The sequence below is a fragment of the Luteimonas sp. 8-5 genome (genome assembly GCF_029763755.1).
Classification (GTDB): domain Bacteria; phylum Pseudomonadota; class Gammaproteobacteria; order Xanthomonadales; family Xanthomonadaceae; genus Cognatiluteimonas.
The window spans coordinates 55,993-111,521 of record NZ_JARUVM010000007.1; the positions used below are offsets into that span (position 1 = coordinate 55,993).

Here is a 55,529-nt window from a genome sequence, read left to right on the forward strand (position 1 = left end):
GGGTCCACGCCCTGGACGCCTTCAAGCTGGCCCGCCAGCGCGAGCGCGACGCCTCCGAGAAGATCAGCCAGGCCCTGGTCGACAGCTTCATCACCCCGATCGAGCGCGAGGACATCGAGGCCCTGGCCTCGGCCCTGTACAAGATCCCCAAACAGGTCGAGCGCTTCGCCGACCGCTATGCCCTGGCCCGCCAGCGCCTGGAGGGCATCGACTTCGCCCCGCGCGCGGCGATGCTGGAAAAGGCCGCCGCGGTGGTCGTGGAGATGGTGAAGGAGCTGCCGCGCCTGCGCCTGGAGCCGATGAAGCAGCTCAGCGACAAGCTGCGCGTGCTGGAGAACGAGGCCGACCGGCTGATCCTGGAGCTGTACCGGGACATCTATTCCGGGCGCCTGGAGGCCGCGGAGATGTTCCTGCTCAAGGAGTTCTTCGAGATCCTCGAGAAGGCGATCGACCGCTGCCGCGAGGCCGGCGTGGTTGCCTACGAAATCGCGCTGAAGAACAGCTAGGCCCGACCGCATGGATTCGATGCTGGCCCTGGTCCTGGTCGTGGTGCTCGCGGCCCTCGTGTTCGAGTTCATCAACGGCTTCCACGACACCGCCAACTCCATCGCCACGGTCGTGGCCACCAAGGTGCTGTCGCCAGGCCAGGCGGTGATCCTGGCGGCGACCATGAACCTGATCGGCGCGTTCATGGGAACGGCGGTGGCCAAGACCATCTCCTCCGGACTGGTCGACACCGAGGTAGTGAACGTCACTTCGCAGGTGCTGCTGTGCGCGCTGGGCGGCGGCATCACCTGGAACCTGATCACCTGGTGGCTGGGCCTGCCGTCCTCGTCCTCGCACGCGCTGATCGGCGGCCTGTGCGGCGCCGCCCTGGCCGCGGCGCACAACGACTGGAACGCGCTGATCTGGTCGCAGGAAGTGGGCAGCTGGACCAAGAACGGCGGACTGCTGTGGAAGGTGCTCGTGCCGATGATCAGCTCGCCGATCGCCGGTTTCACCCTCGGCGTGCTGATCATGGTCCTGCTGTATTCGCTGATCGCCGGATTGCGGCGCTTCGGCGGCCGCCTGCTGTCGCCGCTGTCGCGGCCGCGCTGGGTCAATGCCTTCTTCGGCAAGGCGCAACTGGTCTCGGCGGGGTACATGGGCTATGCCCACGGCACCAACGACGCGCAGAAGACCATGGGCATCATCGCCCTGACCGTGTTCGCCGCGCAGAGCAACGGCGTCCTCGACGACCTGCCGGGCTGGCTGTCGTTCCTGCATCCGAACGGCGACGAGAACGGCATCGATCCGTGGATCATCACCACCTGTGCGCTGGTGATGGCGGCGGGCACCGCCGCCGGCGGCTGGCGCATCATCAAGACGCTGGGCCACAAGATGGTCAAGCTGCACCCGATCGACGGTTTCGCGGCCGAGTCGGCGTCTGCCACGATCCTGGTGACGGCCGCGCACTTCGGCATGCCGGTCTCGACCACGCACAGCATCTCCACCGCGATCATGGGCGTGGGTTTCGCCAAGAACCCGCGCGCGCTGAAGATCACCGTGATCGAGCGGATCATCTGGGCCTGGATCCTGACGATCCCGGCGGCGGGCGGCATCGCCTATCTCCTGCTGCGCCTGTTCGAGCTCCTCGGCTGGGCGTGATGTGGGCGGCGGCGCGGACAAGCCGGCCTCGCACGAACGCATCCTCGCCGCGGTCCGCGCCATCCCGCGCGGGCAGGTGGCCGGCTACGGCGAAGTCGCCCGTCGCGCCGGACTCCCCGGCCGGGCGCGCCTCGCGGCCAGGGTATTGAGCGGCAATACCGATCCCACCCTGCCCTGGCACCGGGTGCTGCGTTCCGATGGGCGCATTGCCTTTGCGGAAGGGTCCAGCGGTTACCGCGAGCAATCGCAGCGGCTGCGTGCCGAGGGGGTCAAGGTGGAGCGGGGCAGGGTGCGCATGCCCCGGGTGGAGGCCGACCTGGACGCGGAGATCTGGGGCCGGCGCTGAACACGGCGCCCACGCCTGCCCGGTATCATGGCCGCATGTTCTCCAACATCCCCCCGATCACCAAGGCGCTGCTGATCGCCAACGGCGTGGCGTTCCTGTTGCAGCAGCTGCTGGGCGATGCGTTCTTCGCCGCATTCATGTTGTGGCCGCTGGGTGCCGGCAGCGCCGATCCGTTCGCGATGTCGACCACATTCCTGCCGTGGCAGTTGCTGACCTACGGCTTCCTGCACGGCAGTTTTGCCCATGTCGCGTTCAACATGCTGGCGCTGCTGATGTTCGGCGCGCCGCTGGAATACACCTGGGGCAACAAGCGATTCCTGACCTACTTCCTGGTGTGCATTGCCGGCGCCGGACTGTGCCAGCTTGCCGTGGGCGCCTGGAGCATGGCCCAGGGTGGCGGGGCGTATCCGACACTCGGCGCCTCAGGCGGCGTGTTCGGCCTGCTGCTCGCCTACGGGATGCTGTTCCCGCACCACCGGGTGATGCTGCTGATCCCGCCGATCCCGATGAAGGCGCGCACGCTGGTGATCGTCTACGGCGCGATCGAGCTGTTCCTCGGCGCTACCGGCCTGCAGCCGGGCGTTGCCCACTTCGCGCACCTGGGCGGCATGCTCTTCGGCTGGCTGTTGATCCGCTACTGGCGCGGGCAACCGCCGTTCGGCCGGCGCGGTCCGCCGCGCCCACGCATCGTCAGGTAGGAGGCTAACGCCAGATCTTCACCTGCTCGGCGGCTGGGCGTTGCATCGGCGCCCCGGGCTTGCACGAGAACGCCTCCGCGAAGCCCGGGTCGTTCATCAGCGGGCCATTGCTGCGCCAGCGGCCCGGTGCGTGCAGCCCCGTCGCCGACACCCGCGCGGCCACGTCGGGCGACATCTGCTTCGGCCACAGCCCCGCCCAGCCGGCGTAGAAATCCTGGCGGCTGGCGAGATCCAGTTCCGGCTTCGCGGCCAGCAATGCATCGAGGGCGAGTTCCACGCCAGCCAGGTCGGCGGCGTCCTCGCCGCGCGGTTCGCCGCTGTACTGCGACGCCAGCGATGCGAGCCGCGCGCCCCAGGCGGTGGCGTCGGCGGGAGTCCACCAGTCGCGCAGTGCGCCGGTGGCATCGATGTAGCGGCCGATATCGTCGAAACCGTGGGTCAGCTCATGTCCGACGAGGGCGCCGAAAGCGCCGTAGTTGGCCGCGTCCGCGCGGGCCATCTGCAACACCGGCGGCTGGAGCACCGCCGCGGTGACGATCAGCCGGTTCTGCGCCGGGTCGTAGGCGAGCGCCGGCTGCTGCGGCAGCACGTTCCAGCGCCGGTCGGCATTGCCGCGCCCGATCCGCTTCATTTCCTCGCGGTGGCGCCAGGTCGAGGCGATCAGCATGTTGCCGCCGAAGCTGCCGCGGCCCATCGGCTGCACGGTGAAGTCCAGGTCGCGCACCGGCGCGCCGACCTCGATCTTGAGCGCAGCGAGCTTGGCCCTGGCCTCGGCCTTCGCCTCGGTCCCCATCCAGGTGTTGCGCTCGATGCCACGGCCAAGCGCATCGCGCACCTCCACGGCGATCTCCGTCGCGCGTGCGCGGGCGGCCGGTGGCAGGTAGCGGCCGACGTACTCGCGGCCCAGCATCGGCCCGGCGGCATGGTTCATCGCGTCCAGCACCTGTTGCCGGCGCGGGGGCGGCGCGGTTTCGCCACGCAGGACCACGCCGCGGAATTCGAAGTCGGCGTCGCGCCAGGTCTTGGACAGGTAGGGCGCCATCGACGCGCCGACCTGGTAGCGCAGGTAGGTCTTCCACTGCGCGGGCTTGAGCTGGGCGACAAGCGCGTCGAGCTGCGCGAACAGCTGCGGGTTGGCCAGCGACACGCTCTCGTCGGACACGCCCTGGGCCTGCAGGAACGACTGCAGCTGCAGGTGGCGGAACTGCTTGTCGAGGCCGGCCACGGCGACCAGGGCGTAGTTGTCGCGCGGGTCGCGCATCAGGCTTAGCGGCTTCGACGCCCTGGCGATGCGGGTCTCGAGGTCCAGCACTGCATTGATGTCCGCCTCGAGCTGGGGCGGCTTGCTGCCGGTGAGGACCAGGATCTTGCCGACGTAGTCGCGATAGCGCTCCATCAGCGCCCGGGTGTCGGCGTCCTCGCGGGTGTAGTACGCCGCACCGGGCAGCCCCAGCCCGCCCTGGCTGAAATACCCGATATGGCGCCCGAGGTCGGCCAGGTCGACGTCGGCACCGAAGTTGAACAGCACCGGGATGCCGACCTGGTGCAGCGCCGCGACCGCGGCCGGGATGTCCTTGCTGCGCCGGATGGAATCGATGCGTGAGAGCAGCGGCGCCACCGGGTTAGCACCGTCGCGCTCGATCGCCGCCTCGTCCAGGCCGCTGGCCCAGAAGTCGCCGAGCAACTTGGCGACACCACCCTGGGCGTTCTGCATGTATTCGTCCAGCAGCGCGACCTGCTGCCTGTGCGCGTTGTCGGCCAGCTGTCCGAGGGCCGACTCGGCGCCACTGCCGGCGACGATCATGTTCGCGTCCAGCCAGGCCGCGTTTGCGTGGGCGTGGAAATCCGTGCACTGCGGGGTGAAGGCAGGCGGTTTCGCCTTTGCCTTCCTGCGCTGCGCGGCTGCATCGCCGCTGGTCGACAACAGCGTCGTCGTGGCGACCAGGCCAAGGGTAAGCGCCAGCACTCGCAGCTTCGGCATCGCGGACTCCGGTTCGGACGCCGGGAGTCTAGCAACGGGCCGCGCAGCTTCCGTGAACACGCATCACGATTCCAGTGCCGGAAACAGAAAGGGCCCGGCGATGCCGGGCCCCTTGGGCAGTGCCGCGGTAGCGGCGGTTACCAGATGACCACGCGCTTGTCGCCGTCGCGCACCATCGCGTCGCCGGGCTCGCACTGGAACGCCTGGGCGAACGCCGGCATGTTCGACGGCGCGCCGATCGCGCGGAACTTCGCCGGCGCATGCGGATCGGTGTTCAGGCGCACCTTCATCTCGTCGGGGGTGTAGTTGCGGCGCCACACCGTGGCCCAGTTGATGAAGAAGCGCTGGTCCTGGGTATACCCGTCGATCTCCTGCGCCGGATCGGTGCCCGCGTCGGCCAGGGCCTTCATCATCGCGTCGTGGGCGACGGTCAGGCCGCCCAGGTCGGCGATGTTCTCGCCCAGGGTCAGCTGGCCCTTGACGTGCAGCCCGTCGATGGACTCGTAGTCGTCGAACTGCTGCACCAGCCGGGCGGTGCGCGCCTCGAAGCCCTTGCGGTCGGAGTCCTGCCACCAGTTGGCGAAGTTGCCCTTGGCGTCGAACTGGCTGCCCTGGTCGTCGTAGCCGTGCAGCATCTCGTGGCCGATGACCGCGCCGATGCCGCCGTAGTTGAGCGCCGGGTCGGCCTTCGGATCGAAGAACGGCGGCTGCAGGATGGCGGCCGGGAACACGATCTCGTTCTGCGACGGGTTGTAGTACGCGTTGACCGTCTGCGGGCTCATGCCCCACTCGGTGCGGTCCACCGGCTTGCCGATCTTGCCGATCTCGAAGTCGCGGTTGAACTTGGCCGCGGCCAGGATGTTCTGCGCGTAGCCCTCGCGGCTCGTCGCCAGGCCGTCCCAGCTGCGCCACTTGTCCGGGTAGCCGATCTTGGGCATGAAGCTGTCCCACTTCTCGACGGCGCGCGCCTTGGTCTCGTCGCTCATCCAGTCGAGCTGTTCCAGGCGGCTCTTGAGCGAGGCACGCAGGTTGTCGACGAGCTTCTCCATCGCCGCCTTGGATTCGGCCGGGAAGTACTGCTTGACGTAGATCTGGCCCAGCGCCTCGCCGACGTTGCCTTCGGTAGCGTCGAGCACGCGCTTCCAGCGCGGCTTCTGTTCCTTCTGCCCGCGCAGTTCCTTGCTGAAGAAGTCGAAACGCTCGTTGGCGAAGGTGTCGGCCAGGTACGGCGCCATGCCGTCGATCGCCTGGATGCGCAGGTAGGCCTTCCACTGCTCCACCGGCACGTCGGCGAGCATCTTGTCGAACTCGGCGAAGAACTTCGGCTGCGACAGCGAGAAGCCGTCGAGCGTCACGCCCTGCGAGGCGAAGAACTCCGACCACTTGAAGTTCTTCGCGCCCTTGTCGGCGTCGGCGAGGGAGACGAAGTGGTACTGGTTGTTCGGGTCGCGCATGTCCACGCGCGAGATCGAGGCCTCGGCCAGGCGGGTCTCGAACGCGAGCACGTCGGCAGCCTGCCTGTCGGCGTCTTCCTTCGCGACGCCGGCGTTCTGCAGCTGGCGGCTGACGTGGGCGACGTAGGCTTCGCGGATCTTCTTGTAGGCGCCGTCCTTGCCGTCTTCGGTGTAGTACCCCTTCTCCGGCAGCGAGAGCCCGCCCTGGTAGGCGTAGGCGATCACGGTCGAGGAATCCTTGAAGTCCGCATCGCCGAAGAAGTGGAACACCTCGCCGCGGCCCGCGGCGAACTCGTCGCGCAGGTACTGGGCGACGTCGGCGGGCGAAGCGATGGCGTCGATGCGGTCCAGGATCGGCTGGATCGGAGCGAGCCCGGCGGCGTTGATCGCGGCCTCGTCCATGCCGGTGGCATAGAAGTCGCCGACCAGCTTGGCCACGCCCGAGGCATTGGCATCGGCGGCAGCGGCTTCGGCGATGTTGCGGCTGGCCACTTCGGAGCGCTCGTCGAGCATCTCGAAACTGCCCCAGGTGGTGCGGTCGGAAGGCACCGGGTTGGCGGCGAGCCACTTGCCGTTCACGAAGGCGTCGAGGTCGGCGCAGGCATCGACGCTGGTGTCGAGGTCGGCGATGGCGAACGCGGACGTGGGCGGCAACTCCATCGCGGTCGGGGCGGCGGAGTGGCCGGCGTCGGCAGCGGGCGCCGGGGCGTCCTTCTGGCAGGCCGTGAGGGCGGCCGTGACGGCCAGGGACAGCAGCAGGACTTTGGGTTTCATGCTCACGAGGGACTCCGAGGGATAGGGGCCCGCGCCGGGGTCGGCGCGGCAGCCCCTGGGTGGGGCATCGCCCGACAATAGCGCCGCGCCGGGCGCAGGGGCGGGTGTCAGAGGTCACGCTGCCGGGCCGGCGTGGTTGCGCCGCTGTGGCGCCATCGGCACAATATGCGGCCCCGCCCGAATAGCTCAGCTGGTTAGAGCACTTGACTGTTAATCAGGGGGTCGCTGGTTCGAGTCCAGCTTCGGGCGCCAGATCCAGGCAGTGCAAGAGGCTCGCAGCGATGCGGGCCTTTTTCGTTCAGAGCGGCTCCATGCATGCGCGGGCTACGGCGGGTGCAGGCCGCACCGAACGCAGTCGCCCGCTGCTGGCCAGCGCCAGGGCAACGGCCTTGGCGGTTCCGCGGCCATCGCACAAGGTGAAGGTGGCGTTGGTTCCGGCCGCCGCGCCACCGTGCGGGTGCAGCACGAGGCGACGGCGGCCTGGCGTGGTGCGCAGGTGGACTTCGCCGGCCAGGGCGGGCTCCTCGCGGAGCAGGGCTTCGGACGGATCCACGCGGCGGTCGCCGTCGAGGTCGGCCCAGGCCAGCCAGCCACCGCTCCAGTCGTAGGTATCCCGGCAGCCATCGCCGTCCCCGGGGCATACCACCACTTCGCTGCCGGTCACCGTGGCATGGCGCATGGCCACGTCCAGCGTCGACTGCAGCAGGCTGCGTGCCTCGGCGGCCCGCGCCGCCTCGCTGGCCGCACTCCAGGCCGGGATCGCGGTGCCCAGCAACAGCGCGGCAATCAGCATGGCCAGCAGGGCCTCGATGACGGTGAATCCGGGCAGCGTGGGCAGGATGCGCATGGGGATGGGTCCGATGGGCCGGCGTCCAGCGTCGCGCGGGCGCATCCACGCGTGGATCGGCGGACAGCCGGGATTGGGGTAGGGAATTGCCGCGCGCGATAGACTGGCGGGATGTCCGACGACAGCAGCAGGTTCGAACTGGTCGCGCCGTATGAACCGGCGGGCGACCAACCCCAGGCGATCGCGAAACTCGTCTCGGGTTTCGAGGCCGGGCTCGCCCGCCAGACCCTGCTGGGCGTCACCGGCTCGGGCAAGACCTACACCATCGCCAACGTCATCCAGCAGGTGCAGAAGCCGACCCTTGTGATGGCGCCGAACAAGACGCTCGCGGCGCAGCTGTACGGCGAGTTCAAGGCGTTCTTCCCTAACAACGCGGTCGAATACTTCGTCAGCTACTACGACTACTACCAGCCCGAGGCCTACATCCCGTCCTCGGACACGTTCATCGACAAGGACAGCTCGGTCAACGAGCACATCGAGCAGATGCGCCTGTCGGCGACCAAGGCGCTGCTGGAGCGCCGCGATTCGATCATCGTCTGCACCGTTTCGGCGATCTACGGCCTCGGCGACCCGGGCGAGTACCACAAGATGGTGCTGCACATGGTGCGCGGCGAGCGCATCGACCAGCGCGAACTGATCCGCCGCCTGACCGAGATGCAGTACGAGCGCAACGAGATGGACCTGACGCGCGGTACCTACCGGGTGCGTGGCGAGGTCATCGACGTGCATCCGGCGGAACTGGATTCGGAGGCGCTGCGGATCGAGCTGTTCGACGGCGAGATCGAAAGCCTGTCGATGTTCGACCCGCTCACCGGCGAGACCCTGCGCAAGCTGCCGCGCTACACCATCTATCCCGGATCGCACTACGTCACCACCCGCCGCACCGTGCTCGATGCGGTGGAGACGATCAAGGCCGAGCTGCGCGAGCGCCTGGAGCAGCTGTATGCCGACAACAAGCTGGTGGAAGCGCAGCGGCTGGCCCAGCGCACCCAGTTCGACCTGGAGATGATGGCCGAGGTCGGTTACTGCAACGGCATCGAGAACTATTCCAGGCACCTGACCGGCTACATGCCGGGCGAACCGCCGCCCTGCCTGTTCGACTACCTCCCGAGCGACGCGCTGCTGGTGGTCGACGAATCGCACGTCACCGTTCCGCAGATCGGCGCGATGTACAAGGGCGACCGCTCGCGCAAGGAAACCCTGGTCGAATTCGGCTTCCGCCTGCCATCGGCGCTGGACAACCGCCCGCTGCGCTTCGAGGAGTGGGAGGGCAGGGCGCCGCGTGCGATCTTCGTGTCGGCGACGCCGGGCCCGTACGAGTTGCGCATGTCCGAGGGCGAGGTCACGGAACTGGTTGTGCGCCCCACCGGCCTGGTCGACCCGCAGGTGGAGATCCGTCCGGTCGCGACCCAGGTCGACGACGTGCTGGGCGAGATCAACGAGCGCGTGGCCATGGGCGACCGCGTGCTGGTCACCACGCTGACCAAGCGCATGGCCGAGAACCTCACCGAATACCTGTCCGAGCATGGCGTGCGCGTGCGCTACCTGCACTCGGACGTGGACACGGTCGAGCGCGTCGAGATCATCCGCGACCTGCGCCTGGGCAAGTTCGACGTGATCGTCGGCATCAACCTGCTGCGCGAAGGCCTGGACATGCCCGAGGTCTCGCTGGTGGCGATCCTCGACGCCGACAAGGAAGGCTTCCTGCGCTCCACCGGCTCGCTGATCCAGACCATCGGCCGCGCCGCTCGCAATCTGCGCGGCAAGGCCATCCTGTATGCCGACCGGGTGACCAACTCGATGCAGCGCGCGATCGAGGAAACCGACCGCCGCCGGCAGAAGCAGCTCGAGTACAACGCCGAGCACGGCATCACCCCGCAGAGCGTGAAGCGGGCGGTGATGGACGTCATGGAAGGCGCCCGCGCCGAACCCGGCACGGTCAAGGTCGGGCGCGGCAAGGGCCGCAAGGTCGCCGAGCCGGCCGAGGACTACGGCCGCCTGACGCCGGCCCAGGCCGGCGCGAAGATGAAGGAGCTGGAGCAGAGGATGTTCCAGCATGCCCGCGACCTGGAGTTCGAGGAGGCCGCCCGCGTCCGCGACCAGATCCGGCGGTTGAAGGAAGCCAGCCTGGCAGGCTAGAATTCGCGACCCCCTGTGGTACGCGCGACAGGGGCACCGGGCGGTTAGCTCAGCGGTAGAGCACTACCTTGACATGGTAGGGGTCACAGGTTCGAACCCTGTACCGCCCACCACGCCTTGACCGGCGTGGCCCGGCACACGAGACGAGGCAGGTGCGACATGGACACTACCAACGGCCATCGTTGATCCTTCCCAAGGTTGCATCCTGCGAGCGCCCTTGGGCGCTTTCGTTTTATCCGGGCCCCGAAACATGATCGCCATTACCCTTCCCGACGGCTCGCGCCGCGAATTCGAAAACCCGGTCACGGTGGCCGAGGTTGCCGCCTCGATCGGCGCCGGCCTGGCCAAGGCCGCGCTGGCCGGCAAGGTCGACGGCAAGCTGGTCGACACCAGCCACCGCATCGACCACGACGCCGAGCTGGCGATCGTGACCGACAAGTCGCCCGAGGCGCTGGACATCCTGCGCCACTCCACCGCCCACCTGCTGGCCCAGGCCGTGCAGCGCCTGTTCCCCGGCGCGCAGGTCACCATCGGCCCGGTGATCGACAACGGCTTCTACTACGACTTCGCCTACGAGCGCCCGTTCACGCCCGAGGACCTGCCGGCGATCGAGGCGGAAATGCAGAAGATCGTGAAGGAAGCGCACCAGGTCTCGCGCAGCGTCAAGTCGCGCGACGAGGCCACGAAGTTCTTCCGCGACATGGGCGAGGAGTACAAGGCGCAGATCATCGAGTCGATCCCGGCCAACGAGGAGCTGTCGCTGTACACCCAGGGCGAGTTCACCGACCTGTGCCGCGGCCCGCACGTGCCGTCGACCGACAAGCTGCGCAGCTTCAAGCTGATGAAGGTTGCCGGCGCCTACTGGCGCGGCGACCACAACAACCAGATGCTAAGCCGCATCTACGGCACCGCCTGGCTGAACGACAAGGACCTGAAGGCCTACCTCACGATGCTGGAGGAGGCCGAGAAGCGCGACCACCGGCGGATCGCGAAGCAGCAGGACCTGTTCCACCTGCAGGAAGAGGCGCCGGGCCTGGTGTTCTGGCATCCGAAGGGCTGGAGCGTGTGGCAGGTGGTCGAGCAGTACATGCGCAAGGTCTACCGCGACACCGGCTACGGCGAGGTGCGCTGCCCGCAGATCCTGGACGTGGAGTTGTGGAAGAAGTCCGGTCACTGGGACAATTACCAGGACAACATGTTCTTCACCGAGTCGGAGAAGCGCACCTACGCGCTGAAGCCGATGAACTGCCCGGGCCACGTGCAGGTGTTCAAGCAGGGCCTGCACAGCTACCGCGACCTGCCGATCCGCTATGGCGAATTCGGGGCCTGCCACCGCAACGAGCCGTCCGGCGCGCTGCACGGCATCCTGCGCGTACGCGGCTTCACCCAGGACGACGGCCATGTGTTCTGCACCGAGGACCAGATCGAGTCCGAGGTCACCGCGTTCCACGTCCAGGCGATGAAGGTCTATGCCGATTTCGGTTTCACCGACGTGCAGGTCAAGCTGGCCCTGCGCCCGGAGCCGCGGCTCGGCGACGACGCCACCTGGGACAAGGCCGAGGACGCCCTGCGTTCGGCCCTGCGCACGGCCGGCGTGGAGTGGGAGGAGCTGCCGGGCGAGGGCGCCTTCTACGGCCCGAAGATCGAATACCACCTGAAGGACGCCATCGGCCGGACCTGGCAGCTGGGGACCATGCAGGTCGACTTCATGATGCCCGGGCGCCTGGGTGCCGAGTACGTCGACGAGCACAGCCAGAAGCGCCATCCGGTCATGCTTCACAGGGCCATCGTGGGCTCCATGGAACGCTTCATCGGGATCCTGATCGAGCACCATGCAGGGCAGTTCCCGGCCTGGCTGGCCCCGGTCCAGGCGGTCGTGATGAACATCACCGACGCCCAGGCTGAATGGGTGAAAGAGGTTCAGAAAACCCTTACAAATCAAGGGTTCAGGGTCGAAACCGATTTGCGCAACGAGAAAATCGGCTATAAAATCCGCGAGCACACGCTGCAGCGCGTGCCATTTTTGCTGGTCGTGGGCGACCGTGAGCGCGACAATGGCATGGTCGCGGTGCGCACCCGTGGTGGCGAGGATCTGGGGACAATGTCCGTCGCCGACTTCGTGTCGCACCTGCGCAATCAATAACCGGAGATCGCAACATCAGCACCCCCGAAAAGCAGAACCGCAAGAACAACGAGATCCGCGTGCCCCGCGTGCGCGTGATCGGCAGCGATGGCGAGATGATCGGCGTGCTCTCGCGCGACGAGGCACTGGCCATGGCCGAGGACGAGGGCCTGGACCTGGTCGAGATCCAGCCCAACGCGGATCCGCCGGTCTGCCGGATCATGGACTTCGGCAAGTTCAAGTTCGAGGCCCAGAAGAAGGCCAACCTGGCCAAGAAGAAGACCAAGCAGGTCGAGATCAAGGAAGTGAAGTTCCGTCCGGTCACGGACGAGGGCGACTACCAGATCAAGCTGCGCAAGATGCGGGGCTTCCTCGAGGAAGGCGACAAGATCAAGGTCAACATCCGCTTCCGTGGCCGCGAAATGAGCCACCAGGAACTGGGCCGGGAGATGGCGGCCCGGATCGAGGCCGACCTGGGCGAGGACATCGTGATCGAGTCCCGGCCCCGCCTGGAAGGGCGGCAGATGGTCATGATGATCGCGCCGAAGAAAAAATGATGGCATAATGGCCGGCCCGGTTTCGGCCGGGACAGGACCCGTCGGGGATTCATTGCGAATCAACGACTTACGACCGGCACGGGCAGGACGGAAAGCGTGGCGACTGCATTCCGCAGGAGCTGCCGCCCAGGCCAGTAACCAGATTTCGCAAGGATTCCCCAATGCCCAAGATCAAGACCAATCGGGCGGCGGCCAAGCGCTTCCGGAAGACCGCTTCCGGCAAGTACAAGTGCGGCCACGCCAACAAGAGCCACATCCTCACCAAGAAGGCGACCAAGCGGAAGCGCAACCTGCGGCAGACGAACCATGTTCGTGCCGAGGACGCGGGCCGTCTGGACCGCATGCTTCCGTATCTCTGAGGAGGGCTGAACAATGGCACGAGTCAAGCGTGGCGTGCAGGCGCGCCGCCGTCACAAGAAGGTTCTCAAGCAGGCCAAGGGCTACTACCACGCCCGTCGCAAGGTCTTCCGCGTCGCCAAGCAGGCGGTCACGAAGGCGCTGCAGTACGCCTACATCGGCCGCAAGCAGAAGAAGCGCCAGTTCCGCACCCTGTGGATCGCGCGCATCAACGCCGCGGCCCGCATCAACGGCATGAGCTACAGCCGCTTCATCAACGGACTGATGAAGGCCGGCATCACCCTGGATCGCAAGGTGCTGGCGGACATCGCCGTGCACGACGCGAAGGGTTTTGCGGCGCTGGCCGAAAAGGCGAAAGGCGCTCTCGCGGCGTAAGGTCGACCCGTGGGCCGCGATGGCGGCTCCCAGGGTAACGTGATACACGCAACGGGGAAGGGCGCGAGTCCTTCCCCGTTTCGTTTTCTGGGGATCGGAATGTCAGGAATCGAGGAACTGGGGCGGCAGGCACTTGCCGACATCGCCGCGGCTGGTTCGCCAGACGCGCTGGAGGCGCTGCGGGTGTCGCTGCTGGGCAAGTCCGGCAGCATCACCGCGCAGCTCAAGTCCCTGGGCGCGCTGCCCGGCGACCAGCGCAAGGCCGCCGGCGAGACGATCAACAAGGTGCGCGACACGATCGGCGCCGCGCTGTCCGCGCGCAAGGTCGAGCTCGAGGAGGCGGCGCTGGACGCGCGCCTGGCGGGCGAAGCCATCGACGTGACCCTGCCGGGCCGTGATGGCGGTCGTGGCGGCCTGCACCCGCTGACCCGGGCGATGGACCGCATCGCCGCGATCTTCGGCCAGCTCGGGTACGAACTCGCCGACGGCCCCGAGATCGAGGACGACTGGCACAACTTCGAGGCGCTGAACTTCCCGCCGCACCATCCGGCGCGGGCGATGCACGACACGTTCTACCTCCCCGGCGACGGCGGTATCGGCCGCATGCTTCGCACCCATACGTCGGGCGTGCAGGTGCGCTACATGCGCGACCTGCTGGAAGGCGGCGGCCAGCCACCGTTGCGCATGATCGCCATGGGCAAGGTCTACCGCAGCGACAGCGACCAGACCCATTCGCCGATGTTCCACCAGGTCGAGGGTCTGCTGATCGACGAGCATGCGACCTTCGCCGACCTCAAGGGCACCATTTCCGAATTCCTGCGCGGCTTCTTCGAGCGCGACTTCGAGATGTTGTTCAAGCCGACGTATTTCCCCTTCGTCGAGCCGGGCGCCGACGTCGTCATCAAATGGAGCACGCCTGGTGAGGGCGGCGAAGACGGCCAGTCGCGCTGGCTCGAGGTGCTGGGCTGCGGCATGGTCCATCCCAACGTGTTGCGCGCCGTCGGCATCGACCCGGAGCGCTATACCGGTTTCGCCTTCGGCATGGGCGTCGAGCGCCTGGCGATGCTGCGCTACGGCGTCAACGACCTGCGCGCGTTCTTCGAGAACGACGTGCGTTTCCTGCGCCAGTTCGCCTGAGGCCCGCTGATGAAATTCTCCGAGAACTGGCTGCGCCAGCACGTGACCATCGACGCCGACAGCGCGGCGCTGGAGCACCGGCTGACGATGATCGGCCTTGAGGTGGAAGGCACCGAGCGCATCGGCGAACAGCTCGACGGCGTGGTCGTCGCGCGCATCGTCGAATGCAGCCGACATCCGGATGCCGAGCGGTTGCAGGTGTGCCGTGTCGACGTCGGTGGCGCCGAACCTCTGCAGATCGTGTGCGGTGCGCCGAATGCGCGTGCCGGCCTCGTGGCGCCGCTGGCCACGGTAGGCGCACGCGTCGGCGAAATCACCATCAAGGCCGCGAAGCTGCGCGGTGTCGAATCCAACGGCATGTTGTGCTCGGCCAGGGAGCTGGGCCTGGATGCCGACGCCTCCGGCCTGTTGGAGTTGCCCGCCGATGCGCCGGCCGGCACCCCGCTGGCGCAGTACCTCGGCCTGCCCGACACGGTGTTCGAACTCGGCCTGACTCCGAACCGAGGCGACTGCTTCAGCATCCGCGGCATCGCCTACGACGTCGCGGCCGCGTTCGCCACGCAGGTGAAGCCGCTCGATGCCGCGCCAGTGGCCGCGACGGGCGAGGCGCGGATGGAAGTCCGCCTCGAGGCCGGCGCGAGCGCGCCGCGTTATCTGGGCCGCGTCATCGAAGGCATCGATGCGACCCGCCCGAGTCCGGCGTGGATGGTCGAACGCTTGCGCCGCAGCGGCATCCGCCCGTTGAGCCTGCTGGTCGACATCACCCAGTACGTGATGCTGGAACTGGGCCAGCCGATGCACGCCTACGATCGCGACCTGCTGCGCGGCCCCATCGGCGTGCGCGCGGCGCGCGCCGGCGAAACGCTGCGCCTGCTCAACGGCGACGAGGCCGAACTCGACGCGCAGTTCCTGGTGATCACCGACGCCGACCGTGCGGTCGGCCTGGGCGGCATCATGGGCGGCGACGACACCAAGGTCGGCGACGGCACCCGCAACGTCTTCCTCGAGGCCGCGCATTTCGCGCCCGAGGCGATCATCGGCCGCAGCCGCCGGCTCGGGCTGCACACCGACGCCGCCCACCGTTTCGAGCGCGGCGTCGATCCGGAGCTGCCGCGCACTGCGATCGAGCTCGCCACCCGCCTGGTCGTCGACCTCGCCGGCGGCGTGCCCGGCCCGGTGACGGAAGCGTCGATCGCCGGCGCCCTGGCGGGCCGCCCGCCGGTGGCGCTGCGGCGCGCGCGCCTGGCGCGCGTGCTCGGTATCGCCATCGCCGATGCGGATGTCGAGCGCATCCTCGCTTCGCTCGGGCTGGAAGCCACGGCCACGGCCGACGGCTGGCAGGTCGTGCCGCCGCCGCGCCGTTTCGACATCGCGATCGAGGAAGACCTGATCGAGGAAGTCGCGCGCATCCACGGCTACGACGCGATCCCGGCAACCCTTCCGGGCGGTTCGACCCGCCTGGCCGCGCCGTCCGAGACCCGCGTGGGCGAGGACCTGGTGCGCGCGCAGCTGGCCGCCCGCGACTACCTCGACACCATCAACTTCGCATTCGTCGACGCGACCCTGCTGGCCGACTGGAGCCTGGACGCCGGTTCGGTCGCGCTGGCCAATCCGTTGAGCGCGGAACTCGGCGTGATGCGCACCTCGCTGCTGCCGGGCCTGGTCCAGTCGCTGGCGCGCAATGCAGCGCGACAGCAGCCGCGCGTGCGGCTGTCGGAGATCGGGAAGGTGTTCGGGAGCCGGGAGCCGGGAGCCGGTAGCCGGGAAGCAGGTGCGCCGGTGGAAACCCTGCGGGTGGCGGGCGCTGTTTGTGGGACCGCTGCCGCGGAGCAGTGGGGCATCGCCGAGCGCGACGTGGACTTCCACGACGTCAAGGGCGATCTCGACAGCCTGGCGGCGCTGGCGCGTGCGGAGCTGGAGTATCGGCCATCGTCTGCGCCGTGGGGGCACCCGGGGCGCTCGGCCGACGTATTCAGGGATGGCGCCCGGATCGGCTGGATCGGCCAGTTGCACCCGCGCCTGCAGAAGGCGCTGGACCTGGACGTCGATGTGGTGGCCTTCGAGCTGGACCTGGAGCCGCTGCTGGCGCGGCCGCTGCCGCGGGCCGTCGCCCTGTCCAGGTTCCCGTCCGTGCGCCGCGACCTCGCGTTCGTGGTCCCGGAGGCGGTGTCCTGGGCGGCGGTCTCGGCCAGCGCCAGGGGCGCTGCGGGCCCGTTCCTGCGCGACCTGCGCCTGTTCGACCGCTACGCCGGCAAGGGTGTGGAATCCGGATTCAAGAGTTTCGCTATGGGCTTGATTCTGCAGGACGAATCGCGCACATTGACCGATCGCGACGTGGACACCGTAGTGGCTTCGGTGACCGCCGCGCTGGAACGCGACCACGGGGCCGCGATCCGGGCCTGAAGGGCGTATTCATTTGTTGTTGCGGCAGGGGAACACGTAATGGCGTTGACCAAGGCGGAAATGGCCGAGCGGCTCTACGAGGACGTCGGGCTGAACAAGCGCGAGGCGAAGGAGTTCGTCGACGCCTTCTTCGACGTGCTGCGCGAGGCGCTGCAGCAGGGCCGCCAGGTCAAGCTGTCGGGCTTCGGCAACTTCGACCTGCGGCGCAAGAACCAGCGCCCTGGCCGCAACCCCAAGACCGGCGAGGAGATTCCGATCACCGCCCGTACCGTGGTGACCTTCCGCCCGGGGCAGAAGCTCAAGGAGCGGGTCGAGGCCTATGCCGGCGCCGGGGTGACGCATGCTTGACCCTGGCAGCAACCGGGAGTTGCCCCCGATCCCGGCAAAGCGTTATTTCACCATTGGCGAGGTCAGCGAGCTGTGCGACGTGAAGCCGCACGTGCTGCGCTACTGGGAAACCGAGTTCCCGTCGCTGAAGCCGGTCAAGCGCCGTGGCAACCGCCGCTACTACCAGCGCCATGACGTGTTGATGGTCCGCCAGATCCGCGCCCTGCTGTACGAACAGGGTTACACCATCGGCGGCGCCCGCCTGCGCCTGGACGGCGAGGGTGCCCGCCAGGAAGCGACCATGAGCTCGCAGATCGTCCGCCAGGTGCGGATGGAGCTGGAAGAGGTCCTGCAGCTCCTGCGACGGTAGCCGACCGGCTATAATCTCCAACCCGCGTCGGGGTATAGCGCAGCCTGGTAGCGCATCTGCCTGGGGGGCAGAGGGTCGTCGGTTCGAATCCGGCTACCCCGACCATCTTTCTTCGCAGGACACACGCATGCGCAAGTCACTGCTGATTCCGTTGTCCATCCTGCTGCTCGCGCCGGCCGCCTTCGCGGGCGAGCCGAAGACCTATGGCGAGGCGCTGCCCGAAGCCTCGGCCGTGCCGATCTCCGTGGCCGCGGCCGACACCGACGCCTACGCAGGCAAGGCCAACCGTTTCAGCGGCCGCATCACCGAGGTCTGCCAGAAGGAAGGCTGCTGGATGATGCTCGAGGACGACGGCCAGGTCGCGCGGGTGATGATGCACGACCACGCCTTCGCGATCCCGAAGGACGCCAGCGGCCCGGCCGAGGTGTACGGCGTGCTGTCGGTCAAGCAGCTGTCGAAGGAAGCGGCCGAGCACCTGGCCGAGGACGGCAACGGCATCCTGCCGCCCGAGCGCGAGATCCGTATCGACGCCACCGGCGTACGCATCGACGGCTGATGTCCTTCCGCACCCGGGAACTCGGGTGCGCATTCATGGTCCGAGGAGCTCCCCACGGAAGGAGAGTCCCCATGTGTTTCCGCACGTTTCGCGCGCTGTCCCTCGTGCTCCTGGTGTCCGGTGCCACTTCCACGGCGTTCGCCCAGGACAGCGCCGCACCAATCCGCGATGTCGCCCCGGTCGTCGTTTCCGGCGCGCTGCCCGGCCCCGGACTGTGGAAGGTCAGCAAGGGCGACCACGTCATGTGGGTGCTCGGTACGCAGGCGCCGTTGCCGCGACGCATGCATTGGCAGTCGGAGCGCGTCGAGGAAATCCTTGCAGCCTCGCAGGAACTGATCCGGCAGCCGGTGATGGGTTTTTCGGTCGAGGCGGGCGGATTCCTGCGCAGTGTGTTCCTGTTGCCCAGGGTCTATGGCGCGCGCAAGAACCCCGATGGTGCGCACCTGCGCGACGTGCTCTCCGAACCGCTGTACGCGCGCTGGATGCCCTTGCGCGAACGCTACTTGGGCAGCGGCCGCAAGGCTGAGCGCATGCGCCCGGTATTCGCCGCGGGCGAGCTCTGGGAAGAGGCGCTGGAGGACAACGACCTCGTCCAGGGCGGGATCGTCGAGCCCGTGCTGGAGCGTGCGGTCAAGCGCTACGGCCTGCGCCAAACCCATCCGAAATGGGTGTTGAAGGTCACCGACGCCAAGGCCCTGCTCGCCGAAGCCGAGCATGCCCGCCTCGACGATGCAGGCTGCCTGGAAGCCACGGTGGAGGAACTGGAGGCCGGTCCCGATCGCCTGCGCCTGCGCGCCAACGCCTGGGCCGCTGGCGACCTTGCTGCATTGCGCGCCCTCCCGGACCCGGGTCGGCGCCGCAGTGCCTGCGCCGATGCCGTCATGGAGTCGCCGCTGCTGCGCAAGCGTGGCAGCGACGGCATCGACGAACGCATGCAGGCGTTGTGGCTGGAAGCGGCGGAGAAGGCGTTGGCGGAGAACAAATCGACCTTCGCCCTGCTGCCGATCTCGAACCTGTTGTCCGACGACGGTTACCTTTCCGAACTCGCCGCGCGTGGCTACGCGGTCGAAGCGCCGGACGAACGGATCTGAATCTAGCGCGCGACCGCGGCCTGGCCCTGGCCGAGCTGCGGCCAGCGCTGCAACAGCGCCGCACGGATCCCGGCGACATCCAGCCCCGCCTCGGCGAGCAGTTGCTCGCGGCTGGCGTGGTGCTGGAACGCGTCGGGCAGGCCTAGGTGCAGCATCGGCATGACGATGCCTTCGGCCGCGAGCAACTCGGCCACGCCGCTGCCGGCGCCGCCAGCGACCACGTTGTCCTCGAGCGTCGCGAAACCGTCGTGGGAGGCCGCCAGCTGCAGGATCATGTCCCGGTCCAGCGGCTTGACGTAGCGCATGTTCACTACGGTCAGTCCGAGTTCGGCAGCCACCTGCTCGGCGGCCGGCACGATCGCGCCGAACGCGAGCAGGGCGATGCCGGCCCCGCGCCGGCGCAGCTGCGCCTTGCCGATCGGCAGGGTGTCCAGTGCGGGATCGATGGCCACGCCCGGACCGGTGCCGCGCGGATAGCGCACGGCGGCCGGTCCCTGGTGGTGGAAACCGGTGGTCAGCATCTTGCGGCATTCGTCCTCGTCCGCCGGCGCCATCACCACCATGTTCGGCACGCAGCGCAGGTAGGACAGGTCGAGGTTGCCGGCATGGGTCGCGCCATCGGGTCCGACCACGCCGCCGCGGTCGATCGCGAACAGCACGTCGAGGTCCTGGATGGCGACGTCGTGCACGAGCTGGTCGTAGCCGCGCTGCAGGAAGGTCGAATAGATCGCGACCACGGGCTTGGCGCCCTCGCAGGCCATGCCGGCGGCGAGCGTCACCGCGTGCTGCTCGGCGATGGCGACGTCGAAGTAGCGTTCCGGGAATTCCTTCGAGTAGCGCACCAGGCCGGAGCCCTCGCGCATCGCAGGGGTGATCGCCAGCAGCTTCGGATCGGCCGCGGCCATGTCGCACAGCCAGTCGCCGAACACCTCGGTGTAAGTGGGCTTCTTCGGCGCGGCACCCGGCTTGCTCACCACGCCCTTGTCCGGGTCGAACGGCGAGACCGCGTGGTAGCCGATCTGGTCGCCTTCGGCCAGTTCGTAGCCCTTGCCCTTGGTGGTGATGACGTGCAGCAGCTGCGGGCCCTTGAGCCCCTTGAGCGTCCGCAGCGTCGACAACAGCGCATCGACGTCATGGCCGTCGATCGGGCCGGTGTAGTGGAAACCCATTTCCTCGAACAGCGTGGACGGCACGAACATGCCCTTCCAGTGTTCCTCCCAGCGGCGCACGAAGCGCGCCGGACCGCTGCTGCGCTTGTCGCCGAGGATCTTCTTGCCGCCTTCGCGGATCGCGTTGAGGGTGCGGCTGCCGGTGGCGCGGCCGAGCATCCGGGTCAGCCCGCCGACCGCTTCGCTGATCGACATCCGGTTGTCGTTGAGGATGACCAGGATGTCGGGTTCGTCATCCATGCCGCCGGCATGGTTGAGCGCTTCGTAGGCCATGCCGGCGGTCATCGCGCCGTCGCCGATCACCGCGACCACCTTGCGGTCGTTGCCGGCGCGTGCATTGGCGATCGCCATGCCCAGCGCAGCCGAGATCGAGGTCGAGGAGTGGCCGACGCCGAAGGTGTCGTACTTGCTTTCCTCGCGCTTGGGGAACGGCGCCACGCCGCCGCGCTGCTTGACGCTGCGGATGCCGTCGCGGCGCCCGGTCAGGATCTTGTGCGGATAGGCCTGGTGGCCGACGTCCCAGACGATGCGGTCGTCCGGCGTGTCGTAGAGATAGTGCAGGACCGTGGTCAGCTCGATCACGCCCAGGCCGGCGCCGAAGTGGCCGCCCGATTGCCCCACGCATTCGATCAGGTACGCGCGCAGCTCGTCGGCGACGGCACGCAGCTGCCCGGCTTCGAGCTTGCGCAGGTCGGCGGGGGAGTCGACAGCGGCCAGGAGCGGGTAGCGCGCGGCGTCGATCGGGCAGCTGTCGAAACTCTTCTTGCCGACTGGGGAGGCGTTCATTCCCCTATTTTAGCCCCTGGTTACTTTTTTCGGCGCCCGAAAAGGCCGCCGGACTTTCCGGTATCGGCCGGTTCAGGTGGCTGGTCTGGCACGAGTTCCGCGTAACCGGTGGCCAGGCTGGCATTGACGAAGTCCACGACCTCCGGCAGCGGCACGCCGCTGGCCGACGCGACTTCGTCCAGCGTTGCCGGGCCCTTCATCATCGCGGTGGCGATGCGGAAATGCTTCGGATATTCGCGTTCGGTCTGCGGCCACTTGCTGAGCTTGTAGCGGCTTTCCATGTCGAAACCCGGCAGCAGCTTGCCGCCACCGGCGAGCAGGCCGCCGAACCACTGCAGGCGCGACAGCGGCTGCGCGGCGCCGAGCGAGGCGACCGCGGCATCCCAGGCGGCCGCGTCGACGGCCTGGAAATCGTGTTCGTCGACGGCGCCCTGCACATAGCCGGCCAGCGGCTTCAGCGCGGTGGGACCGTAGTATTCGCGGGCGACCGGATCGATGTAGAGGTCGGGGCCTCCGTCGCGGGAGAAGCGCACGCGCGACTCGAGCGCGCCGGGAACGAACCAGTCGCCGAGCGTGCGCACCGGGGCGGGCGCAGCGACCGGGGCGGGCTCCGCCGCGACAGGTTCGGGCGCCGGGGCGGCCGGTGCTGCAGGCGCGGCAGGCTGCGCCGGTGCCTGCGGGGCCGCGGCTTCCGCCGAAGGCGCCGGCATCTCCGGGCCCAGCGACTGCAGCAGGACCAGCACGCTGGCGGCATCGAACGGCCGCGGCAGGTGGAAGTCGGTCTGGGTGCGCTTGGCCGAGGTCAGCCCGATCACCTGCTTGCCGGCGGCGTGCAGCCGCAACCAGCTCATCGGCCCGTACATGCTGTCCATGTCGACCACGACGAAACTGGCCTGCGCCTCGGGGAGCAACTGCCAGGTCCTGCCGAGGCGTGCATTGGCCTGCTCGAAGGCCGCCTTGAGGGCGCCTTCGGTGGCCGGGTCCATGCCGGTCATGCCAATGGTGGGTAGCGACGCCATACTGATTCGATCCTGATTGGGCCAGACGGACGAGTGTAGCGGGTCAATGGGCCGCGAAGCGCGGATTGCGCTTCGGCAGGTGGCTTTTCAGGAACGCCATCTGGTCGGCGAGGATGTTGCGGTTGGACAGGATCAGGTGCTCGATCCAGCTGGGCCGGTAGGGGACGGCGAGCAGGGGCATCGAGGCCTGCTGGGGAGTGCGGCCGCCCTTGCGCGAATTGCAGTGGAAGCAGGCGGCGACCACGTTCTCCCAGATGTCCCGGCCGCCCCGGGACAAGGGCACCACGTGGTCCCGCGTCAGGTGCTGGCGGCTGGTCTCGCGGCCGCAATACAGGCACAGGTGCTGGTCGCGGGCGAACAGGGCGGCGTTGGTGAGCGCCGGGGTCGGGTCCAGGGCATGCGCGCGGGCGTGGCTGCGCGCGGCCACGATGGGATGCAGCTCGACCACGCTCTGCTCGCCGCTGTCGCGGTTGGTGCCGCCGTGCACGCTCAGGCACGGGTCGCCCAGGGTCCAGGCCACGGCGCCACGCACGTACAGGCAGGTCGCCGCTTGCCAGCTCATCCAGTCCAGCACCCGGCCGTGCGCGTCGAGCGCCAGCAGGCGGACTGCATCCAGGCGTAGCGGCGTAGTGTCGGCCTCCATCGGGGCTACAGCTTATACCCCTCCTACTGCAGGGGTGGAAGGGCACCCATCCCGGATTCGATCGCGGCCTTGTGGGCCAAGGTGCGCGGCAGCAGGCGGGCGAAGTAGAACGTGGCGGTATCGCGCTTGGCGGCCTTGAACGCCTCGGGCTGCGCGGACGCCCGGGCCGCGGCCACGCTGCGTGCCCACCAGTAGGCCAGCGCGACATACCCGGAATACATCAGGAAGTCGTGGGCGGTCGCGCCGATCTCCTCGGGATCCTTGCCGGCGCGGCCGGCGATCATCGTCGCCAGCGGCGCCCATTCGGCCGCCTTCGCGGCCAGCGGATCGATGAAGGCGGCCATGTCGGCATCGCCGGCGTGCTGCCTGCAGAAATCCGCGAGCATGGCGAGGAATTCGCGCATCCCCGCGCCCTGCAGCTGCAGCAGCTTGCGCCCGACCAGGTCCAGCGCCTGGATGCCGGGGGTGCCTTCGTACATGGTGGTCATGCGCGCATCGCGCGCCAGCTGCTCCATGCCGTGCTCGGCGATGTAGCCGTGGCCGCCGAAGCACTGCATCGCCTGGTAGGTGCATTCCACGCCCCATTCGGTGAGGCAGCCCTTGGCGATGGGGATCAGGAAGCCGAGCAGGGCATCGGCGCGTTCGCGTTCGGCCGCGTCGGCGGCGTGTTCGACGGTATCGACCAGGACGCCGGCGTGGTACGCCAGCGCGCGGCCGCCTTCGACCAGTGCCTTCTGCGTGAGCAGCATGCGGCGCACGTCGGGGTGGACGATGATCGGGTCGGCAGGTTTGTCGGGGAACTTCGCACCGGACAGGGAACGCCCCTGCAGGCGCTCGCGCGCATAGGCCAGCGCCCCCTGCAGTGCGCGATCGGAAAGTCCCAGTCCCTGCAGGCCGACAGCCAGGCGCGCACTGTTCATCATGGTAAACATCGCCGCCAGGCCCTTGTTCGGCGCACCGACCAGCCAGCCTTGCGCGCCGTCGAAGTTCATCACGCAGGTCGCCGAGCCGTGGATGCCCATCTTGTGTTCGAGTGCGCCGCAGCGCAGCTGGTTGCGTTCGCCGACGCTGCCGTCGCGGCACACACGCACCTTCGGCACCACGAACAGCGAGATGCCGCGGCTGCCGGCAGGCGCGTCGGGCAACCGTGCCAGCACCAGGTGCACGATGTTGTCGGTGAAGTCGTGTTCGCCGGCGGTGATGAAGATCTTGGTGCCGGTGATCGAATAGCTGCCATCGGCCGCCGGTTCGGCGCGGGTCTTGAGCAGGCCCAGGTCGCTGCCGCAATGCGGCTCGGTCAGGCACATGGTGCCGGTCCAGCGGCCCTCGACGATCGCCTTGAGGAAGACCTCGCGCTGCCAGTCCTCGCCATGGCGGGTGAGCGCCTCGATCGCACCGTGCGAAAGCAGCGGGAAATTGCCCCATGCCAGGTTGGCCGCATCGATCATTTCCTTGATCGCGATGCCGGCGGTCTGCGGCAGTCCCTGGCCGCCATGTTCCGCCGGCGATGAAATTCCGGCCCATCCGCCCTCGACATACTGCGCGTAGGCGTCGGCGAAGCCGGGCGGGGTGGCGACCTGGCCGGTGTCCTTGTCCAGGGTGCAGCCGTGGCGGTCGCCGGCCTGGTTGAGCGGCGCCAGCACGGTCGAGGCAAAGCGCGCGCCTTCCTCGAGCACGGCGTCGACGACGTCGCGGGTCGCGTCCTGGAAACCGAGCCGGGCAAACAGCGGTTCGACCTGGAGCAGGTCGAACAGCACGAAGCGCATGTCGTCCAGCGGTGCGTCGTATGCAGCAGCCATCAGCGCATCACTCCCGGCAGGCCCGGCACCGGCGCAAGCGCGTTGCCGCGTTCGAATTCGAAGACGCGCGGCTTGCCGTCCTCCGGCGTCGCGGTGATCGTGCCCTTGAGTTCATAGGCGATCGCGCTGCCGCGCGCGAGCGCGTCGGCGATCGCGATCTTGGCGCCGGCCGGCGGCACGAGCTGCAGCGTCGCCACGTCGGCCGACTCCGGGCCGATGGTGAACCCCGGGCTGGTGCGCAGCGTCGCCGGCGGCTGGCCCTGGACGGTCATCGCCAGGTCGACCGCGTCGAAGCGCATCGGGATGCTGCTGAAGTTGTCCAGGCGCAGGTCCAGCGACCAGCTGCCGTCGGCGCGCACGCTGAGCTGCTGGATGCTGGCGGCGGGATCGGAAACGCGGCGCACCGGTCCGCTGCTGCCGCAGGCGGCGAGCAGGAGCATGCAAAGGGTGGCGGCAATGGCGGCGAAGGTGGCGCGCTTCATTCGGGTCTCCGTCGTATGCATTCGATGAGCATACAACGGCGCCACGGCGCCTTCGCGATGGTGGCCGGGGAGGGAATCGAACCCCCGACACGGGGATTTTCAATCCCCTGCTCTACCAACTGAGCTACCCGGCCAGCGCGAGGGCGGGATGATACGGGCGCGGGGCTTGCGGGGCAAGCCGGACGGCTGCTGAACAGGGTTCCGCCCCGCCATTCCGGAGGCGGCCGCTGGGTGCAAGATTGAACGCACCCCCGGAATCGAGGTGCCTGCCATGCGAATCATGCCACTCTCCCTCCTCGCCGCTTCCGTCTTCCTCGCCTCCTGCGCCACCACCCCGCGGATGAGCGAATCGGACGAGCTGGCGCTCTACATGAGCCACAGCGAGCCGGTCCAGAAGGTGACCTATCGCGAACCCATCGGCTGGGACGACGTCGGCGACAGCCATGTCCTGCTCACGATCAAGCCGACCGAAGGCTGGCTGCTCCGGCTGGTGCCGGACTGCCTGGACTGGTCGGGATCCGGCCCCGCGCTCACGGTCAGCAACATCGCCGGCGTGGTCACCTCGGGCTTCGACAGCGTGACGCGAGTGGGCCCGGGCACGCAGATCGGTTGCCGCATCCAGGAGATCCGCGTGGTCGACCTGGGCGCGGTGCGCGACGCCCGCAACGCTCAGTCGGGGACGTAACCGGCCGGTTTCTCGGCGCCGCCCTCGAACAGGAACTTGAGCATCTCGCCTTCGAGGAAGGCGCGATGCTTCGGATCCAGCGGCGACAGGCGGTTCTCGTTGATCAGCATGGTCTGGTGCGCCAGCCATGCCGACCACGCGGCCTTGCCGATGTGCGCGTAGACCCGCTTGCCGGCTTCGCCCGGCCATGGCGCGAAGTCGAGGCCCTCGACTTCGCGCTTTTCGTATTCGCAGAACACCATTCGCGTCATGTGGGGATGCCCTCCAGGAGCTTGCGGATCGGCGCCGGGATACCCAGCGCCGCCATCTGGTCGTGCGAGACCCAGCGCAGGCCGTCATTGTCCGCCACCCGTGCGCGCAAGGCCACTTGCCGCCAATGCACGGGGAACAGCTGCAGGCGGTAATGGGTGAATCCGTGGGCGATGGACGCCAGCGGCGCGCCATCGTCGTAGTCGCCTCGCACATGCGCGGCGAACCAGTCGCGTGCCGGCGCGTGGTCGCCGGCTTCGGGCAGCGACCAGAGCGACGCCCACACGCCATTGGCCGGACGACGCTGCAACAGCACGCGGCCTTCGCTGTCCTGCAGCAGCATCACCACGGCGCTGCGTTCGGGCAGCGGCTTGCCTGGCTTTGGCGTCGGCAGTTCGGCGACGCGTCCCTCGCGCAACGCGACGCAACCGTCCTGCAGCGGGCAGACCATGCAGGCCGGATCGAAACGCGTGCACAGGGTGGCGCCGAAATCCATCTGCGCCTGGGTGTAGTCGGCCATGCGCGGCGCGCGCTGCCCGGCCGCGGGCAGGTGCGATTCGGCCAGCGCCCACATCCGTTTCTCCACCGCAGGCGTTCCCGGCCAGCCGTCGATGCCGTGCACGCGCGCGAGCACGCGCTTGACGTTGCCGTCGAGGATCGGGAAACGGTCTCCCCATGCCTGGGCGAGGATCGCGCCCGCGGTGCTGCGGCCGATGCCCGGCAATGCCACCAGCGCGTCCAGGTCGCGCGGCAGCTCGCCGCCGTGCAGCTCCTCGCAGGCACGCGCCGCGGCGTGCAGGTTGCGTGCACGTGCGTAGTAGCCGAGCCCCGACCACAGCGCGAGCACGTCGTCGAGCGGCGCCCGTGCAAGCGCTGGCAGGTCCGGCAGCGCAGCGACGAAGCGTTCGAAGTAGGGCACGACGACCTGCACCTGGGTCTGCTGCAGCATGATTTCCGACAGCCAGACCCGATAGGGCGTGCGCGGGTGCTGCCAGGGCAGGTCGTGGCGGCCGCAACGGTCGAACCAGGCCAGCAGGCGGCCGGCGAATTCGGCGCCGTGGAGGTCAGTCGGCTTCATCGGCGACGACCTCCAGCTGGACCGATACGCCTTGCAGGGTGGCACCGGCCACGTCCAGGCGCGGCGTGCGCAGCGTGCCCTCGACCGGCGGCAACGGATTCGGATCGGCACCGGCCCAGGCCAGCACTTCGCGCAAACGGAAACTTCCGTCGAACGCGGTGTCGTCGTGCTGCAGTTGCAGGAAGGCGGTGTCGTCGAGGTCGACCGCGCCGCGATAGCGCAACGCGAACGCCACCGGCGAGCGGGAGGACGCCAGCGGTTCGGGCAGGGCGGGCCACGCGGCCGGCCAGGCCTCGATGCCGCCATGCAAGCGCAGGACGAGGTGTTCGCCCAGGGCGACATCGCCCCGGGCTTCCAGCGCAGGAATCGGATCGGTGTCCGGCTCGCCTTGGCCGCGCACCGACACGCGGGCGGGCGCAAGCGACCAGGTGCCGGCATTCCAGCGCAGCGGCCCCGACACCGCGAACGAGAACGGTGGTTCGGGGTAGGTGCCCTTCAGCGCCAACCGCGACGCCACGCCAGGCGCAAACGATGGCACTTCGGCCTGCAGGTCCCCGAGTCGCCAGCCATCGCCAATGACGACGCCATCGCGGACGAGCGCGCCGGCCGACAGCGAAGGCATGCGTACCGGCGTCGGCGACGGTGGCCGTCGCGCGAGCCAATGCTGAAGCGCCGGCAAGTCGAGGATCGGTGCGTCGAGCTCGATCCGGGTCGCCTCCAACACTGCGCCGCGTGCGCGCAGCGTCGACCACGGCAGCGACAGGAAGATGCGGTCGGCGCGCAGCAACGGGGTGGCAGTGCCCGGTTCCCGTGCGACTACATCGCGCAGCACCAGCGTCGGCAGGCCGTGCAACTGGTACTCCGTCTTGCCGGCGGCAGTGATCTCCAGATCGAGCGCCGCGCCCACGCGCGCCAGCAGGAACCGCGTCGCGCGTTGCGGCTGCATCGCGTAATGCAAGGCCAGTGCCGCGAGCAGGAGCAGGGCCAGCAGCACCGATGCGATGTACAGCAGCACCCTGCGTTGGCGGCGCGGCCGGGAGCCCATGCCGGTGCCGGCCGCTCAGCCGCCGAGCGAGGCGGGCAGCAGCGCGTCGACGAACGCTTCCGGGTCGAACTCGCGCAGGTCTTCCAGGCCTTCGCCGATGCCCGCGTAGCGGATCGGGATGCCGAACTCGCGCGCGAGCGCGAACACCACGCCGCCCTTGGCGGTGCCGTCGAGCTTGGTGACCACAAGGCCCGTGACGTTGACCGCGGCATGGAACTGCCGCAGTTGCGACAGCGCGTTCTGGCCGGTGGTGCCGTCGATGACCATCAGCACTTCGTGTGGTGCGTCGGGGTCGAGCTTGCCGAGCACGCGGCGGATCTTGCCCAGTTCCGCCATCAGGCCCTGCTGGGTATGCAGGCGCCCGGCGGTATCGGCGATCAGCACGTCGGTGCCGCGCGCCCTCGCGGCCTGCAGGGCATCGAAAGCGACCGAAGCGGGGTCGGCGTCCTGGCCCTGTGCCACGACCGGGACGTTGTTGCGCTCGCCCCAGGCCTGGAGCTGCGCCACCGCGGCGGCACGGAAAGTATCGCCGGCGGCCAGCATCAGCGAATGGCCCTGCTGCCGGAAGCGATGCGCGAGCTTGCCGATGGTGGTGGTCTTGCCCACGCCGTTGACGCCGACGGCAAGGATCACGAAGGGACGCGCCGCCGCATCGATGCGCAGGGGCTCTGCCACGGGCGCCAGCAACGCGAGCAGTTCGCTGCGCAGGGCGGCGAGCAGGGCGCCGGCGTCGGCGAACTCGCGTGCCTTCATGCGCTTGCGCAGGGTCTCGACCAGGCCGGTGCTGGCGGCGACGCCGACATCGGCGGTCAGCAGCGCGGTCTCGATCTCGTCGAGCAGTTCGTCGTCCAGGCGCGGGTTGCGCGAGAACAGGCCGCCCAGGCTGCGGGCAAAGCCGCTGCCGCCAAGCCGTTCGCGCCAGCCCGCTGCGCCATCCGCCGCCTGGGGTGCCGCGTCAGGCTTCTTGCGGCGGAAAAAACTCACCATCGTGTCGACCATCGCGCAGAATGGCGCGCATGGTAGCACCGCGCCCCATCAAGCCCGCGTCGCCGGGCAGCGTACGCATCGTCTCCGGCCAGTGGCGCGGAACGCGCCTGCCGGTCGCCGACGCCGCCGGCTTGCGACCCACGCCCGACCGGGTCCGCGAGACGCTTTTCAACTGGTTGCAGGGCAGGCTGGCCGGCGCAAGCGTGCTGGACCTGTTCGCCGGTTCCGGCGCGCTCGGGCTTGAGGCCGTGTCGCGCGGTGCCCGCGAAGCAGTCCTGGTCGAACGCGAGCCGCGCCTGGCCGAGTCCCTGCGCGCCACGGTCGCCAGGCTCCGGGCCGGCGACCGGGTAGAAGTGGCATGCGCGGACGCGCTTGCATGGCTGCGTGCGCCGCCGCGCCGCGCCTTCGACCTGGTCTTCCTCGACCCGCCTTTCGCGGCCGAACTCTGGAAACCGGCGCTGGCCGCGCTCGAACCCTGGCTGGCACCGGATGCGTGGCTCTACCTGGAGTCGCCGGCCGACGCACCGGTCCGGCCCGGCGCGGAGTGGTTGCCGCATCGCGAAGGCAATACCCGGGAGTCGCACTACGCCCTGTTTTGCCGCGCTGCCGCAGCCCATGGGCGCGGGCCGGTGCGCACTGCTACACTGCCCCCGGAATCCTGAAACCAAGACACGGCAACGGAATGAGCGTGGCCAACACCCGCACTGCCGTTTATCCCGGCACGTTCGACCCGATCACGAACGGACACGTGGATCTGGTCGACCGGGCAGCACCGCTGTTCGAACGCCTGGTGGTCGGCGTGGCAGAAAGTCCCGCCAAGGGGCCGGCACTGCCGCTGGAGACCAGGGTCGGGCTGGCGCGCGAGGCGCTGGCCGCCTATCCCAATGTCGAGGTCCTGGGGTTCGACGGCCTGCTTGCGCATTTCGTGCGCGACCTGGGTGCCGGGGTACTGCTGCGCGGCCTGCGCGCGGTGTCCGACTTCGAGTACGAATTCCAGCTGGCGAGCATGAACCGCCACCTGGTTCCGGAGGTCGAGACGCTGTTCCTGACCCCGGCCGAGGAATACGGATTCATTTCTTCTTCGCTGGTACGCGAGATTTCCCGTCTTGGCGGCGACGTTTCGTCGTTCGTGCCGCCAGCGGTGGCCAGAGCGCTGCAGGCCGAATGGCAGCGCAACGATGTAGCTTGAAACTCCCTGGGGGTGGGTAAAGGATGAGGATACGGATGAAGACAATGAGCCGCCTGATGCTGATCGCCTGCCTGGTGCTGCCGGTGCTGGTGGGCTGCAAGAAGGAGGATGCCTCCCAGGCGCAGGTGAAGGCGCCGATGAGCGCACCGACCACCGACGACCGCCAGGCCTGGGTGGACTACCTCAACGACGTCGTGCCGCGGAACATGGCCGGGATCGCCAACCAGCCCTACGTGTACCTGCTTCCGGGCACCAGCGAGCCCGATTTCCAGGAGCAGTACAACCGCCTGGTCGAGAAGGCCCAGTCCGACGTCGCCCGCGGCATCATCTCGGGCAACCTGCTTGCCTATGCCTCGCCGGCCTCGGACAAGATGGCCGACCTCGTGGTCACGGCATTCGATGGCGTTCCGGTCGACTCGATGAAGGGCGTGCGGGTGCTGTTCATCGGCAACGCCGCGGATTCCGATCGTGTACAGGCCGCGGTGACCCCCGCCGGCGTCGAGTACGTCTTCGTGGACACCGCCAGGTAAGGAAATCGACAGGCCGGTGCCGGCCAGTCCGGCACCGGCGCTCCAACCAAGCAGCAAATGCGATGTCGCTGAAGATCAACGAGTTGTGCGTCAACTGCGATGTCTGCGAACCTGCCTGCCCGAACAGCGCGATCAGCCAGGGCGAGACGATCTATGTGATTGACCCGGCACGGTGCACGGAATGCGTCGGCCACTTCGAAGAACCACAATGCGTGGTGGTGTGTCCGGTCGAATGCATCGACCCGGACCCAGAACATTCCGAAACCCAGCCGCAATTGCTGGCCAAGCTGCTGCGGCTCCAGACAGAAGAGGCCACATGACCCTTTCCGCCATCCTCCGGCGCAGCGCACTGCTCCTCGTCTTCCTTTCCGCACCCGCACTGGCCGCAACTCCCGCGGCCGAGGGCACGCCCGCGGCGCATCCGCCCGGCGCGGCCATCGCCAGCGCGCACGAACTGGCCACGCAGGCAGGGCTGGACATCATCAAGGCCGGCGGCAATGCCTTCGATGCGGCGATCGCCGTGTCGTCGACGCTGTCGGTGGTCGAGCCGATCAGTTCGGGCCTGGGTGGCGGCGGCTTCTTCCTGCTGCACGATGCGAAGGCCGGCAAGCAGGTCTTCCTGGATGCGCGCGAGATCGCCCCGGAAGCGGCCACGCCCGAGGTGTACCTGGATGCCGAGGGCAACCTCGATCCGGACAAGGCCCAGAACGGCCCGTGGTCTGCGGGCATCCCGGGCCTGCCCGCGGCGCTGGTGAAACTGGCCGCCGAATACGGCCGGCTGCCCCTGGCCACGAGCCTGGCGCCGGCGATCCGCGTCGCCGAGGAAGGCCTGCCCGTGTACGGGCGGCTGGAACGCGGCTGGGCCGGCAAGCACGAGGTGCTGGAGCGTTACCCCGGGACGCGCGCGGTGTTCATGGCCGACGGCGATGCGCCCAAGGTCGGCGAGACGCTGCGCCAGCCCGACCTGGCGCGCACGCTGCGGTTGATCGCGGAAAAGGGTTTCGACGGCTTCTACCGCGGCGATGTCGCCGACAAGCTGGTCGCCGGCGTGAATGCCGAGGGCGGCAAATGGACCCTGGCCGACCTGGCCGGCTATGAAGTGCGCGAGCGCAAGCCGATCAGCTTCGACTACCAGGGCTGGAACATCGTCACCGCTCCGCCGACATCCTCCGGTGGCGTGGCGATCGCCGAGATGCTGCACATCGCATCGGGCTGGGACCTGTCGAAGCTGGACAAGGCGCAGCGCACCCACATCCTGGTCGAGGCGATGCGCCGCGCGTACCGGGACCGCACGATCTACCTGGGCGACCCCGACTTCACCAAGGTGCCGATGGAGCGCCTCCTGAGCCGCGACTATGCGGCGGGCCTGCGCGCCACCATCCATCCCGACCGCGCGACGCCCAGCGAACTGCTGTCCGGCCAGCCGGCGCCGCTCGAGGACGAGGAAACCACGCATTTCTCGGTGATCGACGCCGAAGGCAACATGGTCTCGGCGACGCAGACCATCAACCTGCTGTACGGTTCGGGCCTGGTGCCGCCGGGCACCGGCGTGCTGCTCAACGACGAGATGGACGACTTCGCGCTCAAGCCCGGCACGCCCAATGCCTTCGGCGTGATGGGCTTCGAGGCCAACGCGGTGGAGGCGGGCAAGCGCATGCTCAGCTCGATGACGCCGACGCTGATGTTCTCGCCGGGGCAGGTCACCGCGCTGGGCGCGCCTGGCGGCAGCCGCATCATCACCGAGGTGCTGCTGGGCATCCTCGGCTACGTCGACGGCCTGTCCGCCGAGGAAGTCGCCGCGCTGCCGCGCATCCACCACCAGTGGATGCCCGACGTGATCTCGGCCGAGCCGGGTGCGCTGGACGAGGCCACGATCGCCAGGCTCGAGGCGATGGGCCACAAGGTGAACGCAGGCGAGGGCACCTGGGGCATCCTCAATACCGTGTCATGGGACCGCATCACGAACACGCTTTCCGGTGGCGCGGATCCGCGCAATTCGGTGGGCTCGGCGAAGGTGCTGCCGACGCCGTGAAGCTCTGGTCGCTACTGGGCAACTCGCAGAAGCTCGACGGCGGCGCGATGTTCGGCAACGCGCCCCGTGCGATGTGGGAGCGCTGGGCGCCGCCGGACGAAGCCAACCGCATCGAACTGGCCTGCCGGGCGCTGCGGGCCAGCCCGCTGGCAGGCAAGACCGTGCTGTTCGAAACCGGCATCGGCGCGTTCTTCGAGCCGAAGCTGCGCGAACGCTACGGTGTCCAGGAAGACCGGCACGTGCTGCTCGAATCGCTGGCCGAGGCTGGCTTCGGCCACGACGACGTCGACGTCGTCGTGCTCTCGCACCTGCACTTCGACCACGCCGGCGGCCTGCTTGCACCGTGGACCGGGAACGAGGCGCCGCGCCTGCTGTTCCCGAACGCGACCTATGTGGTCAGTGCAGCCTGCTGGGATCGCGCGCGCGACCCGCATCCGCGCGACCGTGCGAGTTTCATTCCCGAACTGCCGGCGCTGCTGGAAGCCAGCGGACGCCTGGAGATCGTCGATGGTGCCCATTCGCGCGCGCTGGGCAATGCGGTGCGCTTCCATTACAGCGATGGCCATACGCCCGGGCTGATGCTGGCCGAGATCGTCGGTCCGGAAAGCGTCGACGGCGTCGCCCACGGCGGCGTGGTGTTCTGCGCCGACCTCATTCCCGGCCGGCCGTGGGTGCACGTGCCCATCACCATGGGTTACGACCGCAACGCCGAACTGCTGATCGACGAGAAACGTGAGTTCCTGGCCGACATGCTGGCGCGCAACGTGCACCTGTTCTTTACCCATGATCCGGCTTGCGCCCTGGCGCGCGTCGTGCGCGACGAGCGCGGCCGCTACGGCACCACGAACGAAGTCGAGCGCCTGCAGGCGAGGGCGCTGCCTGCATGAAGGCCATTGCGGGGTTGCTTGCCGCCGGGTGCCTGCTGGTCGCGACCGCGGTCGCGGCGCAGGAGCAGGCGCCGGCTCCGTCCGCCCCGCCACAGGCCGAAGGCAAGCTGCGCGATCCGGATTTCGGCGTGCGCACCAGCCATTTCGGCCTGGAACGGCAAGTGGAAATGTTCCAGTGGCGCGAGGACGGCGGCGCCTACGCCCGCGGCTGGAGCGATGCGCCGGTGGATTCGGCGGCGTTCCTGCCCGGCCACGACAACCCGCCGTTCCCGATCCGGTCGCAGCGCTGGGAGGCTTCGGCCGTCACCGTCGACGGCGTGCCGCTCGATCCGGAGGTGGTGAAGGGGCTTGGCCAGTGGCGCGAGTTCCGGCCCGCCTTCAGCGCGCTGCCGGGAAACCTGGCAGCCACCTTCCAGCCGCAGGGCGACGGCCTGGGCAGTGCCATGAACCCGCTGGCGCCGGAAGTCGGCGACCTGCGCATCCACTGGCGCGAGCTGGTGCTGCCGCCGCTGGCCGAACGCATCGAATTGCGTGACGGGCGCTGGCGCCTGCGCGCCGGCGAGGCGGATGGCGTCGGCGAGGCGAAGGCCGCCCGTGGCGGCGACAGCCGACCCGGGCGTGCCCACTGGTGGTGGTGGCTGGCGGTGGTGCCTGTCGTGCTCTTGCTGGTGGCACTGCGCCGCCGCCGGCACTAGCCGGCGCGCGTCCCGAAGATCCTGTCGCCCGCGTCGCCCAGGCCGGGAAGGATGTAGCCCTTGTCATTGAGCCGCTCGTCGATCGCGGCCACGTAGACCTCGACGTCCGGATGCGTGGCCTCGAGCGCGCGCAGGCCTTCCGGCGCGGCCACCAGGAACAGGCCCTTGATCCGGGTCGCGCCCGCGCGCTTGAGCATGTCGACCGTCGCCACCAGGGTGCCGCCGGTGGCGAGCATCGGGTCGAGGATCAGCACCGTGCGGTCGCCGATGTCGCCGACCAGGTTCTCGTAATAGGTCTCCGGCAGCAGCGTCGCTTCGTCGCGACGCATGCCCACGACGCTGACCTTGGCGGCGGGAATCAGTTCCAGCACGCCCGGCAGCATGCCCAGGCCTGCGCGCAGGATCGGCACCAGGGTGATCTTGCGGCCCTTGATCCGTCGGACGTCGATCGGACCGGCCCAGCCGTCGACCGTGGCGTCTTCCATCTCCAGGTCGGCGGTGGCCTCGTAGGTGAGCAGGGTCGCCACCTCCGAGGCCAGTTCGCGGAAGGTCTTGGTGCTGTTGTCGCCACGGCGCATCAGGCCCAGCTTGTGCTGGACCAGGGGATGGCGGACTTCGACGATCTTCATGCAGGGCCTTCGCGGCTGCCGCCGCTCCTACACAGGGATCGTGATTATGCCGCCTGTTGCTGGCGCGGGCCTTCCAGCAACGCGCGCTTGACCAGGCCCAGGACCAGGTCGAGCTCGTCGGCGGTCATGTCGAAGCGCGGGGTGAAGCGCAGCGAGTTCTCGCCTCCGTGGATCACGCCCAGGCCCTGCTCGCGCAGCCATTCCTCGCTGGAGCCGGCGCCGTAGCCCTTGAACTGCGGGGCCAGTTCGCAGGAGAACAGCAGGCCGGTGCCCTGGACCTTGGTGATCAGGCCGCCGAGCTCGGACTTCAGCGCTTCCAGGCCGGCCACGGCCTGGCGGCCGCGCTCGCGGATGTTGGCGCGCAGCTCGGGGGTGAGCTTGGCCAGCACCACGCAGGCCACGTCCAGCGCGCGCGGGTTGGCGGTCATGGTGTTGCCGTAGGTGCCGCGCGCGTAGATGCCGGCGGCGCGATCGTTGCAGGCGAGCACCGACAGCGGGTACTGGCCTGCGTTGAGCGCCTTGGAGTAGGTCTCCATGTCCGGCGCTTCCTGGGTCTCGAAACCGGGGTAGTCGACGATGGACAGCGTGCCGGTGGCGCGCAGCCCCGCCTGGATCGAGTCGACCAGCAGCAGCGCGCCGTGTTCCCTGGTCAGTTCGCGCGCGGCTGCGTAGAAGTCCACCGGCACGCTGCGGCCCGGATCGCCTTCGCCCATCACCGGCTCCAGGAACATCGCCTCGATGAACCAGCCCTTGGCATCGGCATCGGCGAACGCCTGCTTCAGCGCGGCGATGTCGTACGGCGGCACGACGATCACGCTGTCCTCGCCGCGGTAGCTGGCCAGGTGGGTGAGGTAGGCCTTGCGGGTGGAATCGGAGTACAGCGCCGGCCGGTCGGTGCGGCCGTGGAAGCTGCCCTTGACCACCAGGCGCTTGATCGTGCGGCCGGCGTGGCGCGCGCCCGGCTCGGTCATGGTCTTGGCGTTGGTGTCGGCGACGCGCGCGGCCAGGCCGACGGCTTCGGAACCGGAGTTGAGGCACATGAACTTGTTGAACGGGCTGCCGCCCTTGCGGCTGTGGCCGATCTCGGCCTGCAGCGCGCGGGTGAAGCGCAGCTGCGACAGGCTCGGGGTCATGATGTTGGCCAGTGCCTGCGGCTTGGCCATCGCATCGAGGATGTCCTGCGGAGCGTGGCCGAAGCCGAGCATGCCGTAGCCGCCGGTGTCGTACAGCACCGCGCCCTTGAGGGTCACGATCCACGGGCCGCGCGCGGCCAGGGCGACATACGGGTTGACCGCGTCCTGCTGGTAGAAGTTGATGAAGCCGGCCTGCACCGCCTGCAGTTGCGCGTCCTCGTCGAGGTCGAGCAGGTCGGCGAAATCCTTGCGGATGCTGGCGTATTCGGCGGCCGCAGCCTCGATCGCGGCGGCCAGCTCGGCGTGGCTGGCGGCGAAGCGCAGCACGGTGGCGTCGTCGAGTCCGGTGGTGCGGCGCGAGCCCTTGTGGGCGCGGAGCGGGGCGAGCTGGTCGAGCAGCGACATGGGCGGTCCTCCAAAGGGCTATCCCATCTATTATCGGGAAGTATTCGTCGATTAACAGGTGCGAATTGCGCTGAATTCATATAGATTTCGGCGAATCGCCGAAACATGCCGCCAGACCGGGAGTCGCGCCATGGCCCTGACCCGCGCCGATGAAGCCCTGCTGTCCCTGTTGCGCGAGAATGCGCGGGCTTCCACCGCCGAGATCGCGCGCAAGCTGCAGCTGTCGCGGACCACGGTGCAGAGCCGGATCCAGCGGCTCGAACAGATGGGAGTGATCGCCGGGTACACGGTACGCATCGGCGACGATTTCGGCCGCGACCGAATCCGGGCGCTGATCATGGTCACGGTGCTACCCAAGCAGATGCCGGCCGTGGTCGAGGCGCTGCGCGGGATGCGCGAGGTGCGCAGCCTGCAGTCGGTCAGCGGCATCTGGGACCTGGTGGCCTTGGCGATCGTGCCCACGATCGGTGAGATGGACGAGCTCACCGACCGCATCGGCGCCCTGCAGGGCGTGGAACGGACCACGTCGTCGCTGGTGCTGTCGACCAAATTCGAACGTTGAGACTCATTTGAAGAAGAGCGATTTCCATTACGAACTGCCGCCGGAACTGATCGCGCAGGCGCCCTTGCCCGAGCGTTCGGCCAGCCGGTTGCTGCTGGTGCCGCGCGCACCGGCAGCGTTCGCCGACCACGGCATCCGCGACCTGCCGATGCTGCTGCAGCCCGGCGACCTGCTGGTGTTCAACGATACCCGGGTGATCCCCGCGCGCCTGTTCGGGCACAAGCAGGGCAGCGGTGGCAGGGCCGAGATCCTGGTCGAGCGCCTGCTGCCCGGCAACGAGGCCAGGGTGCAGCTGGGCGTGAGCAAACCGATGAAGCCCGGCGGGCGCATCGAGCTCGACGCCGGCGGCCAGGCCGAGGTGCTGGGTCGCGAAGGCGAGTTCTACCGGCTGCGCTTCGCGGTCGATGGCGACCTTGCCGGGTGGCTGCAGCACGCAGGGCAGTTGCCGTTGCCGCCCTATATCCACCGCGCCCCCGGGGCCGACGACCAGGAGCGTTACCAGACGGTGTTCGCGCGCGCGCCCGGCGCGGTCGCAGCGCCCACCGCCGGCCTGCACTTCGACGAGGCGCTGCTGCAGGCATTGCGCGAACGCGGCGTCGAGACCGGCCGCGTCACCCTGCACGTGGGTGCCGGCACCTTCCAGCCGGTGCGCATGGACGACTTGTCCGAACACCGCATGCACAGCGAATGGCTCAGCGTCGACGCCACGCTGGTGGAGCAGGTACGCCAGGCGCGCGCCCGCGGCGGGCGCGTCGTTGCGGTCGGCACCACCGTGGTGCGCGCGCTGGAAAGCGCCTTGCGCGACGGCGAACTGCAGCCTTTCCAGGGCGAGACTTCGATCTTCATCCTGCCCGGTTACCGCATCCGCAGCGTCGATGCGCTGCTCACCAACTTCCACCTGCCGGAGTCGACCCTGCTCATGCTGGTCTCCGCCTTTGCCGGCCGCGAGCGCATGTTCGCCGCCTACGATCACGCGATCGCCGAACGCTATCGCTTCTTTTCCTACGGCGACGCGATGCTGCTATGGGGCGCATGACCTTCGAGCTGCTCGGCACGGACGGCGCCGCGCGCCGCGGCCGGCTGCGCTTCCCGCGAGGCACGGTGGAAACACCGGCGTTCATGCCGGTGGGCACCTACGGGACCGTCAAGGGCATGCTGCCGGAACAGCTGCGCGCGCTGGGCGCGGAAATCATCCTCGGCAACACCTTCCACCTGTTCCTGCGCCCCGGCCTCGAGGTGATCGAAGCCCACGGCGGCTTGCACGGCTTTGCCCGCTGGGACGGCCCGATCCTCACCGATTCGGGCGGCTTCCAGGTGTTCTCGCTGGCGCACCGGCGCAGGATCACCGAGCAGGGCGTCACCTTCCAGGCGCCGACCGACGGCTCCACCGTATTCCTCGGTCCCGAGGAGAGCATGCGCATCCAGAAGGTGCTCGGCTCGGACATCGTGATGATCTTCGACGAGTGCCCGCCGGTTCACCACGACGGCAAGCCCGTCGACCCGCGCGTGGTCGAGCGATCGATGGAGCTGTCGCTGCGCTGGGCCGAGCGCTCGAAGCGCGCGCACGAAGGCAACGATGCGGCGCTGTTCGGGATCGTGCAGGGCGGCGTGCACCACGCCCTGCGCACGCGCTCGGCCGACGGGCTCAAGCAGATCGGCTTCGACGGTTACGCCATCGGCGGCCTGGCGGTGGGCGAGACCGAGGACGAGCGCAACGCCATGCTCGACCACACGTGCCCGCAGCTGCCCGGCGACCGCCCGCGCTACCTGATGGGGGTGGGGCGCCCGGAGGACCTGGTGGAGGCGGTGGCGCGCGGCGTCGACATGTTCGACTGCGTCATGCCCACCCGCAACGCCCGCAACGGCCACTATTTCACCGCAACCGGCACCATCCGGATCCGCAATGCCGGTTTCGCGCAGGACCTGCGCCCGATCGAGGAAGGCTGCGGCTGCCCGGCCTGCGCCGGGGGCTATACCCGGGCCTACATGCGCCATCTGGACCGGTGCAACGAAATGCTGGGCCCGATCCTGGGCACCCTGCACAACCTCTGGTACTACCAGCGGCTCATGGCCGGGATGCGCGACGCGATCGGGCAGGGAACCTTCGCGGCCTTCCGCGACTCCTTCTATTCCAACCGGGGCCTGCCAGCCCCGGGCGGCCCGCCCGGTGGCGGCCGCGTGGCATAATTCCCGGCTGTTTCGCCCTCTGGACGACCATTTAGATGAACCTGCTCGACCTTCTCGTTTCGCCCGCCTATGCCCAGGCGGCCAGCCAGCCGGCTCCCGGCGGCCTGTTCGGCGGCGGCCTCGGCGGCCTGATGTTCCCGATCCTGCTGATCGCGGTGATGTACTTCCTGATGATCCGCCCGCAGATGAAGCGGCAGAAGGAACATCGCGCCATGCTCGACAAGCTGGCCAATGGCGACGAAGTGATCACCAATGGCGGCGTCGCCGGCGTGGTGCGCGAGCTGGGCGAGCACTTCGTCACCGTCGAGATCGCCGACAACGTGCGCATCCGCGTGCAGAAGGGTGCGATCGCAAACGTGCTGCCCAAGGGCACGCTCAAGTCGGCCTGAGCCGGCATTACTGACTGAAGGCGTGCGCCCGGGCGGGGAAGCCGGGCCACGCGGGGCTTTCCGATGCTCGAATACGGACGATTCAAGTACTTCATCATCCTGGCCGTGGTGTTGCTCAGCGTGCTCTATGCGCTGCCCAACATCTATCCGCAGGATCCGTCGGTACAGGTCACCGCCAATCGCGGCTACGAGGTCGGCCCCGAACTGCAGAAGCAGGTCGAGGCGACGCTGGCCGAAGCCGGGGTCGTGCCGAAGTCCGTCGAGATCGAGGAGGACGGCGAGCTGCTGGTGCGGCTGAACGACGTGATCGCGCAGACGAAGGCCAGCGATGCGATCAGTGCCGCGGTCGGCGACAACTTCGTGGTCGCGCTCAACCTGGCCTCCACCGAACCCGAGTGGCTGGGCAAGATCGGCGCGCGGCGCATGCTGATGGGCCTGGACCTGCAGGGCGGCGTGCACTTCCTGATGCAGGTCGACCGCAAGGCCGCGCTGGACAAGCGCTTCGATGCCTATGCCGAGGACCTGCGGGTGCTGCTGCGCGACAACCGCGTGCGCTACCAGTCGGTCGAGCGCCGTGCCGACGATTCCATCGTCGCCACCCTGGCCACGCCGGAAGCCGCCGCCCAGGCGCGCGACCTGGCCGCGCGCGACATGCCGACGCTGCGCATGGATGTCGAGGGCAACACCCTGGCCATGCACGTGCCGGATTCGGAAATCCAGCAGATCACCAGCGATGCGATCGAGCAGAACGTCGGTACCCTGCGCAACCGCATCAACGAGCTCGGCGTGGCCGAGCCGATCATCCAGCGCCAAGGTTCCGAACGCGTGGTGGTGCAGCTGCCGGGCGTGCAGGACACCGCCCAGGCCAAGCGCATCCTCGGCGCCACCGCCACCCTGGAATACCGCGGCGTCGTGGATGCCAATGCCTACGAGGCACGCGACAGCGGCCTGGTCCCGCCCGAAGGCAAGCTGTTCTTCCGCAAGGAGATCGGCCCGGACGGCAAGCCGATCCCGATCATCCTCAACAAGCGCGTCATCGCCACCGGCGACCAGCTGGTCGACGCGCGTTCGGGCTACGACCAGCAGACCGGCACGCCGATGGTCTCGGTGCGCCTGAACGGCATCGGCGGCCAGCGCATGTTCGACTTCACCAGCGAGAACGTCGGCAAGCCGATGGCGGTGGTCTACGTCGAGCGCGTACCCGAGGTCACCACCGGCCCGGACGGCGAAGAAGTCCGCATCACCCGCACCCGCGAGCAGGTCATCTCGGTGGCCACCATCAACGGCGTGTTCGGCAAGGAGTTCCAGACCACCGGCCTGGAAAGCCCGAAGGAAGCCGCGGACCTGGCCCTGCTGCTGCGTGCCGGCGCGCTGGCCGCGCCGATGGACTTCGTCGAACAGCGCGTGGTCGGCCCGAGCCTGGGCAAGGAGAACGTGGAGCGCGGCATGACCGCGGTGCTGTATTCGTTCGGCTTCGCGCTGGTGTTCTTCCTCGTCTATTACCGCATGTTCGGCGTGGTCACCTGCGTCGCGCTGTTGCTCAACCTGCTGATGGTGGTGGCGGTGATGTCGTTCCTCGGCGCGACCCTGACCTTGCCTGGCTTGGCCGGCATCGCGCTGACCGTCGGCATGTCGGTGGACGCCAACGTGTTGATCAACGAACGCATACGCGAGGAGTTGCGGGCAGGCGTACCGCCGAAGGCGGCGATCGCGGCCGGCTACGACAAGGCATCGGGCACCATCGCCGACGCCAACCTCACCGCGATCCTTGCCGGCGTGGCGCTGTTCGCCTTCGGCACCGGCCCGGTCAAGGGGTTCGCGGTCTCGATGATCGCCGGTATCGTCACCTCGATGTACACCGCGGTTTCGGTGTCGCGCGGCCTTGCCACCCTCATCTACGGACACCGGCGCAAGCTGAAGTCCGTGGCGATCTGACGGAGCACACACCATGCAATTCAACGTGTTCCCGCACGACAGCAAGTTCGACTTCATGCGCCTGCGCTTCGTGTCGACGGGCCTGTCGATCGCGCTGCTGGTGGTTGCGCTCGGCGCGATGGCCATCAACGGCTTCAACTTCGCGCTGGACTTCACCGGCGGCACCTCGGTCGAGCTGCGCTTCGACAAGCCCGCAGACGTCGATGCCGTGCGCGAGCGCCTGGACGCGGCCGGCTTCCCCGGCGCGCAGGTGCAGACCTACGGTTCCGGCGCCGACCTGCTGGTGCGCCTGCAACCGAAGGAAGCCGCGGCCGATGGCGTCCAGGACGATCCCGACAGCGACAGCAGCCAGATGGCCGAGGAAGTGGTCAAGATCGTCTCGACCCCGGAAAACCCCGCGCACCGCCTGAGCAGCGGCTACGTCGGCCCGCAGGTCGGCAAGGAGCTGGCCCAGAACGGCATCTACGCGATGCTGTTCGTGGTGATCGGCTTCCTGGCCTACATCTCGTTCCGCTTCGAGTGGAAGTTCGCGGTGGCGGCAATCCTGACCACCATGCACGACGTGGTCGTGGTCGCCGGCTGGTTCGCGATCAGCGGGCACGAGTTCGACCTGACGGTACTGGCCGGCATCATGGGCGTGATGGGTTTCTCCATCAACGACACCATCGTGGTGTTCGACCGCGTGCGCGAGAATTTCCGCGGCATGCGCGCGTCGCCGCGCGAGATCCTCAACGCGTCGATCAACCAGACCCTGTCGCGCACGGTGATCACTTCCTTCGTGGCGTTCCTGACCGTGCTGGCGCTGTACCTGTACGGCGGCGGTTCGCTGCAGGGCATGGCCGAGTCGATGATGGTCGGCATCATCCTCGGCACGCTGTCGTCGATCTTCGTGGCCTGCCCGCTGCTGATGTGGCTGGGCACGAACAAGCAGGACCTGATGCCGAAGGCGCGGGACGACGCGGAACTGGCGCGTCGTCCGTAAGGCCCTCATCCGCCCCGCTGCGCGGGGCGCCTTCTCCCGCGGGCGGGAGAAGGGCGAAGGTCAGGCCAGGCCTTCCTGCTTGAGCGCGGCCTGGACGCCGGGGTCGGCCTCCATCTGCCGGAAATGGCGCTCGAGGTTGCCAAGGCCCGCGAGGTCGATGCCCTGCGCCCTGGCCCAGCGGGTCACGACGTAGAGATAAGGGTCGGCGATCGAACGCGTGCTGCCGGCGATCCAGTCGTGCTTGCCGAGCTGGGCGTCGACGCGCTCGAACAGGGTGCGCAGCTGCGTGCGCGCGGCGTCCTTGGTCTTCTCGATCATGGCGGCGTCGCCAAGGTAGGCGGTGGTGCCGAACAGCGGCTTGAACGCCGGATGCATGTCCGAATTGACGAAGGCGAGCCAGCGGTCGACCTCCGCCCGCGAGCGCAGCGTGCCGTCGCCGGCCAGGCCGGCCTCGGGGCTGGTGGCCGCGATGTAGTTGAGGATCGCGGTGTTCTGGGTCAGGACCCAGCCGTCCTGCTCGAGCACCGGCACCGCCCCGGCGGGATTGAGCGCAAGGAACTCCGGGGACTTGCGCACCTCGCGCGACGCTGCCACCGCCTCGTAGGGCTGGCCGGTCCATTCGAGCGCGATGTGGTCTGCCAGCGAGCAGGCGCCGGGGGAGTAGTAGAGCTTCATCGGGGACTCCAGGTCGGGGCGCCCCACTATGGGCCCCGCACAGGGGACGCAGCATCACGCTGGCCGCAACGGTGCGTTGCGGCGATGGACGAGATCAGCCCTTGCGCGGCTTGAGCGACTGCACCTTGAAGAACGTGTGGTCGCCGATCACCGCCACCTGGTAGGCGTTGCGCCAGCTCGGCTGGGCGATGGCGATCGCGGCGAAGTGGCTGGCGCCGGGACCGATTTCCTTGCGTTCGCCGGGCGGCAGCGCCCAGTTGCGCTCCGATTCCAGCGCCACGGTCACCGCTTCGGCCCACGCCTCGGTATTGCTCAGGCGGGTGTTGGGCGACACCAGGCTGGGCGCGAACTGCTTGCGCGCGGTGACCACCGAACACACGTCGTCGCCCCACAGGCCGCTGTCGCGGCGGCGCAGGGCCACCTCGGCGACCGCCTGCTGGCCGCGCTCGGACTGGTCGCGGGCTTCAAGGTAGACGGTGGTACTCAGGCACAACGAGTCTGCGGCGGGCTGCGGCAGTACCTGCGACAGCCAGAGGATCCAGGCCAACTTCATCGGGGGCTCCTTGCTCCGTTGCGCCGCCCCGCGATATTGCGTGGCATCCGTGAGGATCCCGTGACCGGGGCGGCATGGCGTACTGGGGAGGGCGGCGGCTCTGCGGCGCGCCTTTGCCCGGGGCAAAAAAGTTGGCGCACGGTAAGGGCCGCAAACCCAACCCAGCCTGAACAGGGGTTGTCCTGAATTGGGCCCCTTCACGCCGGCGGCGAGCTGACGGCTGGTTGGCCGTTTCCCTCGGCACGGGGCAAAATAGCCGGCTCCCCGCACCGAAAGCAGCCCAGATGAGCCACTACGACGCCCGTTCAGCCGCCCGCCCGCAGCCCGACCAGCCGATGGTCGACATCGCCGACTATGTGGTCGACTACCGGATCGAGTCGCAGGAGGCCTACGACACCGCCCGCTACATGCTGCTCGATTCGCTGGCCTGCGCGATGCTGGCGATGAAGTTCGAGGGCTGCGTGAAGCACCTGGGCCCCATCGTCCCCGGCGCGACCCTGCCCGGCGGCGCCACCGTCCCCGGCACCAACTTCGAACTCGACCCGGTCCAGGCCGCCTTCAACATCGGCACCCAGGTGCGCTGGCTCGACTTCAACGACACCTGGCTGGCGGCCGAATGGGGCCACCCCTCCGACAACCTCGGCGCGATCCTGGCCGTGGCCGACTGGAAGAGCCGCAAGGAACTGCGCGACGGCGGACAGCCGATGACCGTGCGCGACGTGCTCACCGCCGCGATCAAGGCCCACGAGATCCAGGGTTGCTACGCACTGAAGAACTCCTTCAACCGCGTCGGCATGGACCACGTGATCCTGGTGCGCCTGGCGTCCACCGCCGTGGCCACGGCCATGCTCGGCGGCGGCAAGGACGAGATCGTGACCGCGGTGTCGCACAGCTGGATCGACCACGGCGTGCTGCGCACCTACCGCCAGGCGCCCACCACCGGCCCGCGCAAGAGCTGGGCCGCCGGCGACGCCTGCCGGCGCGCCGTGACCCATGCGCTCAACGCCGTGGACAAGCAGGTCGTCGGCTATCCGAGCGCGCTCAGCGCCAAGACCTGGGGCTTCTACGACGTGGCGTTCGGCGGCAAGCCGTTCGAGTTCGAGCGCCCGTTCGGCAGCTACGTCATGGAGAACGTGCTGTTCAAGATCAGCTTCCCGGCCGAGTTCCACGCCCAGACCGCGGTCGAGTGCGCGATGAAGCTGCACCCCCTGGTCAAGGACCGCATCGAGGACATCGAGCGCATCGAGATCCGGACCCAGGAAGCCGGCGTGCGCATCATCGACAAGACCGGCCCGCTGGCCAACTACGCCGACCGCGACCACTGCATCCAGTACATGGTGGCAGTGCCGCTGATCTTCGGCCGCCTCACCGCCGACGACTACAACGACGACGTCGCCGCCGACCCGCGCATCGACGCCCTGCGGGCGAAGATGGTGGTTGCCGAGAACCCGCAGTTCACCCGCGACTACTTCGATCCCGAAAAGCGCTACATCGGCAATTCGGTCCAGGTGTTCTTCAAGGACGGCAGCTCGACCGACCTGGTCTCGATCGATTACCCCATCGGCCACCGCCGCCGCCGCGCGGAGGGAATCCCGGTGCTGATGGCCAAGTGCGAGGCGGCCCTGCGCGGCCACCTGCCGGCCGGCCAGGTCGACCGGATCATGGCCCTGGCGGCCGAGCCGGCAAAGCTGGACGCCCTTACGGTCGACCAGTTCATGAACCTGTATAGGGTGTAAAATGGCGCTTCCCGAGGGCTGCACCGGCCATCCGGAATAGCCCCCAACTGTTAGGGTAGCGTTAACAAGGGCTTCACGCGGGCGGCATTAACCTGCGCTGGATGGCGTGCGGGACGGCCGTCCATTCAGAACCACGCTGCAAATGTTTTCTTACCGATCAAGGAGCTGAACATGAATAAGAAACTGCTCTGCGCTGCCCTGATTGCCGGGCTGGGCGTGGCACAGGCCGCTTCCGCGCAGGAGTTCGACGACCGCTGGTACGTCGCCGGCAGCGTTGGCATGAACATCCAGGACAGCGACCGCAACACCGAGTCCACCTTCGCCGAAACCCTGGGCTTCGGCCGCTTCCTGAGCCCGAACTGGTCGCTCGAAGCCGAACTGAACTACCAGAACCCGTCGAAGGAAGGGCAGCCGGGCCTGTGGTGGAGCCAGTACGGCGTGTCCGCCGATGCACGCTACCACTTCCGTGACGCCGACGCCGCCTGGTGGCCGTACGTGCGCATGGGCCTGGGCTGGCAGCGCCACGAAGAGGAATACATCAGCCTGAACCCGGCCGTGCCGGACGGCGGCTATCCGTACCAACACGAGGATTCCAACCTCGCCGCCAACCTCGGCGTCGGCCTGCAGTTCGACTTCGGTCGCGTGGACCTGCGCACCGAGCTGGGCACCCGCGTCGACTTCGACGACGTCCAGGCCACTGCCGGTCCGCAGGAAGACTACTTCTCCGACATCCTGGCCTCGCTGGGCATGACCATCGCCCTCGGCCCGGAGCCGGTCGCCCCGGTCGCCCCTGCGCCGGAGCCGGTCGCCCCGAGCTGCGCCGACATGGACGACGACGGCGACGGCGTCAACAACTGCGACGACAAGTGCCCCGGTTCGCAGGCTGGCCAGACCATCGGTCCGGACGGCTGCCCGGTGCCGGTCTCGATCGACCTGAAGGGCGTGAACTTCGACTTCGACAAGTCGACCCTGCGTCCCGACGCGGTCGCGATCCTCGACGAGGCCGTCGAGATCCTGAAGCGCTACCCCGACCTGCGCGTCGAGGTTGCCGGCCACACCGACGCCATCGGTACCGACGCCTACAACCAGGGCCTGTCCGAGCGTCGCGCGCGCGCCGTGTACGACTACCTGACCGGCAACGGCATCGACGCCTCGCGCATGGTGGGCCCGAACGGTTACGGCGAGAGCCGCCCGATCGCGCCGAACACCAACGAGGACGGTTCCGACAATCCGGAAGGCCGTGCGCAGAACCGCCGCACCGAGCTGAACGTCCAGAACTGATCGGACGCAACGCTGTGAACGGAAGCCCGGCATCACGCCGGGCTTCTTTTTTTGTCCTACACTCGGCCACGGTCGAGAACGAGGGCAGGCGATGCGCAAGGGCGCGATGATGTTTTGCGGCAGCGTGGCGCTCGCCGCCCTGGTGTTCCCCGAGGTGGTGTCGGCTGCCACCTGTCCGGCGCCGGCGCCGGCGTCGATGGCGAACGATCCGCTGCACGGCGGGCCGATCGCGCCGGTCGCAGCCGAGCTCGCCGACGCGGGCAATCCGCTGGGAATTCCCGGCAGCGTGCTGGCCCAGGCGTTCGATGCATCGCAATCGCTCGACCAGGTGCTGCTGCGGATCCGCATCGAAGCCTGCCGCGACGTCGCGATCGCGACACCCGCCCCCGGCGTGCTGGACCCCGACAACCCCGCCGCGTACAAGCCGCGTACCGAATTCGACAATACGCCGTGGCGCTTCAACATGAGCCAGGACGGCAAGAACATGACCGCCGACGAATTCAGCGCCTGGATGCAGTCGCGCGGCGTGCGCGTCGCCCGCGGCGCAGCGCCGGCGCCGGTGCCGGCCGGGGCCACGGAAGCGATCGAAGCGACCGAGCCAGCGGCGCCCGCCGAGCCGGTGACGACACCGAAGATCGCGGAGCCCGAGGCTGAGTAAGGCGCCGCGCCACGGGCTGGCGCGCGCGTTGTCCAGGCGCGGCGTGTGTTCGCGCAAGGTGGCCGCCGAATGGATCGCGGCAGGGCGGGTCAGCGTCGACGGGCGCGTGGTCCGCGATCCCGAATTCCCGACCACGCCGGAGACGGTCATCGTCGTCGACGGCGACGCCCGGCGGGAACACGCTCCGGTCCATCTGCTGTTGAACAAGCCGCGTGGCCTGGTGACCACCACCAGCGACGAGCACGGCCGCGACACCGTCTACCGCTGCTTCGACGGAGCGGAATTGCCGTGGATCGCGCCCGTCGGGCGCCTGGACAAGGCCAGCGAAGGCCTGCTGCTGTTCAGCAACGATCCGCGCTGGGCGGCGCGCATCACCGATCCGGAAACGGGCCCGGACAAGACCTACCACGTGCAGGTCGACACCATCCCCGGCGATGCGCTACTGGCCGCGCTGGTCGAAGGCGTCGACGCCGACGGCGCACGCCTGCGCGCGAAGTCGGCGAGGCTGCTGCGCAGCGGCACGAAGAACGCCTGGCTGGAGATCGTCCTCGGCGAAGGCCGCAACCGCCAGATCCGCCGCCTCCTCTCCGCCTTCGATATCTCCGTGCTCCGCCTCGTCCGCACCGCCATCGGCCCCATCACCCTCGGCGACCTCCCCAAAGGCGCCTGGCGCCACCTTTCGAGTGCGGAAGCGGAAGAGCTTTTTTAGCCACGGATTACACGGATGAACACGGATAAAGCAAAAGAATTAGTGGATCCTTGCGCGCCCTGATTACCTGCGCAACTGCTTCTTTGCTCTTGTCCTATCTGTGTTCATCCGTGTAATCCGTGGCTAAAACCGCTTTTACTGGATGACCTTGAGGTCGCGGCCGATGCGGGTGAAGGCGTCGATGGCGCGGTCGAGGTGCTCGCGGGTGTGGGCGGCGGAGATCTGGGTGCGGATGCGCGCCTGGCCCTTGGGCACGACGGGGAAGAAGAAGCCGATCGCGTAGATGCCTTCGTCGAGCAGCCGGCGCGCGAATTCCTGCGCCAGCGGCGCATCGTGCAGCATCACCGGGCAAATCGGATGCACGCCGGGCTTGATCTCGAAGCCGGCCGCCAGCATGCGCTCGCGGAAGTGCGCAGTGTTCGCGGCCAGGCGCTCGCGCAGCTCGCCGGCGCCGGCCAGCATCTCGAACGCCTTGATGCCCGCAGCGACGACGTGCGGCGGCAGCGAGTTGGAGAACAGGTAAGGACGCGAGCGCTGGCGCAGCAGTTCGATCACTTCCGCCTTTGCGGTGGTGAAGCCGCCGACCGCGCCGCCCATGGCCTTGCCCAGGGTGCCGGTGAAGATGTCGATGCGGTCCATCACGCCCTTGACCTCGGCCGAACCGCGCCCGGTGGCGCCGATGAAGCCGGTGGCATGACACTCGTCGATGTGCACCAGCGCGCCGTATTGCTTCGCCAGCGCGGTGATCCGGTCGAGCGGCGCGATGAAGCCGTCCATCGAGAACACGCCGTCGCTGGTGATCATGATGGTTTCGGCGCCGTCGGCGCGGGCCTGCTGCAGCTGCTTCTCCAGGTCGGCCATGTCGCAGTTGGCGTAGCGGTACCGCTTCGCCTTGCACAGGCGCACGCCGTCGATGATCGAGGCGTGGTTGAGCGCGTCGGAGATGATCGCGTCGTTCTCGCCCAGCAGCGGCTCGAACAGGCCGCCGTTGGCGTCGAAACAGGCTGCGTAAAGGATCGTGTCTTCGGTGCCGAAGAAGTCCGCGATGGTCTTCTCCAGCTGCTTGTGCAGGTCCTGCGTGCCGCAGATGAAGCGCACCGAGGCCATGCCGAAACCGTGCGTGTCCAGCGCCTCCTTGGCCGCCTGGATCATCGCCGGGTGGTCGGCGAGGCCCAGGTAGTTGTTGGCGCAGAAATTGAGCACAGTGCGCCCGTCCTCGAGGACGATCTCGGCCGCCTGTGGGCTGGTGATGATGCGCTCGGCCTTGAACAACCCGGCCTGCCGGATCTCCTCCAGGGTGGCCTGGTAACGCGCGGTCGCGCTGTTGCCGGTCACGTCCACGACAGCACCACCTTTCCGGCCTTGCCGGCTTCCATCAGGTCGAAGCCCTGCTGGAATTCGTCGATCGGGAGCTGGTGGGTCAGCACCTTGCCCAGCGGGAAACCGCCGAGCACCAGCTGCGTCATCTTGTACCAGGTCTCGTACATCTTGCGTCCGTAGATGCCGTGCAGGGTCAGGCCCTTGAAGATGATGCGGTCCCAGTCCACGCCGGCGCCCTTGGGCATGATGCCGAGCATGGCGATGCGCCCGCCGTTGTACATGCAGTCGAGCATGTCGTTGAAGGCGCGCGGGTTGCCGCTCATCTCCAGGCCGACGTCGAAGCCTTCCATGTGCAGGTCGCTCATCACGTCCTTGAGCGATGTGTTGCTGACGTTGACCACGCGGGTGGCGCCCATGTCGGCCGCCAGCTTGAGGCGGTAGTCGTTGACGTCGGTGACCACCACGTTGCGCGCGCCGATGTGCTTGCAGATGCCTGCGGCGATGATGCCGATCGGGCCGGCGCCGGTGATCAGCACGTCCTCGCCGACCACGTCGAACTCCAGCGCGCAGTGCGCGGCGTTGCCGTAGGGATCGAAGAACGCGGCCAGTTCCGAGGGGATCTGGTCGGGGATCGGCCACAGGTTGGTGGCCGGCATCACGATGTACTCGGCGAAGGCGCCGTCGCGGTTGACGCCGATGCCGATGGTGTTCGGGCACAGGTGCTGGCGGCCGCCGCGGCAGTTGCGGCAATGGCCGCAGACGATGTGGCCTTCGGCGGAAACGCGCTGGCCGACCTTGTACCCGGTCACGCCCGGGCCGAGATCGGCGATGCGGCCGACGAACTCATGCCCGATCACCAGGCCCGGCTCGATCGTGCGCTGGCTCCACTCGTCCCACAGGTAGATGTGCAGGTCGGTGCCGCAGATGGCGGTCTTCTCGACCTTGACCAGGACCTCGTTCGGCCCGGGCACCGGCACCGGCACGTCCTGCATCCAGATGCCCTTGCCGGGCTCGCGCTTGACCAGCGCCTTCATCGTCGAGGACATCCGTCGTTCCAGCCTTGGGAAGGCCCCCGATTATACGCGCGCGGCTATACTCGAACGGATTTTCCAACCCGGAGCGACCCCATGCGGCTGACCCTGAAAACCCTTGCATTCGCACTCGCGGCGTGCGCCGGCCCGGCCCTGGCGGGCGAGGGCATGTGGGTGCCGCAGCAGCTTCCCGAAATCGCCGGCCCGCTGCAGAAGGCCGGGCTGGAATTGCCGCCGGAACAGCTCGCCGACCTCACCGGCCAGCCAATGGGCGCGGTGGTCTCCCTGGGCGGTTGCACCGCCAGCTTCGTCTCCCCGCAAGGCCTGGTGGTGACCAACCACCACTGCGCGTACGGCAGCCTGCAGCTGAATTCCACGCCGGAGAACAACCTGATCGAGACCGGCTTCAATGCCGCGACGCTGGGCGACGAACTGTCGGGGGGTCCGAACGCGCGCATCTACGTGCTCGACTCGATCCAGGACGTCACCGCGCAGGCCAGGGCCGCCATTGCCTCCGCCAAGGATGCGCCGGGCCGCACGGCCGCGCTGGAGAAGCTGAGCAAGCAGCTCGTTTCCGAATGCGAAGCCGAAGCCGGTTTCCGTTGCCGCTTCTACAGCTTCTCCGGCGGCAACACCTATCGCCTGTTCCGCAACCTCGAGATCCGCGACGTACGCATCGTCAACGCGCCGCCGCAGAGCATCGGCGCCTACGGCGGCGACATCGACAACTGGATGTGGCCGCGCCACACCGGCGACTACAGCTTCCTGCGCGCCTATGTCGGCAAGGACGGCAAGCCGGCGGCCTACTCCGAGGACAACGTCCCGTACCAGCCGAAGCACTGGCTGCGAATCGCCAGCCAGCCGCTGGAAACCGGCGATTTCGTGATGGTGGCCGGTTACCCGGGCCGCACCTCGCGCTACGCGCTGGCCAGCGAGTTCGACCAGACGGCGCAGTGGGCCTACCCGATGGTGGTGAAGCACTACGGCAAGCTGATCGAGCTGGTCGAAGCCGCCGGTGCAAGGGACGAGGACATCAAGGTCAAGTACGCCAGCACCGTCAAGGGTTGGCACAACGTGGTCAAGAACTACAGCGGCCAGCTCGACGGCTTCCAGCGCATCGACGCGAGCGCGCGCAAGCATGCGGAAGAGGAAGCAGTGCTGGCCTGGCTGAAGGGTCAGGACGAGGCGGGCGCGCCGGCGCTGGCCGCGCATGCGCGCCTGCTGGAACTGCAGGCGCAGGAAGCCGCCACCCGCGACCGCGATTTCGTGTTCGGCCAGTTGCGCCGCACCGGCGTCATCGGCACCGCCAGCTCGTTGTACCGCCTGGCGATCGAGAAGCAGAAGCCCGATGCCGAGCGCGAGCCTGGTTACCAGGAGCGGGACCTGCCGTCGATCGAAGGCGCGATGAAGCAGATGGAGCGCCGCCATGCACCGGCGATGGATCGCCAGTTGCAGGCGTACTGGCTGCGCGAATACGTGAAGCTGCCGGCCGACCAGCACGTGGCCGCCCTCGACGAATGGCTCGGCGGCAACGATGACGCCGCCATCGACGCCGCGCTCGAGCGCCTTTCCGGTACGGGCCTGGGAACGCTCGAGAATCGCATGGCCCTGCTGCAGGCCGACCGCGCCGCGTTCGAGTCCAGCAAGGACCCGGCCGTGCAGCTTGCGGTCGCGCTGATGCCGACGGTGCTGGAGATGGAAGCACAGCAGAAGGCGCGCGAAGGCGATGAACTGCTGGCCCGCCCGCTGGTCCTGCAGGCCGTGGCCGACTACAAGGCCAGCCAGGGCGAGTTCGTCTATCCGGACGCCAACTCCTCGCTGCGCATCACCTTCGGCAACGTGCAGGGCTACACCAAGCTCGACGGCACCCGCGATGCACCGTTCACCACCGTCGAGCAGATGGCCGCCAAGGCCACCGGCGAGGAGCCCTTCGACGCGCCGCAGGTGCTGCTGGACGCGGTGAAAGCGAAGCAATACGGCGACCACGCCGACAAGGCGCTGGGCACCGTGCCGGTCAATTTCACCGCCGACCTGGACATCACCGGCGGTAACTCCGGCTCGCCGGTGCTCGACGCGCGCGGCGACCTGGTCGGCCTGGTGTTCGACATGAACTGGGAGGCGGTGGTTTCCAACTGGGTGTTCGACGCCGACATGACCCGCGTGATCGCGATGGATGCGCGCTACATGTGGTGGATCCTGGACGAAGTACTGCCGGCGCCGCGCCTGGTCGCCGAGCTCGACGCCGCCAACAAGACCGAATAAGGACTGGACGCATGCGAATCCGTACCCTTGCCGCGGCGATGGCCGCGACCTGCGCCATGAGCGCCACCGCCCACGCCGACGAAGGCATGTGGATGCCCTCGCAGCTGCCGGAGATCGCCGCGCAGCTCAAGGCCGCCGGCTACCAGGGCGACCCGGCGGCGCTGGCCGACCTGACGAAGCCGCCGATGAACGCGATCGTCTCGCTGGGTGGCTGCACCGCCAGCTTCGTCTCGCCCAACGGCCTGGTGGTTACCAACCACCACTGCGCCATGGGCGCGATCCAGCTCAACTCGACGCCGCAGGACAACCTGATCGCCAACGGTTTCATCGCCGCCGACCAGGCTGCCGAGCGTTCCGCCGGGCCGGGCGCGCGCATCTTCGTGACCGTCGCCTTCGACCGCATCACCGACCGCATCCTGGCCGATGCGCGCGGCAAGACCGGCCGCGCCTACTACGACGCCGTCGATGCCGCCGAAAAGGCGGTGGTGGCCGAGTGCGAGGCCGATGCAGGCTACCGCTGCAGCGTCGCCGACATGTACTACGGCACCGATTTCTACCTGGTCAAGCAGCTGGAGATCACCGACGTGCGCCTGGTCTACGCGCCGCCGGAAGCGATCGGCAACTACGGCGACGAGATCGACAACTTCATGTGGCCGCGTCACAGCGGCGACTTCGCGTTCTACCGCGCCTACGTCGGCAAGGACGGCAAACCGGCCGCGTACTCGGAAGACAACGTGCCGTACACGCCGCCGGCCTGGCTGACGGTGTCCACCGATCCGGTCGCCGAGGGCGATTACGTCATGCTCGCCGGCTATCCGGGCCGCACCTATCGCCATCGCATGGCGATGGAATTCGCAGAGCAGGTGAACGACACCCTGCCGTCGCGGGTGGACATCTACGGCGCGCTGGTCGACACCATCGAGAAGGCGGTCGAGGGCGACGAGGAAGCCACCGTCCTGTACGCCGCGCAGATGGCGTCGCTGGAGAACGGCCTCAAGCGCGCCCAGGGCGAGCTCGACGGCCTGCGCCGCAGCAACGCCGTGGACAAGCGCGCCGCCGACGAGGCCGCGATGCTGGCCTGGTTCGGCAAGCAGTCCGGTGCCAAGGCCGCGATCGCCGACATCAAGGCTGCGCAGAAGCTTGTTGCCGCCGCGCACGCGACCAGCGATCGCGACACCCTGTTCGGCCTGATGCGTTCGCAGGTGCAGCTGCTGGGCAGCGCCTACAGGTTGCAGCGCCTGGCGCTGGAGCGCGGCAAGCCCGATGCCGAGCGCGAGAGCGGCTACCAGCAGCGCGACGAAGCACGGATCGAAGGGGCCCTCAAGCAGGTCCAGCGCCGCTACGACCCGGAGGTCGAGAAGGCGATCCTGGCCGAGATCCTGCGCCGCTACCGCGCACTGCCGGCCGACCAGCGCATTGCCGAGATCGACGCTGTGTTCGGCACCGATGCCGATTCGGCGGCGGCCGCGCTGGACCGCATCTACGCCGGCACGAAGCTGGGCGATGCCGAAGTCCGCCTCGGACTGCTGGCCGCCGAACCGGCGGCGGTGATCGCCAGCGACGACCCGCTGATGCAGGCGGCCGCCAGGCTGATGCCGGCCGTGCTGCGCGAGGAACAGGTGGACAAGGCCCGCGCCGGCGACCTGCTGCGCCTGCGCCCCTCGTACATGCGCGGCTGGGCCGGCTACAGCGCCGCCAACGGCAAGCCGCTGTATCCGGATGCCAACTCCACCTTGCGCGTGAGCTACGGCAAGGTCAGCTCGCTGGATCCGCGCGACGGCGTGCACTACACCCCGCTGACCACCGTGCAGGGCATCCTCGAGAAGCACACCGGGCAGGTGCCGTTCGATGCGCCCAGGCCGCTGCGCGACGCGATCGCGAAGGGCGATTTCGGCAGCACCGCCGACCCGGTGCTCAAGACCCAGACGGTCGACTTCATGACCAACCTGGATACCACCGGCGGCAATTCCGGTTCGCCGGTGCTGGACGCGAACGGACGGCTGATCGGCCTGAACTTCGACAGCAACTGGGAAGCGGTGAGCGCCAGCTGGATGTACGACCCGCGCTACAAGCGCGCGATCCACGTCGACGTGCGCTACCTGCGCTGGCTGCTGGCCAAGGTCTACCCGGCGCTGCACCTGCTCGAGGAAATGAAGCTGCCCGCCGAGTAGGGCGGTCCAGGTTCAGTCTCCTTCGAACTCGTAGTCGAAGGTGTAGTAGTGGCGGCCGTCGACGATGTCGATGGCGATCGTCCCGGCCAGGCCGGCCAGGCCGTCGGTGCCCGAGTCGGGCACCACGGCCAGGTCCAGGGACGCCGCGCCGCGGTCCATGATGCCCTTGTGCACGGCCAGGAAAGTGCCTTCGCGGCCGTCCAGGCTGCCGGCCACGCGCTCGACCGCCACGTAGGCCGCCGAGTTCTCGACCGCCGTGGTCACCGCCAGCATGTGGACCACGCTGCTGGCCGCCAGCGGCCCGCTGAACTGCTTCTCGAAGCGCACGTGCATCGCCTCGACCCCGTCGCCGAGGTCGCACCCCGGCTCCATGCTGCGCTTGACCTCGAACTCACCCTTCGCCTGTGGCATGTCGCGGCTCCTGTCTGCTAACCTGCCGGCAAATCGCGGATTCC

Annotated in this window: 53 protein-coding genes, 4 tRNA genes and 1 pseudogene (1 of these 58 running past the window's edge); 38 read left to right on the top strand and 20 right to left on the bottom strand. The window is 68.5% G+C overall.

All coding sequences use genetic code 11. From position 1 onward, the window contains the following. The 4 genes in view from QAA18_RS01505 to QAA18_RS01520 are tightly spaced (at most 35 nt apart) and all read left to right on the top strand, a layout consistent with a single transcriptional unit that may run on beyond the window. Window positions 1-506, top strand: partial view of a DUF47 family protein gene (locus QAA18_RS01505; RefSeq protein WP_279410475.1) — the 3' portion only. The gene continues 121 nt to the left of window position 1, outside the view; 506 of the gene's 627 nt are visible here — the last part of the coding sequence; its start codon lies off the left edge, out of view; it ends in the stop codon at window positions 504-506. Between the two features lie 19 nt (window positions 507-525). Then, window positions 526-1,647, top strand: coding sequence for an inorganic phosphate transporter (locus tag QAA18_RS01510; RefSeq protein WP_279410558.1), 1,122 nt, complete (start codon window positions 526-528; stop codon window positions 1,645-1,647). A 1-nt stretch (window position 1,648) separates the two neighbouring features. Next, window positions 1,649-1,993, top strand: a complete 345-nt coding sequence (locus QAA18_RS01515) for an MGMT family protein (RefSeq protein WP_279410477.1) — start codon at window positions 1,649-1,651, stop codon at window positions 1,991-1,993. 35 nt (window positions 1,994-2,028) lie between these two features. Then, window positions 2,029-2,691, top strand: coding sequence for a rhomboid family intramembrane serine protease (locus QAA18_RS01520; RefSeq protein WP_279410479.1), 663 nt, complete (start codon window positions 2,029-2,031; stop codon window positions 2,689-2,691). Window positions 2,692-2,695: 4 nt separating this feature from the next. On the opposite strand, the gene QAA18_RS01525 is transcribed toward QAA18_RS01520, so the two are convergent. Together QAA18_RS01525 and QAA18_RS01530 are read right to left on the bottom strand one after the other, a co-directional pair. Continuing rightward, complete coding sequence (locus QAA18_RS01525; RefSeq protein ID WP_279410481.1) at window positions 2,696-4,672, bottom strand: M13 family metallopeptidase; 1,977 nt, start codon at window positions 4,670-4,672, stop codon at window positions 2,696-2,698. 137 nt (window positions 4,673-4,809) lie between these two features. Continuing rightward, window positions 4,810-6,900, bottom strand: coding sequence for a M13-type metalloendopeptidase (locus QAA18_RS01530; protein ID WP_279410482.1), 2,091 nt, complete (start codon window positions 6,898-6,900; stop codon window positions 4,810-4,812). 175 nt (window positions 6,901-7,075) lie between these two features. Here QAA18_RS01530 and QAA18_RS01535 point away from each other — a divergent pair. Beyond that, window positions 7,076-7,152: transfer RNA gene (locus QAA18_RS01535), tRNA-Asn, on the top strand. 46 nt (window positions 7,153-7,198) lie between these two features. Here QAA18_RS01535 and QAA18_RS01540 read toward each other — a convergent pair. Further along, complete coding sequence (locus QAA18_RS01540; protein WP_279410483.1) at window positions 7,199-7,747, bottom strand: GspH/FimT family protein; 549 nt, start codon at window positions 7,745-7,747, stop codon at window positions 7,199-7,201. A gap of 111 nt (window positions 7,748-7,858) precedes the next feature. Between QAA18_RS01540 and uvrB the strand changes: the two genes are divergently transcribed. From uvrB to QAA18_RS01605, 13 genes are all read left to right on the top strand, one after another. After that, window positions 7,859-9,886: an excinuclease ABC subunit UvrB gene (gene uvrB / locus QAA18_RS01545; RefSeq protein ID WP_279410485.1), complete on the top strand. Its 2,028-nt coding sequence runs from the start codon at window positions 7,859-7,861 to the stop codon at window positions 9,884-9,886. Window positions 9,887-9,924: 38 nt separating this feature from the next. Further along, window positions 9,925-9,999 (top strand) — tRNA-Val (locus tag QAA18_RS01550). A 137-nt stretch (window positions 10,000-10,136) separates the two neighbouring features. After that, window positions 10,137-12,029, top strand: a complete 1,893-nt coding sequence (gene thrS / locus QAA18_RS01555; RefSeq protein ID WP_279410487.1) for a threonine--tRNA ligase — start codon at window positions 10,137-10,139, stop codon at window positions 12,027-12,029. Between the two features lie 14 nt (window positions 12,030-12,043). Then, the gene (gene infC, locus QAA18_RS01560; RefSeq protein WP_279410560.1) at window positions 12,044-12,565 is read left to right on the top strand and encodes a translation initiation factor IF-3; all 522 of its coding nucleotides are present in this window, start codon (window positions 12,044-12,046) and stop codon (window positions 12,563-12,565) included. 161 nt (window positions 12,566-12,726) lie between these two features. Continuing rightward, window positions 12,727-12,924 carry a 50S ribosomal protein L35 gene (gene rpmI, locus QAA18_RS01565; RefSeq protein ID WP_027083463.1) on the top strand — a complete coding sequence of 66 codons (198 nt, stop codon included), beginning with the start codon at window positions 12,727-12,729 and terminating at the stop codon, window positions 12,922-12,924. A 13-nt stretch (window positions 12,925-12,937) separates the two neighbouring features. After that, a complete protein-coding gene (gene rplT, locus QAA18_RS01570; protein WP_279410492.1) occupies window positions 12,938-13,297 on the top strand; it encodes a 50S ribosomal protein L20 in 360 nt (119 codons plus the stop codon). Window positions 13,298-13,396: 99 nt separating this feature from the next. After that, window positions 13,397-14,434: a phenylalanine--tRNA ligase subunit alpha gene (gene pheS / locus QAA18_RS01575; protein WP_279410493.1), complete on the top strand. Its 1,038-nt coding sequence runs from the start codon at window positions 13,397-13,399 to the stop codon at window positions 14,432-14,434. 9 nt (window positions 14,435-14,443) lie between these two features. Next, complete coding sequence (gene pheT, locus QAA18_RS01580; protein WP_279410495.1) at window positions 14,444-16,837, top strand: phenylalanine--tRNA ligase subunit beta; 2,394 nt, start codon at window positions 14,444-14,446, stop codon at window positions 16,835-16,837. A gap of 39 nt (window positions 16,838-16,876) precedes the next feature. Next, window positions 16,877-17,185, top strand: a complete 309-nt coding sequence (locus QAA18_RS01585) for an integration host factor subunit alpha (RefSeq protein WP_279410496.1) — start codon at window positions 16,877-16,879, stop codon at window positions 17,183-17,185. Continuing rightward, a complete protein-coding gene (locus tag QAA18_RS01590; RefSeq protein ID WP_279410498.1) occupies window positions 17,178-17,534 on the top strand; it encodes a MerR family transcriptional regulator in 357 nt (118 codons plus the stop codon). The genes QAA18_RS01585 and QAA18_RS01590 overlap by 8 nt, the downstream gene beginning before the upstream one ends. 28 nt (window positions 17,535-17,562) lie before the next feature. After that, window positions 17,563-17,639 (top strand) — tRNA-Pro (locus tag QAA18_RS01595). A gap of 22 nt (window positions 17,640-17,661) precedes the next feature. After that, window positions 17,662-18,090 (top strand): DUF4920 domain-containing protein, encoded by a 429-nt coding sequence (locus QAA18_RS01600; protein WP_279410500.1) that lies wholly within the window; start codon window positions 17,662-17,664, stop codon window positions 18,088-18,090. A 71-nt stretch (window positions 18,091-18,161) separates the two neighbouring features. Continuing rightward, complete coding sequence (locus tag QAA18_RS01605; protein ID WP_279410501.1) at window positions 18,162-19,181, top strand: TraB/GumN family protein; 1,020 nt, start codon at window positions 18,162-18,164, stop codon at window positions 19,179-19,181. 2 nt (window positions 19,182-19,183) lie between these two features. Here QAA18_RS01605 and dxs read toward each other — a convergent pair whose 3' ends face one another. From dxs to QAA18_RS01635, 6 genes are all read right to left on the bottom strand, one after another. Beyond that, window positions 19,184-21,136: a 1-deoxy-D-xylulose-5-phosphate synthase gene (gene dxs, locus QAA18_RS01610; protein WP_279410502.1), complete on the bottom strand. Its 1,953-nt coding sequence runs from the start codon at window positions 21,134-21,136 to the stop codon at window positions 19,184-19,186. Between the two features lie 20 nt (window positions 21,137-21,156). Further along, the gene (locus QAA18_RS01615; RefSeq protein WP_279410503.1) at window positions 21,157-22,131 is read right to left on the bottom strand and encodes a hypothetical protein; all 975 of its coding nucleotides are present in this window, start codon (window positions 22,129-22,131) and stop codon (window positions 21,157-21,159) included. A gap of 67 nt (window positions 22,132-22,198) precedes the next feature. Then, entirely contained in the window at window positions 22,199-22,798 is a 600-nt protein-coding gene (locus QAA18_RS01620) for an HNH endonuclease (protein ID WP_279410505.1), read from the bottom strand. Between the two features lie 23 nt (window positions 22,799-22,821). After that, window positions 22,822-24,597: an acyl-CoA dehydrogenase C-terminal domain-containing protein gene (locus QAA18_RS01625; protein WP_279410506.1), complete on the bottom strand. Its 1,776-nt coding sequence runs from the start codon at window positions 24,595-24,597 to the stop codon at window positions 22,822-22,824. Next, window positions 24,597-25,079, bottom strand: coding sequence for an LEA type 2 family protein (locus tag QAA18_RS01630; protein ID WP_279410507.1), 483 nt, complete (start codon window positions 25,077-25,079; stop codon window positions 24,597-24,599). Before QAA18_RS01630 ends, QAA18_RS01625 begins: the two co-directional genes overlap by 1 nt. 58 nt (window positions 25,080-25,137) lie before the next feature. After that, window positions 25,138-25,213: transfer RNA gene (locus QAA18_RS01635), tRNA-Phe, on the bottom strand. 146 nt (window positions 25,214-25,359) lie between these two features. On the opposite strand from QAA18_RS01635, the gene QAA18_RS01640 reads away from it, so the two are divergent. Further along, window positions 25,360-25,764 (top strand): DUF6491 family protein, encoded by a 405-nt coding sequence (locus QAA18_RS01640; protein WP_279410509.1) that lies wholly within the window; start codon window positions 25,360-25,362, stop codon window positions 25,762-25,764. Here the strand turns inward: QAA18_RS01640 and QAA18_RS01645 are convergent. The 4 genes and pseudogenes from QAA18_RS01645 to ftsY form a co-directional block, all read right to left on the bottom strand. Continuing rightward, entirely contained in the window at window positions 25,749-26,015 is a 267-nt protein-coding gene (locus tag QAA18_RS01645) for an oxidative damage protection protein (protein WP_279410510.1), read from the bottom strand. The genes QAA18_RS01640 and QAA18_RS01645 overlap by 16 nt on opposite strands. Further along, window positions 26,012-27,091, bottom strand: coding sequence for an A/G-specific adenine glycosylase (gene mutY / locus QAA18_RS01650; RefSeq protein ID WP_279410512.1), 1,080 nt, complete (start codon window positions 27,089-27,091; stop codon window positions 26,012-26,014). The genes QAA18_RS01645 and mutY overlap by 4 nt, the downstream gene beginning before the upstream one ends. After that, window positions 27,078-28,106, bottom strand: a complete 1,029-nt coding sequence (locus QAA18_RS01655) for a hypothetical protein (RefSeq protein WP_279410514.1) — start codon at window positions 28,104-28,106, stop codon at window positions 27,078-27,080. Before QAA18_RS01655 ends, mutY begins: the two co-directional genes overlap by 14 nt. 45 nt (window positions 28,107-28,151) lie before the next feature. Next, window positions 28,152-29,060, bottom strand: a pseudogene (gene ftsY / locus QAA18_RS01660) (signal recognition particle-docking protein FtsY); the annotation flags it as partial. A gap of 83 nt (window positions 29,061-29,143) precedes the next feature. Here ftsY and rsmD point away from each other — a divergent pair. The 7 genes from rsmD (at window position 29,144) to QAA18_RS01695 (ending at window position 34,456) form a co-directional block, all read left to right on the top strand. Further along, window positions 29,144-29,785 (top strand): 16S rRNA (guanine(966)-N(2))-methyltransferase RsmD, encoded by a 642-nt coding sequence (gene rsmD, locus QAA18_RS01665; protein WP_279410516.1) that lies wholly within the window; start codon window positions 29,144-29,146, stop codon window positions 29,783-29,785. 20 nt (window positions 29,786-29,805) lie between these two features. Beyond that, on the top strand, window positions 29,806-30,312 hold the full coding sequence (gene coaD / locus QAA18_RS01670) for a pantetheine-phosphate adenylyltransferase (RefSeq protein WP_279410518.1): 507 nt from the start codon (window positions 29,806-29,808) through the stop codon (window positions 30,310-30,312). A gap of 44 nt (window positions 30,313-30,356) precedes the next feature. After that, on the top strand, window positions 30,357-30,842 hold the full coding sequence (locus QAA18_RS01675) for a hypothetical protein (protein WP_279410520.1): 486 nt from the start codon (window positions 30,357-30,359) through the stop codon (window positions 30,840-30,842). A gap of 62 nt (window positions 30,843-30,904) precedes the next feature. Next, window positions 30,905-31,162, top strand: a complete 258-nt coding sequence (locus tag QAA18_RS01680; protein WP_279410521.1) for a YfhL family 4Fe-4S dicluster ferredoxin — start codon at window positions 30,905-30,907, stop codon at window positions 31,160-31,162. After that, window positions 31,159-32,874, top strand: coding sequence for a gamma-glutamyltransferase (gene ggt / locus QAA18_RS01685; protein ID WP_279410523.1), 1,716 nt, complete (start codon window positions 31,159-31,161; stop codon window positions 32,872-32,874). Before QAA18_RS01680 ends, ggt begins: the two co-directional genes overlap by 4 nt. Then, window positions 32,871-33,761 carry an MBL fold metallo-hydrolase gene (locus QAA18_RS01690; RefSeq protein WP_279410525.1) on the top strand — a complete coding sequence of 297 codons (891 nt, stop codon included), beginning with the start codon at window positions 32,871-32,873 and terminating at the stop codon, window positions 33,759-33,761. Before ggt ends, QAA18_RS01690 begins: the two co-directional genes overlap by 4 nt. Further along, window positions 33,758-34,456 (top strand): TMEM43 family protein, encoded by a 699-nt coding sequence (locus QAA18_RS01695; RefSeq protein ID WP_279410527.1) that lies wholly within the window; start codon window positions 33,758-33,760, stop codon window positions 34,454-34,456. Before QAA18_RS01690 ends, QAA18_RS01695 begins: the two co-directional genes overlap by 4 nt. Here QAA18_RS01695 and upp read toward each other — a convergent pair. Together upp and QAA18_RS01705 are read right to left on the bottom strand one after the other, a co-directional pair. Further along, the gene (upp, locus tag QAA18_RS01700) at window positions 34,453-35,085 is read right to left on the bottom strand and encodes a uracil phosphoribosyltransferase (RefSeq protein ID WP_279410529.1); all 633 of its coding nucleotides are present in this window, start codon (window positions 35,083-35,085) and stop codon (window positions 34,453-34,455) included. The two genes, QAA18_RS01695 and upp, sit on opposite strands and share 4 nt — an antisense overlap. Window positions 35,086-35,129: 44 nt before the next feature. Further along, window positions 35,130-36,623 (bottom strand): aminotransferase class III-fold pyridoxal phosphate-dependent enzyme, encoded by a 1,494-nt coding sequence (locus QAA18_RS01705; protein ID WP_279410531.1) that lies wholly within the window; start codon window positions 36,621-36,623, stop codon window positions 35,130-35,132. 130 nt (window positions 36,624-36,753) lie between these two features. Here QAA18_RS01705 and QAA18_RS01710 point away from each other — a divergent pair, with 130 nt between their 5' ends. The 6 genes from QAA18_RS01710 (at window position 36,754) to secF (ending at window position 42,678) form a co-directional block, all read left to right on the top strand. Continuing rightward, a complete protein-coding gene (locus tag QAA18_RS01710; RefSeq protein ID WP_279410532.1) occupies window positions 36,754-37,185 on the top strand; it encodes an Lrp/AsnC family transcriptional regulator in 432 nt (143 codons plus the stop codon). A 7-nt stretch (window positions 37,186-37,192) separates the two neighbouring features. Next, a complete protein-coding gene (gene queA / locus QAA18_RS01715) occupies window positions 37,193-38,221 on the top strand; it encodes a tRNA preQ1(34) S-adenosylmethionine ribosyltransferase-isomerase QueA (protein WP_279410534.1) in 1,029 nt (342 codons plus the stop codon). Continuing rightward, window positions 38,209-39,372: a tRNA guanosine(34) transglycosylase Tgt gene (gene tgt / locus QAA18_RS01720; RefSeq protein WP_279410535.1), complete on the top strand. Its 1,164-nt coding sequence runs from the start codon at window positions 38,209-38,211 to the stop codon at window positions 39,370-39,372. Before queA ends, tgt begins: the two co-directional genes overlap by 13 nt. Before the next feature lie 35 nt (window positions 39,373-39,407). After that, window positions 39,408-39,761, top strand: a complete 354-nt coding sequence (yajC, locus tag QAA18_RS01725) for a preprotein translocase subunit YajC (RefSeq protein WP_279410536.1) — start codon at window positions 39,408-39,410, stop codon at window positions 39,759-39,761. A 63-nt stretch (window positions 39,762-39,824) separates the two neighbouring features. Beyond that, window positions 39,825-41,696, top strand: a complete 1,872-nt coding sequence (gene secD, locus QAA18_RS01730) for a protein translocase subunit SecD (RefSeq protein WP_279410538.1) — start codon at window positions 39,825-39,827, stop codon at window positions 41,694-41,696. Window positions 41,697-41,709: 13 nt separating this feature from the next. Beyond that, window positions 41,710-42,678 (top strand): protein translocase subunit SecF, encoded by a 969-nt coding sequence (gene secF / locus QAA18_RS01735; RefSeq protein ID WP_279410539.1) that lies wholly within the window; start codon window positions 41,710-41,712, stop codon window positions 42,676-42,678. 60 nt (window positions 42,679-42,738) lie between these two features. Here the strand turns inward: secF and QAA18_RS01740 are convergent, their stop codons facing one another. Continuing rightward, entirely contained in the window at window positions 42,739-43,353 is a 615-nt protein-coding gene (locus tag QAA18_RS01740) for a glutathione S-transferase N-terminal domain-containing protein (RefSeq protein ID WP_279410540.1), read from the bottom strand. Between the two features lie 94 nt (window positions 43,354-43,447). After that, window positions 43,448-43,906, bottom strand: coding sequence for a cell wall hydrolase (locus tag QAA18_RS01745; protein WP_279410542.1), 459 nt, complete (start codon window positions 43,904-43,906; stop codon window positions 43,448-43,450). Window positions 43,907-44,190: 284 nt separating this feature from the next. Between QAA18_RS01745 and QAA18_RS01750 the strand changes: the two genes are divergently transcribed. From QAA18_RS01750 to QAA18_RS01765, 4 genes are all read left to right on the top strand, one after another. Continuing rightward, window positions 44,191-45,642 (top strand): bifunctional 2-methylcitrate dehydratase/aconitate hydratase, encoded by a 1,452-nt coding sequence (locus tag QAA18_RS01750; protein WP_279410544.1) that lies wholly within the window; start codon window positions 44,191-44,193, stop codon window positions 45,640-45,642. 171 nt (window positions 45,643-45,813) lie between these two features. Continuing rightward, entirely contained in the window at window positions 45,814-46,923 is a 1,110-nt protein-coding gene (locus QAA18_RS01755) for an OmpA family protein (protein WP_279410545.1), read from the top strand. A gap of 106 nt (window positions 46,924-47,029) precedes the next feature. Continuing rightward, a complete protein-coding gene (locus tag QAA18_RS01760; protein WP_279410562.1) occupies window positions 47,030-47,581 on the top strand; it encodes a hypothetical protein in 552 nt (183 codons plus the stop codon). Next, window positions 47,574-48,290, top strand: coding sequence for a pseudouridine synthase (locus tag QAA18_RS01765; RefSeq protein WP_279410564.1), 717 nt, complete (start codon window positions 47,574-47,576; stop codon window positions 48,288-48,290). The genes QAA18_RS01760 and QAA18_RS01765 overlap by 8 nt, the downstream gene beginning before the upstream one ends. Window positions 48,291-48,425: 135 nt before the next feature. On the opposite strand, the gene kbl is transcribed toward QAA18_RS01765, so the two are convergent. Then, window positions 48,426-49,631, bottom strand: a complete 1,206-nt coding sequence (gene kbl, locus QAA18_RS01770) for a glycine C-acetyltransferase (protein WP_279410547.1) — start codon at window positions 49,629-49,631, stop codon at window positions 48,426-48,428. Next, the gene (tdh, locus tag QAA18_RS01775; protein ID WP_279410549.1) at window positions 49,622-50,656 is read right to left on the bottom strand and encodes an L-threonine 3-dehydrogenase; all 1,035 of its coding nucleotides are present in this window, start codon (window positions 50,654-50,656) and stop codon (window positions 49,622-49,624) included. Before tdh ends, kbl begins: the two co-directional genes overlap by 10 nt. Before the next feature lie 81 nt (window positions 50,657-50,737). Between tdh and QAA18_RS01780 the strand changes: the two genes are divergently transcribed. Both QAA18_RS01780 and QAA18_RS01785 read left to right on the top strand, forming a co-directional pair. Beyond that, complete coding sequence (locus QAA18_RS01780; RefSeq protein WP_279410550.1) at window positions 50,738-52,903, top strand: S46 family peptidase; 2,166 nt, start codon at window positions 50,738-50,740, stop codon at window positions 52,901-52,903. A gap of 11 nt (window positions 52,904-52,914) precedes the next feature. Next, the gene (locus QAA18_RS01785) at window positions 52,915-55,074 is read left to right on the top strand and encodes a S46 family peptidase (protein WP_279410551.1); all 2,160 of its coding nucleotides are present in this window, start codon (window positions 52,915-52,917) and stop codon (window positions 55,072-55,074) included. 12 nt (window positions 55,075-55,086) lie between these two features. On the opposite strand, the gene QAA18_RS01790 is transcribed toward QAA18_RS01785, so the two are convergent. Then, window positions 55,087-55,485 carry a DUF3224 domain-containing protein gene (locus QAA18_RS01790; protein ID WP_279410553.1) on the bottom strand — a complete coding sequence of 133 codons (399 nt, stop codon included), beginning with the start codon at window positions 55,483-55,485 and terminating at the stop codon, window positions 55,087-55,089. Window positions 55,486-55,529 lie beyond the last annotated feature (44 nt).

Bases quoted from the DNA above. Each gene is read 5' to 3' on its own strand.
- QAA18_RS01510 (WP_279410558.1), top strand. From the start codon at position 526: ATGCTGGCCCTGGTCCTGGTCGTGGTGCTCGCGGCCCTCGTGTTCGAG.
- QAA18_RS01520 (WP_279410479.1), top strand. From the start codon at position 2,029: ATGTTCTCCAACATCCCCCCGATCACCAAGGCGCTGCTGATCGCCAAC.
- QAA18_RS01525 (WP_279410481.1), bottom strand. From the start codon at position 4,672: ATGCCGAAGCTGCGAGTGCTGGCGCTTACCCTTGGCCTGGTCGCCACG.
- QAA18_RS01530 (WP_279410482.1), bottom strand. From the start codon at position 6,900: ATGAAACCCAAAGTCCTGCTGCTGTCCCTGGCCGTCACGGCCGCCCTC.
- QAA18_RS01540 (WP_279410483.1), bottom strand. From the start codon at position 7,747: ATGCGCATCCTGCCCACGCTGCCCGGATTCACCGTCATCGAGGCCCTG.
- uvrB (WP_279410485.1), top strand. From the start codon at position 7,859: ATGTCCGACGACAGCAGCAGGTTCGAACTGGTCGCGCCGTATGAACCG.
- thrS (WP_279410487.1), top strand. From the start codon at position 10,137: ATGATCGCCATTACCCTTCCCGACGGCTCGCGCCGCGAATTCGAAAAC.
- rpmI (WP_027083463.1), top strand. From the start codon at position 12,727: ATGCCCAAGATCAAGACCAATCGGGCGGCGGCCAAGCGCTTCCGGAAG.
- rplT (WP_279410492.1), top strand. From the start codon at position 12,938: ATGGCACGAGTCAAGCGTGGCGTGCAGGCGCGCCGCCGTCACAAGAAG.
- pheS (WP_279410493.1), top strand. From the start codon at position 13,397: ATGTCAGGAATCGAGGAACTGGGGCGGCAGGCACTTGCCGACATCGCC.
- pheT (WP_279410495.1), top strand. From the start codon at position 14,444: ATGAAATTCTCCGAGAACTGGCTGCGCCAGCACGTGACCATCGACGCC.
- QAA18_RS01585 (WP_279410496.1), top strand. From the start codon at position 16,877: ATGGCGTTGACCAAGGCGGAAATGGCCGAGCGGCTCTACGAGGACGTC.
- QAA18_RS01590 (WP_279410498.1), top strand. From the start codon at position 17,178: ATGCTTGACCCTGGCAGCAACCGGGAGTTGCCCCCGATCCCGGCAAAG.
- QAA18_RS01600 (WP_279410500.1), top strand. From the start codon at position 17,662: ATGCGCAAGTCACTGCTGATTCCGTTGTCCATCCTGCTGCTCGCGCCG.
- QAA18_RS01605 (WP_279410501.1), top strand. From the start codon at position 18,162: ATGTGTTTCCGCACGTTTCGCGCGCTGTCCCTCGTGCTCCTGGTGTCC.
- dxs (WP_279410502.1), bottom strand. From the start codon at position 21,136: ATGAACGCCTCCCCAGTCGGCAAGAAGAGTTTCGACAGCTGCCCGATC.
- QAA18_RS01615 (WP_279410503.1), bottom strand. From the start codon at position 22,131: ATGACCGGCATGGACCCGGCCACCGAAGGCGCCCTCAAGGCGGCCTTC.
- QAA18_RS01620 (WP_279410505.1), bottom strand. From the start codon at position 22,798: ATGGAGGCCGACACTACGCCGCTACGCCTGGATGCAGTCCGCCTGCTG.
- QAA18_RS01625 (WP_279410506.1), bottom strand. From the start codon at position 24,597: ATGGCTGCTGCATACGACGCACCGCTGGACGACATGCGCTTCGTGCTG.
- QAA18_RS01630 (WP_279410507.1), bottom strand. From the start codon at position 25,079: ATGAAGCGCGCCACCTTCGCCGCCATTGCCGCCACCCTTTGCATGCTC.
- QAA18_RS01640 (WP_279410509.1), top strand. From the start codon at position 25,360: ATGCCACTCTCCCTCCTCGCCGCTTCCGTCTTCCTCGCCTCCTGCGCC.
- QAA18_RS01645 (WP_279410510.1), bottom strand. From the start codon at position 26,015: ATGACGCGAATGGTGTTCTGCGAATACGAAAAGCGCGAAGTCGAGGGC.
- mutY (WP_279410512.1), bottom strand. From the start codon at position 27,091: ATGAAGCCGACTGACCTCCACGGCGCCGAATTCGCCGGCCGCCTGCTG.
- rsmD (WP_279410516.1), top strand. From the start codon at position 29,144: ATGGCGCGCATGGTAGCACCGCGCCCCATCAAGCCCGCGTCGCCGGGC.
- coaD (WP_279410518.1), top strand. From the start codon at position 29,806: ATGAGCGTGGCCAACACCCGCACTGCCGTTTATCCCGGCACGTTCGAC.
- QAA18_RS01675 (WP_279410520.1), top strand. From the start codon at position 30,357: ATGAGCCGCCTGATGCTGATCGCCTGCCTGGTGCTGCCGGTGCTGGTG.
- QAA18_RS01680 (WP_279410521.1), top strand. From the start codon at position 30,905: ATGTCGCTGAAGATCAACGAGTTGTGCGTCAACTGCGATGTCTGCGAA.
- ggt (WP_279410523.1), top strand. From the start codon at position 31,159: ATGACCCTTTCCGCCATCCTCCGGCGCAGCGCACTGCTCCTCGTCTTC.
- QAA18_RS01695 (WP_279410527.1), top strand. From the start codon at position 33,758: ATGAAGGCCATTGCGGGGTTGCTTGCCGCCGGGTGCCTGCTGGTCGCG.
- upp (WP_279410529.1), bottom strand. From the start codon at position 35,085: ATGAAGATCGTCGAAGTCCGCCATCCCCTGGTCCAGCACAAGCTGGGC.
- QAA18_RS01705 (WP_279410531.1), bottom strand. From the start codon at position 36,623: ATGTCGCTGCTCGACCAGCTCGCCCCGCTCCGCGCCCACAAGGGCTCG.
- QAA18_RS01710 (WP_279410532.1), top strand. From the start codon at position 36,754: ATGGCCCTGACCCGCGCCGATGAAGCCCTGCTGTCCCTGTTGCGCGAG.
- tgt (WP_279410535.1), top strand. From the start codon at position 38,209: ATGGGGCGCATGACCTTCGAGCTGCTCGGCACGGACGGCGCCGCGCGC.
- yajC (WP_279410536.1), top strand. From the start codon at position 39,408: ATGAACCTGCTCGACCTTCTCGTTTCGCCCGCCTATGCCCAGGCGGCC.
- secD (WP_279410538.1), top strand. From the start codon at position 39,825: ATGCTCGAATACGGACGATTCAAGTACTTCATCATCCTGGCCGTGGTG.
- secF (WP_279410539.1), top strand. From the start codon at position 41,710: ATGCAATTCAACGTGTTCCCGCACGACAGCAAGTTCGACTTCATGCGC.
- QAA18_RS01740 (WP_279410540.1), bottom strand. From the start codon at position 43,353: ATGAAGCTCTACTACTCCCCCGGCGCCTGCTCGCTGGCAGACCACATC.
- QAA18_RS01745 (WP_279410542.1), bottom strand. From the start codon at position 43,906: ATGAAGTTGGCCTGGATCCTCTGGCTGTCGCAGGTACTGCCGCAGCCC.
- QAA18_RS01750 (WP_279410544.1), top strand. From the start codon at position 44,191: ATGAGCCACTACGACGCCCGTTCAGCCGCCCGCCCGCAGCCCGACCAG.
- QAA18_RS01755 (WP_279410545.1), top strand. From the start codon at position 45,814: ATGAATAAGAAACTGCTCTGCGCTGCCCTGATTGCCGGGCTGGGCGTG.
- QAA18_RS01760 (WP_279410562.1), top strand. From the start codon at position 47,030: ATGATGTTTTGCGGCAGCGTGGCGCTCGCCGCCCTGGTGTTCCCCGAG.
- tdh (WP_279410549.1), bottom strand. From the start codon at position 50,656: ATGTCCTCGACGATGAAGGCGCTGGTCAAGCGCGAGCCCGGCAAGGGC.
- QAA18_RS01780 (WP_279410550.1), top strand. From the start codon at position 50,738: ATGCGGCTGACCCTGAAAACCCTTGCATTCGCACTCGCGGCGTGCGCC.
- QAA18_RS01785 (WP_279410551.1), top strand. From the start codon at position 52,915: ATGCGAATCCGTACCCTTGCCGCGGCGATGGCCGCGACCTGCGCCATG.
- QAA18_RS01790 (WP_279410553.1), bottom strand. From the start codon at position 55,485: ATGCCACAGGCGAAGGGTGAGTTCGAGGTCAAGCGCAGCATGGAGCCG.